The 55,373-nt window shown below is 62.3% G+C and carries 60 protein-coding genes and 4 tRNA genes (1 of these 64 only partly in view); 8 read left to right on the top strand and 56 right to left on the bottom strand.

Annotation, left to right across the window (positions count from 1 at the left end; genetic code table 11):
• Positions 1 to 22: 22 nt before the first annotated feature.
• The 52 genes from LRS53_RS09565 to LRS53_RS09310 form a co-directional block, all read right to left on the bottom strand.
• Positions 23 to 952 carry an NAD-dependent epimerase/dehydratase family protein gene (locus LRS53_RS09565; protein ID WP_017640294.1) on the bottom strand — a complete coding sequence of 310 codons (930 nt, stop codon included), beginning with the start codon at positions 950 to 952 and terminating at the stop codon, positions 23 to 25.
• The gene (locus LRS53_RS09560; RefSeq protein WP_231355712.1) at positions 945 to 1,844 is read right to left on the bottom strand and encodes a sugar nucleotide-binding protein; all 900 of its coding nucleotides are present in this window, start codon (positions 1,842 to 1,844) and stop codon (positions 945 to 947) included. Before LRS53_RS09560 ends, LRS53_RS09565 begins: the two co-directional genes overlap by 8 nt.
• A gap of 87 nt (positions 1,845 to 1,931) precedes the next feature.
• The gene (gene yccS / locus LRS53_RS09555; RefSeq protein WP_231355711.1) at positions 1,932 to 4,136 is read right to left on the bottom strand and encodes a YccS family putative transporter; all 2,205 of its coding nucleotides are present in this window, start codon (positions 4,134 to 4,136) and stop codon (positions 1,932 to 1,934) included.
• Between the two features lie 145 nt (positions 4,137 to 4,281).
• Positions 4,282 to 5,775 carry a catalase gene (locus LRS53_RS09550; protein WP_231355710.1) on the bottom strand — a complete coding sequence of 498 codons (1,494 nt, stop codon included), beginning with the start codon at positions 5,773 to 5,775 and terminating at the stop codon, positions 4,282 to 4,284.
• Positions 5,776 to 5,950: 175 nt separating this feature from the next.
• The gene (gene rplQ / locus LRS53_RS09545; protein ID WP_007161227.1) at positions 5,951 to 6,340 is read right to left on the bottom strand and encodes a 50S ribosomal protein L17; all 390 of its coding nucleotides are present in this window, start codon (positions 6,338 to 6,340) and stop codon (positions 5,951 to 5,953) included.
• Positions 6,341 to 6,384: 44 nt separating this feature from the next.
• Positions 6,385 to 7,386 carry a DNA-directed RNA polymerase subunit alpha gene (locus LRS53_RS09540; RefSeq protein WP_059316454.1) on the bottom strand — a complete coding sequence of 334 codons (1,002 nt, stop codon included), beginning with the start codon at positions 7,384 to 7,386 and terminating at the stop codon, positions 6,385 to 6,387.
• A gap of 22 nt (positions 7,387 to 7,408) precedes the next feature.
• Positions 7,409 to 8,029, bottom strand: coding sequence for a 30S ribosomal protein S4 (gene rpsD, locus LRS53_RS09535; protein WP_017640289.1), 621 nt, complete (start codon positions 8,027 to 8,029; stop codon positions 7,409 to 7,411).
• A gap of 16 nt (positions 8,030 to 8,045) precedes the next feature.
• The gene (gene rpsK, locus LRS53_RS09530; RefSeq protein WP_003281811.1) at positions 8,046 to 8,435 is read right to left on the bottom strand and encodes a 30S ribosomal protein S11; all 390 of its coding nucleotides are present in this window, start codon (positions 8,433 to 8,435) and stop codon (positions 8,046 to 8,048) included.
• Between the two features lie 30 nt (positions 8,436 to 8,465).
• Positions 8,466 to 8,822 (bottom strand): 30S ribosomal protein S13, encoded by a 357-nt coding sequence (rpsM, locus tag LRS53_RS09525; RefSeq protein ID WP_017640288.1) that lies wholly within the window; start codon positions 8,820 to 8,822, stop codon positions 8,466 to 8,468.
• A 130-nt stretch (positions 8,823 to 8,952) separates the two neighbouring features.
• Complete coding sequence (gene rpmJ, locus LRS53_RS09520) at positions 8,953 to 9,069, bottom strand: 50S ribosomal protein L36 (protein WP_002555468.1); 117 nt, start codon at positions 9,067 to 9,069, stop codon at positions 8,953 to 8,955.
• Between the two features lie 30 nt (positions 9,070 to 9,099).
• Positions 9,100 to 10,431, bottom strand: a complete 1,332-nt coding sequence (gene secY, locus LRS53_RS09515) for a preprotein translocase subunit SecY (RefSeq protein WP_026083755.1) — start codon at positions 10,429 to 10,431, stop codon at positions 9,100 to 9,102.
• The gene (gene rplO, locus LRS53_RS09510; RefSeq protein WP_007161232.1) at positions 10,432 to 10,866 is read right to left on the bottom strand and encodes a 50S ribosomal protein L15; all 435 of its coding nucleotides are present in this window, start codon (positions 10,864 to 10,866) and stop codon (positions 10,432 to 10,434) included.
• 3 nt (positions 10,867 to 10,869) lie between these two features.
• Entirely contained in the window at positions 10,870 to 11,052 is a 183-nt protein-coding gene (gene rpmD, locus LRS53_RS09505) for a 50S ribosomal protein L30 (protein WP_007161233.1), read from the bottom strand.
• Positions 11,053 to 11,054: 2 nt separating this feature from the next.
• A complete protein-coding gene (gene rpsE / locus LRS53_RS09500; RefSeq protein WP_007161234.1) occupies positions 11,055 to 11,555 on the bottom strand; it encodes a 30S ribosomal protein S5 in 501 nt (166 codons plus the stop codon).
• A gap of 3 nt (positions 11,556 to 11,558) precedes the next feature.
• Positions 11,559 to 11,909, bottom strand: coding sequence for a 50S ribosomal protein L18 (gene rplR, locus LRS53_RS09495; RefSeq protein WP_007161235.1), 351 nt, complete (start codon positions 11,907 to 11,909; stop codon positions 11,559 to 11,561).
• 10 nt (positions 11,910 to 11,919) lie between these two features.
• On the bottom strand, positions 11,920 to 12,453 hold the full coding sequence (gene rplF / locus LRS53_RS09490; protein ID WP_017640286.1) for a 50S ribosomal protein L6: 534 nt from the start codon (positions 12,451 to 12,453) through the stop codon (positions 11,920 to 11,922).
• A gap of 11 nt (positions 12,454 to 12,464) precedes the next feature.
• The gene (gene rpsH, locus LRS53_RS09485; RefSeq protein ID WP_017640285.1) at positions 12,465 to 12,857 is read right to left on the bottom strand and encodes a 30S ribosomal protein S8; all 393 of its coding nucleotides are present in this window, start codon (positions 12,855 to 12,857) and stop codon (positions 12,465 to 12,467) included.
• A gap of 163 nt (positions 12,858 to 13,020) precedes the next feature.
• Complete coding sequence (rpsN, locus tag LRS53_RS09480; protein WP_017640284.1) at positions 13,021 to 13,326, bottom strand: 30S ribosomal protein S14; 306 nt, start codon at positions 13,324 to 13,326, stop codon at positions 13,021 to 13,023.
• 13 nt (positions 13,327 to 13,339) lie between these two features.
• Entirely contained in the window at positions 13,340 to 13,879 is a 540-nt protein-coding gene (rplE, locus tag LRS53_RS09475; RefSeq protein WP_007161239.1) for a 50S ribosomal protein L5, read from the bottom strand.
• A 19-nt stretch (positions 13,880 to 13,898) separates the two neighbouring features.
• Positions 13,899 to 14,213: a 50S ribosomal protein L24 gene (gene rplX, locus LRS53_RS09470; RefSeq protein WP_017640283.1), complete on the bottom strand. Its 315-nt coding sequence runs from the start codon at positions 14,211 to 14,213 to the stop codon at positions 13,899 to 13,901.
• 12 nt (positions 14,214 to 14,225) lie between these two features.
• Entirely contained in the window at positions 14,226 to 14,594 is a 369-nt protein-coding gene (gene rplN / locus LRS53_RS09465; RefSeq protein WP_007161241.1) for a 50S ribosomal protein L14, read from the bottom strand.
• 12 nt (positions 14,595 to 14,606) lie between these two features.
• Positions 14,607 to 14,873 (bottom strand): 30S ribosomal protein S17, encoded by a 267-nt coding sequence (rpsQ, locus tag LRS53_RS09460; protein ID WP_007161242.1) that lies wholly within the window; start codon positions 14,871 to 14,873, stop codon positions 14,607 to 14,609.
• Positions 14,874 to 14,875: 2 nt separating this feature from the next.
• Positions 14,876 to 15,067: a 50S ribosomal protein L29 gene (rpmC, locus tag LRS53_RS09455; protein ID WP_007161243.1), complete on the bottom strand. Its 192-nt coding sequence runs from the start codon at positions 15,065 to 15,067 to the stop codon at positions 14,876 to 14,878.
• Positions 15,067 to 15,480, bottom strand: coding sequence for a 50S ribosomal protein L16 (gene rplP, locus LRS53_RS09450; protein ID WP_017640282.1), 414 nt, complete (start codon positions 15,478 to 15,480; stop codon positions 15,067 to 15,069). The genes rpmC and rplP overlap by 1 nt, the downstream gene beginning before the upstream one ends.
• Before the next feature lie 12 nt (positions 15,481 to 15,492).
• Positions 15,493 to 16,182 (bottom strand): 30S ribosomal protein S3, encoded by a 690-nt coding sequence (rpsC, locus tag LRS53_RS09445; protein ID WP_007161245.1) that lies wholly within the window; start codon positions 16,180 to 16,182, stop codon positions 15,493 to 15,495.
• 13 nt (positions 16,183 to 16,195) lie between these two features.
• The gene (gene rplV, locus LRS53_RS09440) at positions 16,196 to 16,528 is read right to left on the bottom strand and encodes a 50S ribosomal protein L22 (protein ID WP_007161246.1); all 333 of its coding nucleotides are present in this window, start codon (positions 16,526 to 16,528) and stop codon (positions 16,196 to 16,198) included.
• Between the two features lie 12 nt (positions 16,529 to 16,540).
• Positions 16,541 to 16,816, bottom strand: coding sequence for a 30S ribosomal protein S19 (gene rpsS / locus LRS53_RS09435; RefSeq protein WP_007161247.1), 276 nt, complete (start codon positions 16,814 to 16,816; stop codon positions 16,541 to 16,543).
• Between the two features lie 18 nt (positions 16,817 to 16,834).
• Positions 16,835 to 17,656 (bottom strand): 50S ribosomal protein L2, encoded by an 822-nt coding sequence (rplB, locus tag LRS53_RS09430; RefSeq protein WP_007161248.1) that lies wholly within the window; start codon positions 17,654 to 17,656, stop codon positions 16,835 to 16,837.
• A gap of 12 nt (positions 17,657 to 17,668) precedes the next feature.
• Positions 17,669 to 17,968 (bottom strand): 50S ribosomal protein L23, encoded by a 300-nt coding sequence (rplW, locus tag LRS53_RS09425; RefSeq protein WP_007161249.1) that lies wholly within the window; start codon positions 17,966 to 17,968, stop codon positions 17,669 to 17,671.
• On the bottom strand, positions 17,965 to 18,567 hold the full coding sequence (rplD, locus tag LRS53_RS09420) for a 50S ribosomal protein L4 (protein ID WP_017640279.1): 603 nt from the start codon (positions 18,565 to 18,567) through the stop codon (positions 17,965 to 17,967). The genes rplW and rplD overlap by 4 nt, the downstream gene beginning before the upstream one ends.
• 13 nt (positions 18,568 to 18,580) lie before the next feature.
• Positions 18,581 to 19,216 (bottom strand): 50S ribosomal protein L3, encoded by a 636-nt coding sequence (gene rplC, locus LRS53_RS09415; protein WP_007161251.1) that lies wholly within the window; start codon positions 19,214 to 19,216, stop codon positions 18,581 to 18,583.
• Positions 19,217 to 19,300: 84 nt separating this feature from the next.
• The gene (gene rpsJ, locus LRS53_RS09410; RefSeq protein ID WP_003243886.1) at positions 19,301 to 19,612 is read right to left on the bottom strand and encodes a 30S ribosomal protein S10; all 312 of its coding nucleotides are present in this window, start codon (positions 19,610 to 19,612) and stop codon (positions 19,301 to 19,303) included.
• Between the two features lie 171 nt (positions 19,613 to 19,783).
• Positions 19,784 to 20,977 carry an elongation factor Tu gene (tuf, locus tag LRS53_RS09405; protein ID WP_160921986.1) on the bottom strand — a complete coding sequence of 398 codons (1,194 nt, stop codon included), beginning with the start codon at positions 20,975 to 20,977 and terminating at the stop codon, positions 19,784 to 19,786.
• A 27-nt stretch (positions 20,978 to 21,004) separates the two neighbouring features.
• Positions 21,005 to 23,107, bottom strand: a complete 2,103-nt coding sequence (gene fusA, locus LRS53_RS09400; protein ID WP_026083934.1) for an elongation factor G — start codon at positions 23,105 to 23,107, stop codon at positions 21,005 to 21,007.
• A 30-nt stretch (positions 23,108 to 23,137) separates the two neighbouring features.
• Complete coding sequence (gene rpsG, locus LRS53_RS09395) at positions 23,138 to 23,611, bottom strand: 30S ribosomal protein S7 (protein ID WP_007163088.1); 474 nt, start codon at positions 23,609 to 23,611, stop codon at positions 23,138 to 23,140.
• Positions 23,612 to 23,697: 86 nt separating this feature from the next.
• Complete coding sequence (gene rpsL / locus LRS53_RS09390) at positions 23,698 to 24,069, bottom strand: 30S ribosomal protein S12 (protein WP_007163089.1); 372 nt, start codon at positions 24,067 to 24,069, stop codon at positions 23,698 to 23,700.
• Positions 24,070 to 24,234: 165 nt separating this feature from the next.
• Positions 24,235 to 28,434, bottom strand: coding sequence for a DNA-directed RNA polymerase subunit beta' (gene rpoC / locus LRS53_RS09385; protein WP_017641871.1), 4,200 nt, complete (start codon positions 28,432 to 28,434; stop codon positions 24,235 to 24,237).
• Between the two features lie 62 nt (positions 28,435 to 28,496).
• On the bottom strand, positions 28,497 to 32,570 hold the full coding sequence (gene rpoB, locus LRS53_RS09380) for a DNA-directed RNA polymerase subunit beta (RefSeq protein ID WP_231355709.1): 4,074 nt from the start codon (positions 32,568 to 32,570) through the stop codon (positions 28,497 to 28,499).
• A gap of 224 nt (positions 32,571 to 32,794) precedes the next feature.
• A complete protein-coding gene (rplL, locus tag LRS53_RS09375) occupies positions 32,795 to 33,163 on the bottom strand; it encodes a 50S ribosomal protein L7/L12 (protein ID WP_017641869.1) in 369 nt (122 codons plus the stop codon).
• Between the two features lie 80 nt (positions 33,164 to 33,243).
• A complete protein-coding gene (rplJ, locus tag LRS53_RS09370; protein WP_017641868.1) occupies positions 33,244 to 33,744 on the bottom strand; it encodes a 50S ribosomal protein L10 in 501 nt (166 codons plus the stop codon).
• Positions 33,745 to 33,952: 208 nt separating this feature from the next.
• Entirely contained in the window at positions 33,953 to 34,648 is a 696-nt protein-coding gene (rplA, locus tag LRS53_RS09365; RefSeq protein ID WP_017641867.1) for a 50S ribosomal protein L1, read from the bottom strand.
• On the bottom strand, positions 34,648 to 35,079 hold the full coding sequence (gene rplK, locus LRS53_RS09360; RefSeq protein ID WP_017641866.1) for a 50S ribosomal protein L11: 432 nt from the start codon (positions 35,077 to 35,079) through the stop codon (positions 34,648 to 34,650). The genes rplA and rplK overlap by 1 nt, the downstream gene beginning before the upstream one ends.
• Positions 35,080 to 35,191: 112 nt before the next feature.
• Complete coding sequence (gene nusG / locus LRS53_RS09355) at positions 35,192 to 35,725, bottom strand: transcription termination/antitermination protein NusG (RefSeq protein WP_026083932.1); 534 nt, start codon at positions 35,723 to 35,725, stop codon at positions 35,192 to 35,194.
• Between the two features lie 11 nt (positions 35,726 to 35,736).
• A complete protein-coding gene (gene secE, locus LRS53_RS09350; protein WP_017641864.1) occupies positions 35,737 to 36,105 on the bottom strand; it encodes a preprotein translocase subunit SecE in 369 nt (122 codons plus the stop codon).
• 35 nt (positions 36,106 to 36,140) lie between these two features.
• Positions 36,141 to 36,216 (bottom strand) — tRNA-Trp (locus LRS53_RS09345).
• Between the two features lie 54 nt (positions 36,217 to 36,270).
• Positions 36,271 to 37,464: an elongation factor Tu gene (tuf, locus tag LRS53_RS09340; RefSeq protein WP_160921986.1), complete on the bottom strand. Its 1,194-nt coding sequence runs from the start codon at positions 37,462 to 37,464 to the stop codon at positions 36,271 to 36,273.
• Positions 37,465 to 37,548: 84 nt separating this feature from the next.
• A tRNA-Thr gene (locus LRS53_RS09335) sits at positions 37,549 to 37,624 on the bottom strand.
• Positions 37,625 to 37,644: 20 nt separating this feature from the next.
• Positions 37,645 to 37,718, bottom strand: a tRNA-Gly gene (locus LRS53_RS09330).
• Positions 37,719 to 37,741: 23 nt separating this feature from the next.
• A tRNA-Tyr gene (locus tag LRS53_RS09325) sits at positions 37,742 to 37,826 on the bottom strand.
• A gap of 219 nt (positions 37,827 to 38,045) precedes the next feature.
• The gene (locus LRS53_RS09320) at positions 38,046 to 39,587 is read right to left on the bottom strand and encodes a phosphoenolpyruvate carboxykinase (protein WP_231355708.1); all 1,542 of its coding nucleotides are present in this window, start codon (positions 39,585 to 39,587) and stop codon (positions 38,046 to 38,048) included.
• A 104-nt stretch (positions 39,588 to 39,691) separates the two neighbouring features.
• Complete coding sequence (gene hslO, locus LRS53_RS09315; protein ID WP_231355707.1) at positions 39,692 to 40,585, bottom strand: Hsp33 family molecular chaperone HslO; 894 nt, start codon at positions 40,583 to 40,585, stop codon at positions 39,692 to 39,694.
• A 107-nt stretch (positions 40,586 to 40,692) separates the two neighbouring features.
• Positions 40,693 to 41,106 (bottom strand): RNA-binding S4 domain-containing protein, encoded by a 414-nt coding sequence (locus LRS53_RS09310; protein ID WP_439000737.1) that lies wholly within the window; start codon positions 41,104 to 41,106, stop codon positions 40,693 to 40,695.
• 88 nt (positions 41,107 to 41,194) lie between these two features.
• Between LRS53_RS09310 and rimA the strand changes: the two genes are divergently transcribed.
• From rimA to rimK, 3 genes are read left to right on the top strand one after another with little or no spacing between them, the layout of a single operon-like run.
• Positions 41,195 to 41,971, top strand: coding sequence for a S6 modification regulatory phosphodiesterase RimA (gene rimA, locus LRS53_RS09305; RefSeq protein WP_017639503.1), 777 nt, complete (start codon positions 41,195 to 41,197; stop codon positions 41,969 to 41,971).
• A gap of 15 nt (positions 41,972 to 41,986) precedes the next feature.
• Positions 41,987 to 42,463 carry a retropepsin-like aspartic endopeptidase RimB gene (rimB, locus tag LRS53_RS09300; RefSeq protein ID WP_269216684.1) on the top strand — a complete coding sequence of 159 codons (477 nt, stop codon included), beginning with the start codon at positions 41,987 to 41,989 and terminating at the stop codon, positions 42,461 to 42,463.
• Positions 42,460 to 43,365, top strand: coding sequence for a 30S ribosomal protein S6--L-glutamate ligase (rimK, locus tag LRS53_RS09295; RefSeq protein WP_017639501.1), 906 nt, complete (start codon positions 42,460 to 42,462; stop codon positions 43,363 to 43,365). The genes rimB and rimK overlap by 4 nt, the downstream gene beginning before the upstream one ends.
• Positions 43,366 to 43,424: 59 nt before the next feature.
• On the opposite strand, the gene LRS53_RS09290 is transcribed toward rimK, so the two are convergent.
• Positions 43,425 to 44,744, bottom strand: coding sequence for an ATP-binding protein (locus LRS53_RS09290; protein ID WP_231355706.1), 1,320 nt, complete (start codon positions 44,742 to 44,744; stop codon positions 43,425 to 43,427).
• 137 nt (positions 44,745 to 44,881) lie between these two features.
• Here LRS53_RS09290 and uppP point away from each other — a divergent pair, with 137 nt between their 5' ends.
• The gene (gene uppP, locus LRS53_RS09285) at positions 44,882 to 45,754 is read left to right on the top strand and encodes an undecaprenyl-diphosphatase UppP (protein WP_059316474.1); all 873 of its coding nucleotides are present in this window, start codon (positions 44,882 to 44,884) and stop codon (positions 45,752 to 45,754) included.
• 40 nt (positions 45,755 to 45,794) lie between these two features.
• Here the strand turns inward: uppP and ompR are convergent, their stop codons facing one another.
• Positions 45,795 to 46,529 (bottom strand): osmolarity response regulator transcription factor OmpR, encoded by a 735-nt coding sequence (gene ompR, locus LRS53_RS09280; protein ID WP_007161260.1) that lies wholly within the window; start codon positions 46,527 to 46,529, stop codon positions 45,795 to 45,797.
• A gap of 175 nt (positions 46,530 to 46,704) precedes the next feature.
• Here ompR and LRS53_RS09275 point away from each other — a divergent pair, with 175 nt between their 5' ends.
• From LRS53_RS09275 to gshA, 3 genes are all read left to right on the top strand, one after another.
• Entirely contained in the window at positions 46,705 to 49,023 is a 2,319-nt protein-coding gene (locus LRS53_RS09275; protein WP_231355705.1) for a Tex family protein, read from the top strand.
• A 2-nt stretch (positions 49,024 to 49,025) separates the two neighbouring features.
• Positions 49,026 to 49,409 (top strand): PaaI family thioesterase, encoded by a 384-nt coding sequence (locus LRS53_RS09270; RefSeq protein ID WP_231355704.1) that lies wholly within the window; start codon positions 49,026 to 49,028, stop codon positions 49,407 to 49,409.
• Positions 49,410 to 49,619: 210 nt separating this feature from the next.
• Positions 49,620 to 51,197: a glutamate--cysteine ligase gene (gene gshA, locus LRS53_RS09265; RefSeq protein WP_231355703.1), complete on the top strand. Its 1,578-nt coding sequence runs from the start codon at positions 49,620 to 49,622 to the stop codon at positions 51,195 to 51,197.
• 1,017 nt (positions 51,198 to 52,214) lie between these two features.
• Here gshA and argA read toward each other — a convergent pair.
• A complete protein-coding gene (argA, locus tag LRS53_RS09260) occupies positions 52,215 to 53,513 on the bottom strand; it encodes an amino-acid N-acetyltransferase (RefSeq protein ID WP_133860543.1) in 1,299 nt (432 codons plus the stop codon).
• 159 nt (positions 53,514 to 53,672) lie between these two features.
• Complete coding sequence (gene argE / locus LRS53_RS09255; RefSeq protein WP_231355702.1) at positions 53,673 to 54,833, bottom strand: acetylornithine deacetylase; 1,161 nt, start codon at positions 54,831 to 54,833, stop codon at positions 53,673 to 53,675.
• A 171-nt stretch (positions 54,834 to 55,004) separates the two neighbouring features.
• Here argE and LRS53_RS09250 point away from each other — a divergent pair, with 171 nt between their 5' ends.
• On the top strand, positions 55,005 to 55,373 hold the 5' end (the start) of the coding sequence (locus LRS53_RS09250; RefSeq protein ID WP_231355701.1) for a CYTH domain-containing protein. 981 nt of this gene lie beyond the right edge of the window; the window shows 369 of its 1,350 coding nt (coding positions 1-369); the start codon lies at positions 55,005 to 55,007; its stop codon lies off the right edge, out of view.

Below are 55,373 nucleotides of genomic sequence, written 5' to 3'. Positions count from 1 at the left end.
GGCTTGCCCCTGACCTCGCCCGCTAGTCCCGTAGCAGTGCCGCCAGCCCCGTGCCCATGCCTGTGGGCTGGCTGAAATCGAAGCGCTCGCGCAGACGACGGTTGTCCGCCTTCGAATGGCGGATGTCCCCCGCCCGCGCCGCACCATGGGTCACCGGCGGCAGGCCACCCAGCACCTGGCCGATCTCCGCCAGTAGCCCGTTCAGGCTGATGGTCTCGCCGCGCCCCACGTTCACCGCCCCAGCCGCTACCGCGGGGGCTTCCAGCGCCTGCACCAGGATGCCCACCAGATCGGCCACATAGACGAAATCGCGGGTCTGCTCGCCGTCGCCGAACACCGTGATCGGCGTCTGCCGGCGAGCGCGCTCGGTAAAGATGCTGATCACCCCCGAATAGGGCGAAGAGGGATCCTGACGCGGTCCGTAGATGTTGAAGAAGCGGAAGATCGCCGGCTCCAGACCGTGCTCGCGGCGATAGAAGTCGAAGTAGTACTCGCCGGCCAGCTTGTCCGCCGCATAGGGCGTCAGCGGTGCCTTGGGCAGCTCCTCGTCGATGGCCTGGCCCTGACCGTTGGCGCCATAGACCGCCGCGCTGGAGGCATAAACCACCCGCTTGATCGCGGCCTTGCGCATGGCCTCGCACAGATTCAGGGTGCCGATGAAATTGGCCCTGTGGGTGCCCACCGGGTCTTCCACCGAGGCTTGCACCGAGGCCACCGCGGCCAGGTGCACCACCGCTGCGCAACCGGTCACCGCGGCTTCCAGCGTCGCGGCATCGGCCACGTCGCCCACCCGCAGCTCGATAAGGTCGTTGTCCAGCGGCAGATTCTCGCGCTTGCCGGTGCTCAGATCGTCCAGTACCCGCACCCGCCGGCCCCGCGCCAGCAGCGCGTCGGCCAGGTGGGAGCCGATGAAACCGGCACCGCCAGTGATCAGAATGGGCGCATCACTCATCGAAACCTACCTCGTCCTGCCGAAAGCCCTGCAACAGCGCCGGCAGCTCCTGCTGCCAGCGCCGCGCCTTGATTCCAAAGGTGTTGAGCAGCTTGCGACTGATCAACACCCCCTGTTGTGGCTCTTCCGTGGCATCCGCCCGCTCCAGGTGCATCACCTCCTGCCATTCGCAGCGCACCGGCCGGTCGAATTCCTGCCAGAGCTGGGCGACGGTCTCGGCTAAACCCAGCTCCGACACCGCTTCCTGGGCGCCGTAGTGATAGGTCCCCCAGAGCGGCGCACCACAGTCGAGCTGCTTGACCACGGCCAGCAGCACTCGGGCGGCATCGCCCACGGTGGTCGGGTTGCCGCGCCGGTCGCCCGCCATCGGCACCACCTGCTCGGTACCCAGCTGTCGCAACAGACGCCCCAGGCGACCGTCGCAGGAATCGTCGAGGACCCAGCCCAGGCGCAGCAGGATGTGCATCGGGCACAGCGCCCGCACCAGCTGCTCGACCCGCCAGAGCGCCTCGCCACGTGCGCCCGGCGGCCGCGGAAGATCCTTTTCACTATAGCCGGCCACGCGCGAACCATCGAAAAGCTGATAACTGGACGGTTGGATCAGCGGAATCTGATAGTGCTGGCAGAGGCCGGCCAGGCGTTGTACGGCCAGCGCCTGGCGCTGCATCAGCGCCGGATCGAAGTCCGCCGCCTGCAACCAGTCGCGGTAATAGGCGAGATTGATCACCGCCCCTGGCCGTACCTGGTCGAGCACCTGGGTCAGCCCGGCGGCGTACCAGCCCTCCGCGGGAGTCTCGGGGGCGACGAATTCGATGCCCGCTTCGGCACCGGCGGCGAGTAGCGCCTTGCCCAGGGCGCTCTCCCCGCCCACTACTAGAAGACGCATACGCATGTGTTGGAACAGCCTTCAAACCAGCATAAACAGGCGTCGAAAGATTCGACGGACATCGGTCAACATAGCGCGTCGCGCCAACCTTGCTCAAGCATCGGCGGTACCCGCTGCCGGTTGCTCGCGGCTTTGTTCGCGCAGGGTATGGTTAGCGGCGCTTTTGAGATTGGGCAGCAATCGGCAGATCAGCGCCAACTGGGTACACACCAGTCGGTAGCCATCGTCGTTGTCCTCGGCCGCGGCTTCCAGTTCGTCGGCCAGGCTGCTTTCCTCTTCGGCGGTCGGCGGCAGACTACGCCGCTCCGCCACCGCGGCGGCAATGGCTTCCATGCCCTCGGCGATCCGGGTCACGGCGCGCTCCACCAGGGCATCGTGCTCGGCCGCCTCCAACTGGCGGCGATGGGCGCCCAGGGCCGACAGATAGCCCAGCAGGGTGTTGGACAGCGCCAGATAGCGAAAGCCCGCTTCCAGGTTACGGCGGAAATGCCCGGGATCGCGCAGCATGTTGGCCAGTGCGGCCGACAGCGTCGCATCGGCATTGTGGGCGTTGCGCCGCGACACGCGGTAGTCGAGATCGTCCCGCTTGCCGGTCCGGTACTGCTCGTGCAACCGGCGCAGATAGAGCGCATTGGTGCGCAGGGTATTGGCCATCACCTGATGCAGTCGCCGTCCCTGCCAGTCGGGCAGGACAAAGAACACCGCCAGCACCGCGATCAGGCAACCCAACAGCGTATCCAGCAACCGCGGCCAGATCAGCATGAAGCCATTGCCCACCTGGTTGAAGCAGAACAGCACCATCAGGGTGATGGCGGCGGTGGCGATGGTGTAGCGATCCGTCCGGGTGATAAAGAACACCAGGCCGGCGACCAGCGCCATCAACAGCTGGATCTCCGGCTGACCGAACAGCTCCAGCAAGGCGCTGCCCAGCAACAGGCCGATCACCGTACCAACGATCCGCTGCACCAGCCGCACCCGGGTCGCCCCGTACTGCGGCCGACAGACGAACACCGTGGTCAGCAGGATCCAGTAGCCGTTCACCGGGTGGATCAGGTGCAGCACGCCATACCCGGCCATCAGCGCCAGCGCCAGGCGCAGGCCATGGCGGAACAGCAGCGAGGTCGGGGTCAGCTGTAGGCGGATGCGCTGGAACACCTCGCGCAGGGAGCGCGCCGCCGGATCCAGCAGGCTGGTGTCCAGATCCGCCGCCCCCGAGTCGCTGTTGCCCGCCTCGGAGAATTGCCGCTCCAGAGTCGAGAGATTGTGCCCGAGCAGGTCCAGGGAGCGCAGCAGACCGCGCCAGCGCGGATTCTGCTGCTGCTTGAGATACTCCAGCGAGGCCTGCAGATCGGTCAGCCCCTGCTGACTCTGCTGGCCGTATTCGAAGGGCTGCCCCAGACGGATCGCCTCGCCCATGTTGTGGCAGGCATTGGCCTGCAGCTTGAGCAGCCGCTGACAGCGAAACAGGATGTCGCTGTGGAAGAAGGCCTCGGTCAAGGCGCTGTAGGGATAGTGCGAGGAACTGGCGCGCTCATGGATGTCCTGCGCCATGAAATAGAGACGGAAGTAGCGCCCCGAGCGCGCGCCAGGCCGTCCCGAGCGGCCGAAGCGATTGAGGATGGTCGCCTTGGCCTGGTTCAGCGCCTGCACCACCTTGCCGTTCTGCTGCGCCAGCAGCACGCGGCGCCGATGCAGATCCACCCCGCGTACCGGTTCGAGCATCTCGGCCTTGAGCCTGAGCAGGATCTCCAGTTCGCCATAGAGGGCGGACAGATTCTGCCGCACCGGCTGATGGGCGAACAGCGCGCACCAGAGCACCGAAAGCAGGCCGTACCACAGCGCACCGGCCAGCAGGTGCGCTGGCTCGTACCACAACGGCACCTGGGCGCCGAGCCGCTGATCCACCCCGATCATGGCGTAGATCGACAGGATCACCGTGGCCTGGGCGATGGATGCATAGCGCTCGCCGATGGCGCCCAGCATCGTCAGGCTGAAGGTGGCCAGGCCCAGGCCGACCACGAAGATCCAGGGATAGGGAAACAGCAGCTCGACCGCGAAGGCCGCCACGGTAAAGCACAGCAGCGTCACCGCCAGCGACTTGAGTCGCCCCAGCCAACTGTCGTCGGTTTCCGCCAGGGCGCTGGCGATGATGCCGAGAAACACCGGCGACAGCGCACGCAGATCCCCCAGCGACCAGCAGACGGCCATGGCGCCACTCAGGGCGACAAAGACGCGAACGCCATAGCTGGCCTTTTCGTGCGCCCAGAGCTGGCGCAAAGACACTCCAAACACAGTCATGACGGGAGAGCGAGCCTCGTGTTTTCGCGCTTGATGCGAACCTTAGCACTGCGACGTCGCAAGCGGCGTTCGAGACAGCCTTTCCCGCACTTTTTTGACGGACGAAGAAAACCCGGCATTCGCCGGGCTCCTTCCTATCCCTGGATCAGGCCACTTCGCTGGGATCTATCCCCAGGCCCTTGGCCACGCCCATGCCATAGGCGGGATCGGCCTTGAGGAAGTGACCGATCTGCCGCAGTTGCACCTCACGGGTCACAGAGCCCAGGGCGCCGACGATATTGTCGATCAGCAGTGCTTGCTGGTCGGCATTCATCAGGCGGAACAGCGCGCCGGCCTGAGTGAAGTAATCCTCGTCCACCCGGTGATCGTAGCGATCGGCGGGGCCGGCGAAGTTCAGCGCCGGCTCGCGATACTGCGGCGCCTGCTTGGGCGTATGCCCATAGCTATTAGGCTCGTAGTTCGGCTGCGAACCGCCATTGCCATCGAAGCGCATGGCGCCATCGCGCTGATTGTTGGCATAGGGGCAGCGCGGTGCGTTGACCGGTAGCTGCTGATAGTTGGTCCCTACGCGATAGCGCTGGGCGTCGGCATAGGCGAACACCCGGCCTTGCAGCATGCGATCAGGCGACAGCCCTATGCCCGGCACCACGTTGCTCGGTGCGAAGGAGGCCTGCTCCACCTCGGCGAAATAGTTCTGCGGATTGCGGTTGAGCTCCAGCACCCCGACTTCCTGCAGCGGATACTGCTGCTGCGACCACACCTTGGTCACATCGAAGGGATTCTCGGCGCGACCGGCTGCCTCCTGCTCGCTCATTACCTGGATGCACATCTTCCAGCGCGGGAACTCACCGCGCTCGATGGCCTGGAACAGGTCACGCTGGCTGTAGTCCGGATCGGTACCGGCCAGCCGTGCGGCCTCGGCCGGTGCCAGGTTCTTGATCCCCTGCTGGCTCTTGAAGTGAAACTTCACGAAGTGCCGCTCACCCTGGGCGTTGATCAGGCTGAAGGTGTGGCTACCGAAGCCGTGCATGAAGCGATAGCCATCCGGAATGCCGCGATCCGAGAAGAGGATGGTCACCTGATGCAGCGACTCCGGCGATAGCGACCAGAAGTCCCACATCATCTGGGGGCTCTTCAGGTTGCTCCAGGGATCGCGCTTCTGGGTATGGATGAAGTCCGGAAACTTGAGCGGATCGCGGATGAAGAACACCGGGGTGTTGTTGCCGACGATGTCCCAGTTGCCTTCTTCGGTATAGAACTTCAGGGCGAAACCCCGGGGATCGCGTTCGGTATCCGCCGAACCGCGCTCACCACCCACGGTGGAAAAGCGCAGGATGGTCTCGGTCTGCTTGCCCACACCGGCGAACAGCTTGGCGCTAGTAAGGTGAGTGATGTCCTGGGTAACGGTAAAGGTACCGTAGGCCGCGGAGCCCTTGGCATGAACGCGCCGCTCGGGAATGACTTCACGGTTGAAGTGCGCCAGCTTCTCGATCAGATGGAAGTCGTCGAGCATCAGCGGACCGCGCGGACCGGCGGTGCGGGAATTCTGGTTGTCGGCTACCGGAATGCCGCTGGCAGTGGTGAGGATCTTGGTATCGGTCACAGGTATCTCCCTCTGGAAAGCGTTGGCTGATCGCATGAGGGAAGTATCGCCGGGGTGATACTTTAGGACTAATTTATTGATCCTAGCATCCTGATAGAAAAACCTGAGTCGTAAGATCCTACTGTCTGGACCTGAGCAGCGCCTTGCCATAGCCAAAAGGCGGGCATGAAAAAGCCGGGCAAGAGCCCGGCTTTTTCCAGAACGCAGCTACTTATTCAGCAGCCTGTTCCACGGTACCGCCGACCGGACGGTCGATCAGCTCGACATACGCCATGGGCGCATTGTCGCCAGCGCGGAAGCCGCACTTCAGGATACGCAGGTAGCCACCCGGACGGTTGGCGTAGCGCTTGCCCAGGTCGTTGAACAGCTTGCCGACGGCAGCTTTCGAACGGGTACGGTCGAAAGCCAGGCGACGGTTGGCGACGCTGTCTTCCTTGGCCAGGGTAATCAGCGGCTCGGCGACGCGGCGCAGTTCCTTGGCTTTCGGCAGGGTAGTTTTGATCAGCTCGTGCTCGAACAGCGACACAGCCATGTTCTGGAACATGGCCTTGCGGTGTGCGCTCGTGCGGCTCAGATGACGACCACTTTTACGATGACGCATGATTGAAATTCCTTCCCAAACTATCGTTCGGTGAACAATGACGATCAGGCAGTAGCCTTGTCGTCCTTCTTAAGGCTTGCAGGGGGCCAGTTGTCCAGGCGCATACCGAGCGACAGACCACGGGAGGCCAGAACGTCCTTGATTTCGGTCAGGGACTTCTTGCCCAGGTTCGGGGTCTTGAGCAGCTCCACTTCGGTACGCTGAATCAGGTCACCGATGTAGTAGATGTTCTCCGCCTTGAGGCAGTTGGCCGAACGAACGGTCAGTTCCAGATCGTCCACCGGACGCAGCAGGATCGGATCGATCTCGTCTTCCTGCTCGACCACGACCGGCTCACTGTCGCCCTTGAGGTCGACAAAGGCTGCCAGCTGCTGCTGCAGGATGGTGGCGGCACGACGGATGGCTTCTTCCGGATCCAGGGTACCGTTGGTTTCCAGGTCAAGCACGAGCTTGTCCAGGTTGGTACGCTGTTCGACCCGGGCGTTTTCCACCACATAGGCCACGCGACGAACCGGGCTGAACGTAGCATCGAGCTGGAGACGACCGATTGCGCGGGTTTCGTCTTCTTCGCTCTGACGCGCATCGGCGGGCTCATAGCCACGACCGCGCGCGATTTTCAGCTTCATGTTCAGCGAACCGTTGTCCGCCAGGTGGGCGATGACGTGCTCACCGTTGACGATCTCGACATCGTGATCGACCTGAATGTCGGAGGCCAGAACTGGCCCCTGACCTTTCTTGCTCAGACTCAGGGTGACTTCGTCACGGCCGTGCAACTTGATGGCCAGGCCCTTGAGGTTGAGCAGGATCTCGATCACGTCTTCCTGCACGCCTTCGATGGCGCTGTACTCGTGCAGAACACCGTCGATCTCTGCTTCGACTACCGCGCAGCCAGGCATGGAGGACAACAGGATACGCCGCAGCGCGTTGCCCAAGGTATGGCCGAAACCACGCTCGAGAGGCTCGAGGGTGATCTTGGCACGGGTCTGACTAACCGCCTGCACATCGATATGGCGGGGGGTCAGGAACTCATTTACCGAACTCTGCATGGATGCACCTACTTTCTAGCCCTTACTTGGAGTAGAGCTCGACAATCAGGTTTTCGTTGATGTCGGCGGAGAGATCACCACGGGCCGGCACGCTTTTGAAGGTGCCTTCCTTTTTCTCGGTGCTCACTTCGACCCACTCAACCCGGCCACGCTGGCCGCACAGCTCGAGAGCCTGAGCGATACGCAGCTGGTTTTTGGCCTTTTCACGGACCGCGACGACGTCGCCGACCTTGACCTGATAGGAGGGAATGTTGACGGTCTGACCGTTGACGGTGATCGACTTGTGGGAGACCAGCTGGCGCGATTCGGCGCGAGTGGCACCGAAGCCCATGCGATACACCACGTTGTCCAGACGGCATTCGAGCAGTTGCAGCAGGTTCTCACCGGTAGCGCCCTTGCGACGGGCAGCTTCCTGGTAGTAACCGGCGAACTGACGCTCGAGCACGCCATAGATACGGCGGACTTTCTGCTTTTCACGCAGCTGCAGACCGTAGTCGGACAGACGACCGCGACGCTGACCATGCTGGCCAGGAACGGTTTCCAGCTTGCACTTCGAGTCGAGGGCACGAGCGCCGCTCTTCAGGAAGAGGTCAGTGCCTTCGCGGCGGGACAGTTTGCACTTGGGACCAATGTAACGAGCCATTTCTCACTGTCTCCTATTACACGCGACGCTTCTTCGGCGGACGGCACCCGTTATGCGGGATAGGCGTCACGTCGGTGATGCTGGCGATCTTGTAACCACAGGCATTCAGGGCGCGAACAGCGGACTCACGGCCGGGGCCGGGACCTTTGACGTTCACGTCCAGATTCTTCAGACCATATTCCAGAGCGGCTTGGCCGGCACGTTCGGCTGCAATCTGGGCAGCGAACGGGGTGCTCTTACGGGAGCCACGGAAGCCGGAGCCACCGGAGGTCGCCCAGGACAACGCATTGCCCTGACGATCGGTGATGGTCACGATGGTGTTGTTGAAAGACGCATGGATGTGGGCGATGCCATCAACCACTGTCTTTTTGACTTTCTTACGAGGACGAGCAGCAGGTTTTGCCATGACTAGATTCCTGTCGATTCGCGGATGCGATTACTTGCGGATCGGCTTGCGCGGGCCCTTACGGGTACGGGCATTGGTCTTGGTGCGCTGACCACGGACCGGCAGACCACGGCGGTGACGCAGACCGCGGTAGCAACCCAGATCCATCAGGCGCTTGATGTTCATGTTGATTTCGCGGCGTAGGTCACCCTCGGTGAGGATTTTGGCGACCTCGTTACGCAGCTGATCGACCTGCTCGTCGCTCAGTTCTTTGATCTTGGCGGTCGGCTGGATGCCGGTGGCCGCGCAGATCTTCTGAGAGGTGGTGCGACCGACACCATAGATGTAGGTCAGCGAGATAACAGTATGCTTGTTATCTGGAATGTTGACGCCTGCAATACGGGCCATTCAGAAAAACTCCAATTGACAGCTACCGACGCCCCGGAAGCCAAGAAAAGGGCGCGCGATATTAACGCTGTAGGAACAAATGATCAACCCGGCAGCACACTAGCTGCCGGGTTAGACGCGTGGTTCACACTCAGCCTTGGCGCTGCTTGTGACGCGGTTCAGCGCTGCAGATCACGCGCACGACGCCTTCGCGGCGAATGATCTTGCAGTTACGGCACAGCTTCTTGACCGATGCACGAACTTTCATGACAACTCCTCTAACCTTACGAGTAACGGCTCAACGCATCATGCCGTTGCCGTAGCCCTTCAGGTTGGCTTTCTTCATCAGGGACTCGTATTGATGAGATACGAGATGGGACTGGACCTGGGACATGAAGTCCATGACCACTACCACCACGATCAGCAACGAGGTCCCGCCGAGATAGAACGGCACGTTCGCCGCGACCACCAGGAACTGGGGCAACAAGCACACCGCCGTCATGTACAGGGCACCGAACATGGTCAGCCGGGTCAGCACGCCATCGATATAGCGCGCGGACTGCTCACCAGGACGAATACCCGGGATGAACGCCCCGGATTTCTTCAGGTTTTCCGCCACATCCTTGGGGTTGAACATCAGTGCCGTATAGAAGAAGCAGAAGAAGATGATCCCTGCACTAAACAGCAAGATGTTCAGCGGTTGGCCGGGGGCGATGGCCTGAGCCACGTCCTGCAACCAGCCGAGACCTTCGGACTGACCGAACCACGAACCGAGCGATGCCGGAAACAGCAGGATGCTGCTGGCGAAGATCGCCGGGATGACCCCGGCCATATTCACCTTGAGCGGCAGATGGCTGTTCTGCGCCGCGAAGACCTTGCGGCCCTGCTGACGCTTGGCGTAGTGCACGGCGATACGACGCTGCCCACGCTCGATGAACACCACGAAGGCGATGATGGCGACCGCCACCACACCGACCATGATCAGCGCGAAGATGTTGATATCGCCCTGCCGTGCCGACTCGAAGGACTGACCGATGGCGCGAGGCAAGCCCGCGACGATACCGGCAAAGATCAGCATCGAGATGCCGTTGCCGATACCGCGCTCGGTGATCTGCTCACCCAGCCACATCATGAACAGTGCGCCGGCGACGAACGTGGTGACAGCGACGAAATAGAAGCTGAAGCCCACGCTGAACGCGACGCCCTGACTGGCGAGTCCTACCGACATCCCGGTGGCCTGAACGAGCGCCAGAACCAGCGTGCCGTAACGGGTGTACTGGCTGATCTTGCGACGACCAGACTCACCCTCTTTCTTCAATTGCTCCAGCTGTGGGCTGATCGCGGTAAGCAGCTGCATGATGATCGAGGCCGAGATGTACGGCATGATCCCCAGGGCAAAGATGCTCATCCGCTCCAGCGCACCGCCAGAGAACATGTTGAAGAGGCTAAGAATGGTCCCCTCGTTCTGCCTGAACAGTGCGGCCAGCTGATCGGGATTGATACCCGGAACAGGGATGTGCGCACCGATCCTGTAGACGATGATCGCCAGGAACAGGAATCGGAGGCGGGTCCACAGTTCGGACATACCACCGGTCTTGCTGAGCGCAGAGAGAGCACCTTGCTTAGCCATTTATTCCTCGATCTTGCCGCCAGCTGCTTCGATGGCTGCACGGGCACCCTTGGTGGCACCAATGCCCTTCAGGGTGACGGCACGAGTGACGTCGCCGGACAGCACAACCTTGACACGCTTGATGTCACGGCTGATCACGTTGGCGTCTTTCAGCGCCTGCAGATCGACCACATCGACATCGACCTTGGCCAGCTCGGAGGTACGAACCTCGGCGCGGTCCAGGGCCTTCAGCGATACGAAGCCGAACTTGGGCAGACGACGGTGCAGCGGCTGCTGGCCGCCCTCGAAACCAGGGGCAACCTTGCCACCGGAACGGGAGGTCAGACCCTTGTGGCCACGACCACCGGTCTTGCCCAGGCCGCTACCGATACCACGACCGGGACGCAGCTTCTCGCGGCGAGCGCCGGGAGCGGAACGCAGATCATTCAATTTCATGACTTAACCCTCCACACGCAGAAGGTAATAGGCCTTGTTGATCATGCCGCGATTCTCAGGGGTGTCCTGAACTTCGACGGTGTGACCAATGCGACGCAGGCCGAGACCCTTGACGCAAGCCTTGTGATTGGCCAGACGGCCGTGGACGCTCTTGATCAGCGTGACCTTGACGGTTGCGTTAGCCATGATCAGAGAATCTCCTCGACGCTCTTGCCACGCTTGGCGGCAACAGCTTCCGGCGCCTGCATGTGCTTGAGACCTTCAAAGGTCGCGTACACCACGTTTACCGGGTTGGTGGAGCCGTAGCACTTGGCCAGGACGTTCTGCACACCAGCGACTTCCAGCACGGCGCGCATGGCACCACCGGCGATGATGCCGGTACCGTCGGAAGCGGGCTGCATGTACACCTTGGAGGCGCCATGGGCGGCCTTGACCGGGTACTGCAGGGTGGTGCCGTTCAGATCCACCTGGATCATGTTGCGACGAGCAGCTTCCATAGCCTTCTGGATGGCGGCAGGCACTTCACGGGCCTTGCCACGGCCGAAGCCAACGCGGCCTTTGCCATCGCCAACCACGGTCAGAGCGGTGAAGGCGAAGATACGGCCGCCTTTCACGGTTTTGGCTACGCGGTTAACTTGAACCAGCTTCTCGATGTAGCCTTCGTCGCGCTTTTGATCGTTATTTGCCATGACTTAGAACTCCAGCCCGCCTTCACGAGCAGCGTCGGCCAGCGCTTTGACGCGACCATGGTACTTGAAGCCAGAACGATCAAAGGCCACCTGGGTAACGCCAGCGGCCTTGGCACGCTCGGCGACCAGCAGACCAACTTTCTTGGCCGCCTCGACGTTGCTGGTAGCGCTTTCGCGCAGTTCTTTGTCCAACGTAGAAGCGCTGGCCAGGACCTTGCTGCCGTCGGCCGCGATGACCTGGGCATAGATGTGCTGGGAAGAGCGGTACACGCACAGACGGACCACTTCCAGTTCGCGCATCTTCAGGCGAGCCTTGCGAGCGCGACGCAGTCGGGTTTCTTTCTTGACGGTCATTTGCTATGCCCTACTTTTTCTTGGCTTCTTTACGGTGGACGACTTCGTCGGCATACCGTACACCCTTGCCCTTGTAAGGCTCCGGCGGACGGAAACCACGAATCTCAGCCGCAACCTGGCCGACCAGCTGCTTGTCGATACCCTTGATCAGGATTTCGGTCTGGTTGGGGGTTTCTGCGGTGATGCCTTGCGGCAGGTCGTAGTCCACGGGGTGAGAGAAGCCCAGAGCGAGGTTCAGCACCTGACCTTTGGCCTGGGCCTTGTAGCCCACACCGACCAGTTGCAGCTTGCGCTCGAAGCCCTGGCTGACGCCGACCACCATGTTGTTGACCAGGGCACGGGTAGTGCCGGCCATCGCACGGGTCTGCTGATCGCCATTGCGAGCAGCGAAACGCAGCTCACCGGACTCTTGAGTGACTTCAACGGACGGATGGACCTTCAGTTCCAGAGCGCCCTTGGCACCCTTGATCGAAAGCGCCTGACCGGCCAGATTAACTTCGACGCCTGCAGGCAGTCTTACAGGGTTTTTAGCAACGCGAGACATGCTGATTCCCCTTAGAAGACTGTGCAGAGCACTTCGCCGCCAACACCAGCAGCACGGGCCGCGCGATCAGTCATCACACCTTTGTTGGTGGAAACGATCGACACGCCCAGACCGCCACGCACTTTCGGCAGCTGGTCAACGGCTTTGTACTGGCGCAGACCGGGACGGCTGCTACGCTTCAGCTCTTCGATGACAGGCTTGCCTTCGAAGTACTTCAGCTCGATGGACAGCGACGGCTTGGATTCCGCGCTGACCTGAAAATCCGCGATGTAACCTTCGTCCTTGAGGACTTTGGCAACGGCAGCCTTCAGCTTGGAAGAAGGCATGCTCACAACGGCCTTTTCAGCCATCTGGGCATTACGGATACGAGTTAGCATGTCTGCTAACGGGTCCTGCATACTCATGGGCTATTAGCTCCTAATACAGAAATTGAGCCTACCGGCTCTCAAAAATCACCCCTCGGCAATAGGCCGATTCGGGCGAGCCGAGCATTCTAGAGATCGGCCCGAAACGAATCAAGCCCCAAAAGGGGCTTGATTCAATTACCGCGATGAAAGGCGCTAGCTGTTACCAGCTGGCCTTCACCAGGCCGGGCACGTCACCGCGCATGGCTGCTTCACGCAGCTTGATGCGGGACAGACCGAACTTGCGGTACACGCCGTGCGGACGACCGGTCAGGCGGCAGCGGTTACGCATGCGGCTGGCGCTGGCGTCACGGGGCTGCTTCTGCAGGGCGACCTGGGCATTCCAACGGTCCTCGGGGGAGGCGTTGACATTACCGATGGTCGCCTTCAGCTCGGCGCGCTTCTTGGCGTACTTGGCAACCGTCTGCTGACGCTTCAGCTCGCGGTTAATCATGCTTTGCTTAGCCATCTGAAGACCTCAATCAGTTACGGAACGGGAAGTTGAACGCACGCAGCAGCGCACGGCCTTCCTCGTCGGTACGAGCGGTGGTGGTCAGGGTGATGTCCATACCACGCAGCGCATCGATTTTGTCGTAATCGATTTCCGGGAAGATGATCTGCTCTTTCACGCCCATGCTGTAGTTGCCGCGACCGTCGAAGGACTTGGCATTCAGGCCGCGGAAGTCACGCACGCGCGGCAGGGAGATGGACAGCAGACGATCCAGGAATTCATACATGCGATCGCTACGCAGCGTCACCTTGACGCCGATCGGCCAGCCTTCGCGAATCTTGAAGCCAGCAATGGAATTGCGAGCATAAGTCACGACCGGCTTTTGACCAGCGATCTTTTCCAGGTCAGCTACGGCGTTGTCGATGATCTTCTTGTCACCGACCGCTTCGCCCAGACCCATGTTCAAGGTGATCTTGGTGATGCGCGGAACTTCCATCACGTTACCCAGCTGAAGCTGCTCTTTCAGCTTGGGCGCGATTTCCTTCCGATAAATCTCTTTCAATCGAGCCATGGTGATCTACCTAGCAGCTTCAGGCCTGGACCGCTTTTTGGGTCGACTTGAAGATACGAATCTTCTTGCCGTCTTCGACTTTGAAACCAACGCGGTCAGCCTTGTTGGTCTCGGAGTTGAAAATGGCAACGTTGGAGACATGCAGAGGGGCTTCTTTCTCTACGATGCCACCCTGAACACCCAGCATGGGGTTGGGCTTGGTGTGGCGCTTGATCAGGTTGACCCCACCAACGACCAGACGGTCATCGGCGAGTACCTTCAGCACCTTGCCACGCTTGCCCTTGTCCTTGCCGGCAATGACGATTACCTCGTCGTCACGACGAATCTTTTGCATGTCGGCTACTCCTTACAGCACTTCGGGGGCAAGGGAGACGATCTTCATGAACTTCTCGGAGCGAAGTTCACGGGTCACCGGCCCAAAGATACGGGTGCCAATCGGCTCTTGCTTGTTGTTCAGCAGAACCGCGGCGTTGCCGTCGAAGCGGATGATGGAACCGTCGGTGCGGCGGACGCCGTGCTTGGTACGCACGACGACAGCAGTCATCACCTGACCTTTCTTCACCTTGCCGCGCGGAATTGCTTCCTTGACGGTGACTTTGATGATGTCGCCAATGCCGGCGTAACGGCGGTGGGAACCGCCGAGCACCTTGATGCACATCACGCGACGAGCGCCGCTGTTGTCGGCGACGTCAAGCATGGATTGAGTCTGGATCATGGCTCTCTACCCTTATACCTGAACGGCGCGCTCGACGACGTCAACCAGGGTCCACGCCTTGGTCTTGGCCAGCGGGCGGGTTTCGCGAATGGTGACCAGGTCACCAATGCGGCACTGATTGGTTTCGTCGTGAGCGTGCAGCTTGGTGGAACGCTTCACGTATTTGCCGTAGATCGGGTGCTTGACGCGACGCTCGATCAGTACGGTGACGGTTTTGTCCATCTTGTCGCTGACCACTCGGCCGGTCAGCGTACGGACAGTTTTTTCAGCTTCAGCCATGATCACTTACCTGCTTGCTGGTTCAGCACAGTCTTGACGCGAGCGATGTCGCGCTTCACTTGCGAGAGCATGTGAGACTGACCCAACTGGCCAGTTGCCTTCTGCATACGCAGATTGAACTGGTCACGCAGCAGGTTGAGAAGCTGCTCGTTCAGCTCCTCTACGGATTTCTCACGCAAATCTTTCGCTTTCATCACATCACCGTCCGCTTAACAAAGGAGGTTTCGAGCGGAAGCTTGGCAGCGGCCAGGGCGAATGCCTGACGAGCCAGATCCTCGGAAACACCCTCGATCTCGTACAGGACCTTGCCCGGCTGGATCTGGGCTACCCAGTACTCGACACTACCCTTACCTTTACCCATCCGCACTTCGAGAGGCTTCTTGGTGACAGGCTTGTCAGGGAAGACGCGGATCCAGATCTTGCCACCACGCTTCACGTGACGGGTCAGCGCACGACGTGCGGATTCGATCTGGCGAGCGGTCAGACGGCCACGGCCGACAGCCTTCAGCGCGTACTCGCCGAAGCTGACCTTGCTACCACGATGAGCCAGACCACGGTTGTGGCCGGTCATCTGCTTGCGGAATTTTGTACGCTTGGGTTGCAGCATGTTGCGTACTCCTTACTTAGCAGCAGCTTTTTTGCGCGGAGCCGGGGCGACGGGCTTGAGCTCTTCCTGGCGGCCACCAATGACCTCACCCTTGAAGATCCAAACCTTCACACCGATCACACCGTAAGTGGTGTGGGCTTCCGCAGTGGCGTAGTCGATATCGGCACGCAGGGTGTGCAGAGGCACACGACCTTCGCGATACCATTCGGTACGGGCGATTTCAGCACCGCCCAGACGACCGCTCACCTGAATCTTGATGCCTTTGGCACCAATGCGGATCGCGTTCTGTACGGCACGCTTCATGGCGCGACGGAACATCACACGACGCTCAAGCTGCTGCGCAACGCTCTGCGCAACCAGGGCACCGTCGAGCTCCGGCTTGCGGATCTCTTCGATGTTGATGTGCACGGGCACACCCATTCTTGCGGTCAGGTCCTGACGCAGCTTCTCGACATCCTCACCTTTCTTGCCGATCACGATACCGGGACGGGCGGTGTGGATGGTGATGCGTGCGGTTTGAGCCGGGCGATGAATATCGATACGGCTTACGGACGCGCTTTTTAGTTTGTCCTGGAGGTACTCACGAACCTTCAGGTCGGCCAGCAGATAGTCCGCATAAGTGCGCTTATCCGCGTACCAGACCGAAGTGTGCTCCTTGACGATACCCAGGCGAATGCCATTGGGATGTACTTTCTGACCCATCTGATCGACTCCGTTACTTGTCCGCAACCTTGACCGTGATATGGCAAGACCGCTTCACGATGCGATCAGCACGACCTTTGGCACGCGGCATGATGCGCTTGAGCGAACGACCTTCGTTTACGAAGACAGTGGAGACCTTCAGGTCGTCCACGTCGGCGCCTTCATTGTGCTCGGCGTTGGCAACAGCCGACTCCAGCACCTTCTTCATGATCTCAGCGGCTTTCTTGCTGCTGAAAGTCAACAGGTTGAGCGCTTCGCCCACCTTCTTCCCGCGAATCTGGTCGGCGACCAAGCGGGCTTTCTGGGCGGAGATACGAGCGCCCGACAGCTTAGCGGCTACTTCCATCTTCCTTACCCCTTAACGCTTGGCTTTCTTGTCAGCCGCATGACCGCGATAGGTGCGGGTAGCAGCGAACTCGCCGAGTTTGTGGCCGACCATGTCTTCGTTCACCAGAACGGGGACATGTTGACGACCGTTGTGCACAGCGATGGTCAGGCCGACCATTTGCGGCAGGATCATCGAACGACGCGACCAGGTCTTGATCGGTTTGCGTTCGTTCTTTTCCACCGCGACTTCGATCTTCTTCAACAGGTGAAGATCGATAAAAGGACCTTTCTTCAGAGAACGGGGCACAGTCGAATCCTCTACTGATTACTTGCCGCGACGGACAATCATCTTGTCGGTACGCTTGTTGGAGCGCGTCTTGAGACCCTTGGTCTTGACGCCCCACGGCGAAACCGGATGACGGCCACCGGAAGTACGACCTTCACCACCACCGTGCGGGTGATCGACCGGGTTCATGGCGACACCACGAACGGTCGGACGCACGCCACGCCAGCGGGTGGCACCGGCCTTACCCAGCGAACGCAGGCTGTGCTCACCGTTGGACACTTCGCCCAGGGTGGCACGGCACTCGGACAGCACCTTGCGCATTTCACCGCTGCGCAGACGCACGGTGACGTAGGCGCCTTCGCGGGCGACCAGCTGAGCGGAGGTACCCGCGGAGCGAGCGATCTGAGCGCCCTTGCCAGGCTTCAGCTCGATACCGTGGATGGTGCTACCGACCGGCACGTTACGCAGCGGCAGGTTGTTGCCAGCCTTGATGGGCGCGCCAGCGCCGGACAGCAGCTGGTCACCGGCAGCAACGCCCTTGGGAGCGATGATGTAGCGACGCTCGCCATCGGCGTACTTCAGCAGAGCGATGTGTGCAGTACGGTTCGGATCGTATTCGATACGCTCAACGACGGCAGGGATGCCATCCTTGTTGCGACGGAAATCGACCAGACGGTAGTGCTGCTTGTGACCACCGCCGATGTGGCGAGTAGTGATACGACCATTGTTGTTACGGCCGCCGGACTTGCTCTTCTTCTCCAGCAAAGGAGCGTAGGGCGCGCCTTTGTGCAGATCAGAGTTGACCACCTTGACCACAAAGCGGCGGCCAGCGGAGGTCGGCTTGCATTTTACGATTGCCATGATGCCCCCTGATTACTCGGCGCTGCTGGAAAAGTCGAGATCCTGGCCCGGCTGGAGCGCGATGTACGCTTTTTTCCAGTCGTTACGCTTGCCCAGACCACGAGCGGTACGCTTGGTCTTGCCCTGGACGTTCAGGGTGCTGACGCTGCGAACCTTGACCTCGAACAGCTGCTCGACGGCCTTCTTGATTTCCAGCTTGGTTGCATCGGTGGCAACCTTGAATACGAACTGCTTCTGGCTGTCCGCCAGCATGGTGGCCTTCTCGGAGATGTGCGGGCCAAGCAGCACTTTGAATACGCGTTCCTGGTTCATGCCAGCAGCTCCTCGAATTTCTTCACGGCGGACACAGTGACCAGCACCTTGTCGTAGGCGATCAGGCTGACCGGGTCGGAACCCTGGACATCACGCACGTCGACGAAAGGCAGGTTGCGGGCGGCCAGATACAGGTTCTGGTCGACAGCGTCGGTCACGATCAGCACGTCGCTCAGGCCCAGGCCGTCCAGCTTGCTGACCAGGGTCTTGGTCTTGGGCGCGTCGACGGCGAAGTCGTCAACCACGACCAGACGATCCAGACGGACCAGCTCGGCGAGAATGGAGCGCAGTGCAGCGCGGTACATCTTCTTGTTCAGCTTCTGGCTGTGATCCTGGGGCTTGGCTGCGAAAGCCACGCCACCGGAGCGCCAGATGGGGCTGCGGATGGTACCGGCACGGGCACGACCGCTGCCCTTCTGACGCCAGGGCTTCTTGCCACCGCCACGGACTTCGGAACGGGTCTTCTGGGCACGGGTGCCCTGACGACCGCCAGCCATGTAGGCGACGACTGCCTGGTGAACCAGGGTCTCGTTGAATTCACCGCCGAAGGTGTGCTCGGAGACTTCGATAGCTTGAGAGCCATTCACATTGAGTTGCATGTTCTCTCTCCTCTCAACCACGGGCCTTGACAGCGGGACGCACGATCACGTCACCACCCGGCGCGCCGGGGACGGCACCCTTGACCAGCAGCAGGTTGCGCTCGGCGTCTACACGCACGACTTCCAGCGACTGAACGGTTACACGCTCCGCACCCAGGTGACCGGACATTTTCTTGCCCTTGAACACTCGACCAGGAGTCTGGCACTGGCCGATGGAACCAGGTGCACGGTGGGAAACGGAGTTACCGTGGGTGTTGTCCTGACCACGGAAGTTCCAGCGCTTGATGGTACCGGCGTAGCCCTTACCTTTGGACTGACCAGTGACATCAACCATCTGACCGGCTTCGAACAGGGCTACGGTGACTTCGTCGCCAGCCTTGTACTCACCGTCTTCCAGGCGGAATTCGAGGACGCTACGACCAGCGGCAACGCTGGCCTTGGCGAAGTGGCCGGCTTGCGCCTTGGTCACGCGGGAAGCACGACGCTCGCCCACGGTTACCTGAATGGCGCGATAGCCATCGGTTTCTTCGCTTTTGAATTGGGTTACGCGATTCGGCTCGATCTCAATGACCGTAACCGGAACGGAAACGCCTTCTTCGGTGAAAACGCGGGTCATACCGCATTTACGACCGACTAAACCAATCGTCATGTTGAGAACCTCTTGAGTGTACGGGGCTTTCACCCGCTATGGCCGCCCATTTCAGAGCGTTACACGACTGAAACCTTGACGGTCTCAGCCGAGGCTGATTTGCACTTCAACGCCAGCGGCGAGATCGAGCTTCATCAGCGCATCGACGGTCTTGTCGGTGGGCTGAACGATGTCGAGCACACGCTTGTGGGTACGAATTTCGTACTGGTCACGAGCGTCCTTGTTGACGTGCGGAGAAATCAGCACTGTGTAACGTTCCTTGCGGGTAGGCAGAGGAATCGGACCACGCACCTGAGCACCAGTACGTTTCGCAGTTTCTACGATTTCCTGGGTGGATTGATCGATCAGGCGATGATCAAAAGCCTTCAACCGAATACGGATTTGTTGATTTTGCATTTGACCTCAGACTCCAAGCTTTCCTCTCGGACAAAAAGGTGCCCGATTAAAGGAGGCGCAATTCTAAGGATGTCGTCGGCGGCTGTCAAGAACGCCTCTTTTGCCATCTGTCAATTTCACGAGCCAAGAAAAAAGGCCCCGAAGGGCCTTTTTTCGTTTCAGATCAATCGATTACTCGATGATCTTGGCAACCACGCCGGCGCCGACGGTACGACCGCCTTCACGGATGGCGAAACGCAGACCGTCTTCCATCGCGATCGGAGCGATCAGGGTGACAACCATCTTGATGTTGTCGCCCGGCATCACCATCTCGACGCCTTCCGGCAGCTCGCAGTTACCGGTCACGTCGGTGGTGCGGAAGTAGAACTGCGGACGGTAGCCCTTGAAGAACGGGGTGTGACGACCACCTTCTTCCTTGGACAGCACGTACACTTCGCACTCGAACTTGGTGTGCGGCTTGATGGTGTTCGGCTTGGCCAGAACCTGGCCACGCTCCACGTCTTCACGCTTGGTGCCACGCAGCAGCACGCCGACGTTCTCGCCAGCACGGCCTTCGTCCAGCAGCTTGCGGAACATTTCAACGCCGGTGCAGGTGGTCTTGACGGTGGCCTTGATGCCCACGATCTCGACTTCTTCCTGGACCTTGACGATGCCACGCTCGACACGACCGGTTACCACGGTGCCGCGACCGGAGATCGAGAACACGTCTTCGATCGGCATCAGGAACGGCTTGTCGATGGCACGCTCGGGCTCGGGGATGTACGAGTCCAGGGTCTCGACCAGCTTGCGCACGGCGGAGGTACCCATTTCGTTGTCGTCATTGCCGTTCAGAGCCATCAGCGCGGAGCCGATGACGATCGGGGTGTCGTCGCCCGGGAAGTCGTAGGTGTTCAGCAGATCGCGAACTTCCATTTCGACCAGTTCCAGCAGCTCGGCGTCGTCAACCATGTCGGCCTTGTTCAGGAACACGACGATGTAGGGAACGCCTACCTGACGGGACAGCAGGATGTGCTCGCGGGTCTGCGGCATGGGGCCGTCAGCAGCCGAGCAAACCAGGATCGCGCCGTCCATCTGGGCAGCACCGGTGATCATGTTCTTCACGTAGTCGGCGTGGCCGGGGCAGTCGACGTGCGCGTAGTGACGGATCGCCGAGTCATACTCAACGTGGGAGGTGTTGATGGTGATACCGCGAGCCTTTTCTTCCGGCGCGTTGTCGATCTGGTCGAAACCACGAGCGGAACCGCCCCAGGTGTCGGCACAGACTTTGGTCAGCGCTGCGGTCAGCGTGGTCTTGCCATGGTCAACGTGACCGATGGTGCCCACGTTCAGGTGCGGTTTGTTACGTTCGAATTTTTCTTTAGCCACGAGATAAACCTCTAGTCAAAGCGCTGATTAAGCTTGTTTCTTGATGATGGCTTCGGCGATGTTCGACGGAGCTTCGGCGTACTTGGAGAACTCCATGGAGTAGCTTGCGCGACCCTGAGACATGGAGCGGACATCCGTAGCGTAGCCAAACATCTCGCCCAGCGGAACCTCGGCACGGATGACCTTGCCGGTCACGGTGTCTTCCATACCCTGGATCAGGCCACGACGACGGTTCAGGTCGCCCATGACGTCGCCCATGTAGTCTTCCGGGGTCACGACCTCGACCTTCATGATCGGCTCGAGCAGCACGGCACCACCCTTCTGGGTGAGCTGCTTGGTCGCCATGGAGGCAGCGATCTTGAACGCCATCTCGTTGGAGTCGACGTCATGGTAGGAACCGTCGAACACAGCGGCCTTCAGGCCGAGCAGCGGATAGCCGGCGACGATGCCGTTCTTCATCTGCTCTTCGATGCCCTTCTGGATCGCCGGGATGTATTCCTTCGGAATCACACCGCCCACGACTTCGCTGACGAACTCCAGACCTTCCTGACCTTCGTCGGCCGGCGCGAAGCGAATCCAGCAGTGACCGAACTGGCCACGACCACCCGACTGGCGAACGAACTTGCCTTCGATCTCGCAGGTGTTGCGGATGGTTTCGCGGTAGGCGACCTGAGGCTTACCGATGTTCGCTTCCACGCCGAATTCGCGCTTCATGCGGTCCACCAGGATGTCCAGGTGCAGCTCGCCCATGCCGGAGATGATGGTCTGACCGGACTCTTCGTCGGTCTTGACGCGGAACGAGGGGTCTTCCTGGGCCAGCTTGCCCAGTGCGATACCCATCTTTTCCTGGTCGGCCTTGGTCTTCGGCTCGACAGCGACCGAGATCACCGGCTCCGGGAAGTCCATGCGCTCGAGGATGATCGGCTTCTCGATCGAGCACAGGGTGTCACCGGTGGTGACGTCCTTCATGCCGATCAGGGCGGCGATGTCGCCAGCACGAACTTCCTTGATCTCTTCACGGGTATTGGCATGCATCTGCACCATACGGCCGACGCGCTCCTTCTTGCCCTTCACCGAGTTGATGACGGAGTCACCGGAGCTCAGTACACCCGAGTAGACGCGGGCGAAGGTCAAGGTACCCACGAAGGGGTCGGTAGCGATTTTGAACGCCAGCGCCGAGAAGGGCTCGTCGTCGTCTGCATGACGCTCGTCGTGGATTTCCTCGTTGTCCGGGTTGGTACCCTTGATCGCGGGAATCTCGATCGGCGCCGGCAGGAAGTCGATCACGGCGTCCAGAACCAGGGGCACGCCCTTGTTCTTGAAGGACGAACCGCAGACGGCCGGGACGATTTCGCAGGCGATGGTACGCTGACGCAGGCCGGCCTTGATCTCGTCGATCGACAGCTCGCCGCCTTCCAGGTACTTGTTCATCAGCTCTTCGTTGGCTTCGGCCGCAGCTTCGACCATGTTGGAGCGCCACTGCTCGGCATCGGCCAGCATGTCCGCAGGAATGTCTTCCTCGCGGTAGGTCATGCCCTGGTCGTCATCGTTCCAGAAGATGGCCTTCATCTTCAGCAGGTCGATCTGGCCCTGGAAGTTCTCTTCCGCGCCGATGGCCAGCTGAACCGGGACCGGAGTATGGCCCAGGCGCTTCTTGATCTGCTCGACGACGCGCAGGAAGTTGGCACCGGCACGGTCCATCTTGTTGACGTAGACGATGCGCGGGACGCCGTACTTGTTGGCCTGACGCCATACGGTCTCGGACTGAGGCTCGACACCGGAGGTACCGCAGAACACCACGACCGCACCGTCCAGCACGCGCAGGGAACGCTCCACCTCAATGGTGAAGTCCACGTGGCCGGGGGTATCGATGATGTTGACGCGGTACTTGTCGTACTGCTTGGTCGAACCGGACCAGAACGCGGTGGTGGCAGCGGAGGTGATGGTGATACCACGCTCCTGCTCCTGCACCATCCAGTCCATGGTCGCAGCGCCGTCGTGAACCTCACCCATTTTGTGGTTCACGCCGGTGTAGAACAGAATCCGCTCGGTAGTAGTCGTCTTACCTGCGTCCACGTGGGCGCAGATACCGATGTTCCGATAGCGGTTAATAGCGGTTGTACGAGCCATAAGGTCCTCGCTTGATTGGAAGCGCTAGGCTTAGAAGCGGTAGTGCGAGAAGGCCTTGTTGGCTTCTGCCATGCGATGCACGTCTTCGCGCTTCTTGACTGCGGCACCCTTGCCTTCAAAAGCGTCCATGAGTTCACCCGCCAGGCGCAGAGCCATGGACTTCTCGCCACGCTTGCGCGCGGAGTCCACCAGCCAGCGCATGGCCAGGGCATTACGACGGGAAGGACGAACCTCAACCGGCACCTGGTAGGTAGCACCGCCGACACGGCGGGACTTCACTTCGACCAGCGGAGCGATGGCGTCGAGCGCTTTTTCGAAAACTTCCAGGGGTTCGGCATTCTTGGAACGCTCTTTGACCTTGTCCAGAGCACCATAAACGATACGCTCGGCAACGGCTTTCTTGCCGCTTTCCATCACGTGGTTCATGAACTTGGCCAGGATCTGGCTTCCGTATTTCGGATCGTCAAGTATTTCGCGCTTGGCCGCTACACGACGTCTTGGCATTGATAAGCCCTCAAAACGGTCTTCAGGTTAGCTCGGGACTCGTTGCCCGACCTTACTCTTATCGACTCGAACAAAAAGAAAGGTGATTACTTCGGACGCTTGGTGCCGTACTTGGAACGGCCCTGCTTGCGGTCCTTCACACCGGTGGTGTCCAGCGAACCGCGCACGGTGTGATAACGCACACCCGGCAGATCCTTGACCCGGCCACCGCGGATCAGCACGACGCTGTGTTCCTGCAGGTTGTGGCCTTCACCGCCGATGTAGGAGGTGACTTCGAAGCCGTTGGTCAGACGCACACGGCAGACCTTCCGCAGTGCGGAGTTGGGCTTCTTGGGAGTGGTGGTGTACACGCGGGTGCACACGCCACGACGTTGCGGGCAGTTTTGCAGCGCAGGCACGTCGGATTTCTCGACGATACGCTTGCGTGCACTACGCACCAGCTGGTTGATAGTTGCCATCTATAGCTCCACTGATTGTCTTGCGACATAAACGAAATAGCAGAACATCAGTCCTGCCCATTTTCGGGGAACGAAAGTCTAAAGAGCTTGGGCGCCCCAGTCAAGACAAAGCCCCCGGACGCCTGGGGCGCCGGGGGCTTTGTCAAGCGAGACCTGCTACCGAACTCAGCTGGCGCTGGAGTTCAGCGCTTCGGTCAGGGCGGCTTCGGCCTCGCTGGCGCTGACGCGCTGCGGCTTGCCGAGTTCGCGCTGGCGCTTGCGCTCGCTGTGGTAGGCCAGACCGGTACCGGCCGGGATCAGACGACCCACCACCACGTTTTCCTTCAGGCCGCGTAGGAAGTCGCGCTTGCCGGTCACGGCGGCTTCGGTCAGGACACGGGTGGTCTCCTGGAAGGAAGCAGCCGAGATGAAGGACTCGGTGGACAGCGAGGCCTTGGTGATACCCAGCAGCACGCGCTCGTACTTGGCGACGAAGCGATCATTGCCGACCAGTTGCTCGTTCTCTTCCAGGACGTGGGTCAGTTCGACCTGATCGCCCTTGATGAAGCTCGAGTCACCGGTATCGCTCACTTCGACCTTGCGCAGCATCTGCCGCAGGATGGTCTCGATGTGCTTGTCGTTGATCTTCACGCCCTGCAGGCGGTACACGTCCTGGATCTCGTTGACGATGTACTTGGCCAGCGCGCTGACACCCAGCAGACGCAGGATGTCGTGCGGATTGCTCGGACCGTCGGAGATGACTTCGCCGCGGCTGACCTGCTCGCCTTCGAAGACGTTCAGGTGGCGCCACTTCGGAATCAGTTCCTCGTAGGGATCGGTGCCGTCGGTCGGAGTGATGACCAGACGACGCTTGCCCTTGGTTTCCTTGCCGAAGGAGATGGTACCGCTGATCTCCGCCAGGATGGCCGGCTCCTTGGGACGACGCGCTTCGAAGAGGTCGGCCACGCGGGGCAGACCACCGGTGATGTCGCGGGTCTTGGAGGTTTCCTGGGGGATACGGGCGATAACGTCACCCACATGCACCTTGGCACCGTCGCTCAGGTTGACCAGCGCGTTCGGCGGCAGGAAGTACTGGGCCGGCACGTCGGTACCCGGCAGCAGCAGATCCTTGCCGTTGGCGTCGATCAGCTTGACCGCCGGACGGATGTCCTTGCCGGAGGTCGGGCGATCCTTGGCGTCGAGCACCTCGATGTTGGTCAGACCGGTCAGTTCGTCGGTCTGGCGCTTGATGGTGATGCCCTCCTCCATGCCGACGAAGGCCACGGTACCGTCCATCTCGGTGACGATGGGGTGGGTGTGCGGGTCCCACTTGGCGACGATGGCGCCAGCGTCGACCTTGTCGCCTTCCTTGACCGAAATCACCGCACCGTAGGGCAGCTTGTAGCGCTCGCGCTCACGACCGAAGTCGTCGGCGATGGCCAGCTCACCGGAACGGGACACGGCAACCAGGGCGCCGTCGGCACGTTCGACGTGCTTCAGGTTGTGCAGACGGATGGCACCGCCGTTCTTGACCTGGACGCTGTCGGCCGCGGAGGTCCGGCTGGCCGCACCACCGATGTGGAAGGTACGCATGGTCAGCTGGGTACCCGGCTCACCGATGGACTGGGCGGCGATGACGCCGACCGCTTCACCGATGTTGACCTGGTGACCGCGAGCCAGATCGCGACCGTAGCACTTGGCGCAGATGCCATGACGGGTTTCGCAGGTGATCGGCGAACGCACCACGACTTCGTCGACGCTGTTGAGCTCGAGGAACTCGACCCAGCGCTCGTCGACCAGGGTGCCTGCAGGCACGATGATCTCTTCGGTACCCGGCTTGGGCACGTCGCGGGCGATGACTCGACCCAGCACGCGCTCACCCAGGGGCTCGACCACGTCACCGCCTTCGATGTGCGGGGTCATGATCAGGCCGCGCTCGGTACCGCAGTCGACCTCGGTCACCACCAGATCCTGGGCCACGTCGACGAGACGACGGGTCAGGTAACCGGAGTTCGCGGTCTTCAGAGCGGTATCCGCCAGACCCTTACGGGCACCGTGGGTGGAGATGAAGTACTGGAGTACGTTCAGGCCTTCACGGAAGTTGGCGGTGATGGGCGTCTCGATGATGGAGCCGTCCGGCTTGGCCATCAGGCCACGCATGCCGGCGAGCTGGCGAATCTGGGCCGCGGAACCCCGGGCGCCGGAATCGGCCATCATGTACATGGAGTTGAAGGACTCCTGGTCGACTTCCTTGCCCTCGCGGTCGATGACCTTCTCTTTCGAGAGGTTGGTCATCATCGCCTTGGACACTTCGTCGTTGGCCTTCGACCAGAGGTCGATCACCTTGTTGTACTTCTCGCCCTGGGTCACCAGGCCGGAGGCGTACTGGCTCTCGATCTCCTTCACCTCGGCGGTGGCGGCATCGATGATGCGGGCCTTCTCGTCCGGAATGACGAAGTCGTTGACGCCGATGGAGACGCCGGACAGGGTCGAATAGGCGAAACCGGTGTACATCAACTGGTCGGCGAAGATGACGGTGTCCTTCAGACCCACCACGCGGTAGCAGTGGTTGATCAGCTTGGAGATGGCCTTCTTCTTCATCGACTGGTTGACCACGTCGTACGGCAGACCGGCGGGCACGACCTGGAACAGCAGCGCGCGGCCGACGGTGGTGTCGACGATGCGGGTGTTCTTGGTCAGGCTGCCGTCCTTGTGACGGATGGTCTCGTTGATGCGTACCTTGACCTTGGCATGCAGCGCGGCTTCGCCGGCACGGAAGACGCGATCGACTTCCTGCAGGTCGGCGAACACGCGGCCTTCGCCCTTGGCGTTGATGGCTTCACGGGTCATGTAGTACAGACCCAGGACCACGTCCTGCGACGGCACGATGATCGGCTCGCCGTTGGCGGGCGACAGGATGTTGTTGGTCGACATCATCAGGGCGCGCGCTTCCAGCTGGGCTTCCAGCGTCAGCGGCACGTGCACGGCCATCTGGTCACCGTCGAAGTCGGCGTTGTACGCGGCGCAGACCAGCGGGTGCAGCTGGATCGCCTTGCCTTCGATGAGGACCGGCTCGAACGCCTGGATGCCCAGACGGTGCAGGGTCGGGGCGCGGTTGAGCAGCACGGGGTGTTCGCGGATGACTTCGGCGAGCACGTCCCAGACCTCGGGTAGTTCGCGCTCGACCATCTTCTTGGCGGCCTTGATGGTGGTCGCCATGCCGCGGGCTTCCAGCTTGCCGAAGATGAACGGCTTGAACAGTTCCAGGGCCATCTTCTTGGGCAGACCGCACTGGTGCAGACGCAGGGTCGGGCCCACGGTGATCACGGAACGACCGGAGTAGTCGACGCGCTTGCCCAGCAGGTTCTGACGGAAACGACCCTGCTTGCCCTTGATCATGTCGGCCAGGGACTTCAGCGGGCGCTTGTTGGAACCGGTGATGGCACGGCCGCGACGGCCGTTGTCCAGCAGGGCGTCGACGGCTTCCTGCAGCATGCGCTTCTCGTTGCGCACGATGATGTCGGGCGCGGCGAGGTCGAGCAGCCGCTTGAGGCGGTTGTTCCGGTTGATGACGCGACGATAGAGATCGTTCAGGTCGGAGGTCGCGAAGCGGCCGCCATCTAGCGGTACCAGCGGACGCAGGTCCGGCGGCAGCACGGGCAGCACGGTCATGACCATCCACTCCGGCTTGTTGCCGGAGCCCTGGAAGGCTTCCATCAGCTTCAGGCGCTTGGACAGCTTCTTGATCTTGGTCTCGGAGTTGGTCTGCGGAATCTCTTCGCGCAGGCGACCGATCTCGTGCTCCAGATCAATGGCGCCGAGCAGCTGGAACACGGCTTCCGCACCCATGCGGGCGTCGAAGTCGTCACCGAACTCTTCCAGCGCCTCGAAGTACTGCTCGTCGTTGAGCAGCTGGTACTTCTCGAGGGTGGTCATGCCCGGATCGATCACCACGTAGCTCTCGAAATAGAGCACGCGCTCGATGTCACGCAGGGTCATGTCCAGCAGCAGGCCGATACGGGACGGCAGCGACTTCAGGAACCAGATGTGGGCGACGGGCGAAGCCAGCTCGATGTGGCCCATGCGCTCGCGGCGCACCTTCGCCAGGGCGACTTCCACGCCGCACTTCTCGCAGATCACGCCGCGGTGCTTGAGGCGCTTGTACTTTCCGCACAGGCACTCGTAGTCCTTGACCGGGCCAAAGATCTTGGCGCAGAACAGACCATCGCGCTCGGGCTTGAAGGTACGGTAGTTGATGGTCTCCGGCTTCTTCACTTCACCGAACGACCAGGAACGAATCATCTCGGGCGAGGCCAGACCAATGCGGATGGCATCGAACTCTTCGAGTTGACCCTGGTTTTTCAACAGATTGAGCAAGTCTTTCAAGGCCTTTCCTCCTCACGGACCGGAGACGACCGCCGCGCGGTCGTCTCCTCTAGGGTCTCGTGTTATTCGGTTTCCAGTTCGATATCGATGCCGAGCGAACGGATTTCCTTGATCAGTACGTTGAAGGACTCGGGCATGCCGGCCTCCATGCGGTGATCTCCGTCCACGATGTTCTTGTACATCTTGGTCCGGCCGTTCACATCGTCCGACTTCACCGTCAGCATTTCCTGCAGGGTGTAAGCCGCGCCATAGGCCTCCAGTGCCCAGACCTCCATCTCCCCGAAACGCTGACCACCGAACTGCGCCTTACCACCCAGCGGCTGCTGGGTAACCAGGCTGTAGGAACCGGTGGAACGGGCGTGCATCTTGTCGTCCACCAGGTGGTTCAGCTTGAGCATGTACATGTAGCCAACGGTGGTGGTGCGCTCGAAGGCATTGCCAGTGCGGCCGTCGTACAGACGCATCTGGCCGCTCTCCGGCAGATCGGCCAGCTTCAGCATAGCCTTGATCTCGCTTTCCTTGGCACCGTCGAACACCGGGGTGGCCATGGGCACACCGCCACGCAGGTTCTTCGCCAGGTCGAGGACTTCCTTATCGCTCAGGTCGTCGAGCTTCTCCTGACGGCCACCGATCTCGTTGTAGATCTCGTGCAGGAAGCTGCGCAGTTCGGCAACCTTGCGCTGCTCTTCGATCATCACGTTGATCTTCTCGCCCAGGCCCTTGGCCGCGAGGCCCAGGTGGGTTTCGAGGATCTGACCGACGTTCATCCGCGACGGTACGCCCAGCGGGTTCAGCACGATGTCCACCGGCGTGCCGTTGGCGTCGTAGGGCATGTCTTCGACTGGCATGATCACCGAGACCACACCCTTGTTACCGTGACGACCGGCCATCTTGTCGCCCGGCTGGATGCGGCGCTTGATGGCGAGGTAGACCTTGACGATCTTCAGTACGCCCGGCGCCAGGTCATCGCCCTGCTGCAGCTTGCGCTTCTTGTCTTCGAACTTGTCATCCAGCAGCTGGCGACGGTCGGACAGGTAAGCCTGGGCCTTTTCCAGCTGCTCGTTGTGAGCATCTTCCGCCATGCGCAGCTTGAACCACTGACCACGCTCGAGGCCGTTCAGGTACTCGTCGGTGATGACGGCACCCTTCTTGACCGCCGGGCCGCCTTCGGCGACCTGACCGACCAGGGCCTGACGCAGACGCTCGAAGGTCGCGCCTTCGACGATGCGGAACTCCTCGTTCAGATCCTTGCGGATCTCGTCGAGCTGGGACTTCTCGATGGCCAGGGCGCGGGAGTCGCGCTCGACGCCGTCACGGGTGAAGACCTGGACGTCGATGACGGTACCCTTGGTGCCAGTGGGCACACGCAGGGAAGTGTCCTTCACGTCGCTGGCCTTCTCGCCGAAGATGGCGCGCAGCAGCTTCTCTTCCGGGGTCAGCTGGGTTTCGCCCTTGGGCGTGACCTTGCCGACCAGGATGTCACCGGCGCCGACCTCGGCACCGACGTAGACGATACCGGCCTCGTCCAGCTTGTTCAGCGCAGCCTCACCCACGTTCGGGATGTCGGAGGTGATCTCCTCCGGGCCGAGCTTGGTGTCACGGGCCACACAGGTCAGTTCCTGGATGTGGATGGTGGTGAAGCGATCTTCCTGGACCACACGCTCCGACAGACAGATGGAGTCTTCGAAGTTAAAGCCGTTCCAGGGCATGAAGGCCACGCGCATGTTCTGACCCAGTGCCAGCTCGCCCATGTCGGTCGAGGGGCCATCGGCCAGGATGTCGAACTTGGCCACCTGATCACCCTTGCTCACCAGCGGACGCTGGTTGATGCAGGTGTTCTGGTTGGAACGGGTGTACTTGGTCAGGTTGTAGATGTCGACGCCGGCTTCACCGGTCTCGACTTCGGCATCGTTGACACGCACCACGATACGGCTGGCATCGACGGAGTCGATCACGCCACCACGACGAGCCACGACGCAGACGCCGGAGTCACGGGCGACGTTGCGCTCCATGCCGGTACCCACCAGCGGCTTGTCCGAACGCAGGGTCGGCACGGCCTGACGCTGCATGTTGGAACCCATCAGCGCGCGGTTGGCGTCGTCGTGCTCGAGGAACGGAATCAGCGAGGCGGCGACGGAGACGACCTGCTTGGGCGAAACGTCCATCAGGGTGACGTCTTCGGGCGCCTTGACGGTGAATTCGTTCAGGTGACGCACGGCCACCAGCTCGTCGATCAGCCGGTTGTTCTCGTCCAGGCCGGCGGAGGCCTGGGCGATGACGTGGTTGGCTTCTTCGATGGCCGACAGGAAGACGATCTCGTCGGTAGCCACGCCGTCCTTGACCATGCGGTACGGGCTTTCGAGGAAGCCGTACTGGTTGGTGCGGGCATAGGCAGCCAGGGAGTTGATCAGACCGATGTTCGGACCTTCCGGCGTTTCGATCGGGCAGACCCGGCCGTAGTGCGTCGGGTGTACGTCACGGACTTCGAAGCCGGCGCGCTCACGGGTCAGACCGCCCGGGCCGAGTGCGGAGACGCGGCGCTTGTGGGTGATCTCCGACAGCGGGTTGTTCTGGTCCATGAACTGGGACAGCTGGCTGGAACCGAAGAATTCCTTGATCGCGGCGGCCACCGGCTTGGCGTTGATCAGGTCCTGCGGCATCAGGCCTTCGCTTTCGGCCATGGACAGGCGTTCCTTGACGGCACGCTCCACCCGCACCAGGCCCACGCGGAACTGGTTCTCGGCCATTTCACCGACGCAACGGACACGACGGTTACCCAGGTGGTCGATGTCGTCGACGATACCCTTGCCGTTACGGATGTCGACCAGGGTCTTGAGCACGTCGACGATGTCTTCGCGGCTCAGCACGCCCGAGCCTTCGATGGCATCGCGACCGATACGGCGGTTGAACTTCATGCGGCCGACGGCGGACAGGTCGTAACGCTCGGCGCTGAAGAACAGGTTGTTGAACAGGGTCTCGGCAGCTTCCTTGGTCGGCGGCTCGCCAGGACGCATCATCCGATAGATCTCGACCAGGGCTTCCAGCTGGTTGCCGGTGGAGTCGATCTTCAGGGTATCGGAAATGAACGGACCACAGTCGATGTCGTTGGTGTACAGCGTCTCGAGCCGCACGACATTGGCCTTGGCCATCTTGGCCAGCATGTCCAGGGTCAGCTCGGTGTTGCACTCGGCGATGATCTCGCCGGTGGACGGGTGCACGATGGCCTTGGCGGTGGTACGGCCAATGACGTAATCGAAGGGCACTTCCAGCTCGGTGATACCGGACTTTTCCAGCTGGTTGATGTGGCGAGCGGTCACGCGACGGCCCTGCTCCACGATCACCTTGCCGGTTTCGTCCTTGATGTCGAAGCTGGCGATGTCACCACGCAGGCGCTGGGGCACCAGTTCCAGGTTCAGGGTCTCGCCCTTGATGTGGAAGACGTTGGTGTCATAGAAGGCGTCCAGCACTTCTTCGGTGCTGTAGCCGAGCGCACGCAGCAGAACCGAGGCCGGCAGCTTGCGGCGGCGGTCGATACGCACGAAGACGGCGTCCTTGGGGTCGAACTCGAAGTCCAGCCAGGAGCCGCGGTAGGGAATGATGCGCGCCGAGTACAGCAGCTTGCCCGAGCTGTGGGTCTTGCCGCGGTCGTGGTCGAAGAACACGCCCGGGCTGCGGTGCAGCTGGGACACGATGACACGCTCGGTACCGTTGATGATGAAGGTACCGTTCTCGGTCATCAGGGGGATTTCCCCCATGTAGACTTCCTGCTCCTTGATGTCCTTGATCGCCTTGTTCGACGACTCGCGGTCGAAGATGATCAGGCGAACCTTGACCCGCAGCGGGACGGCGAAGGTCACGCCGCGCAGGACGCATTCCTTCACATCGAAAGCCGGCTCGCCCAGGCGATAGCCGACGTATTCCAGGGCCGCATTGCCGGAATAGCTGATAATCGGGAAAACGGACTTGAAGGCCGCATGCAGGCCGATATCGCGGAACTGCTCTTTGCCTGCGCCCGCCTGCAGGAATTCGCGGTACGAATCCAGTTGGATAGCCAGCAAATAGGGCACGTCCATGACGTGCGGCAACTTGCTAAAGTCCTTGCGGATACGTTTTTTCTCAGTGTATGAGTAAGCCATCAGCGTTCCCCAGCTTGGTCACCAGCTTGTTTGGCCTCTCCGACGGGAGCAGCCGGAAAATCGTGCAAACCCTTGGTTTGCCGCACCCCGAGAGCGAGGTGGATACAGCGCGTTTTGCCAGGCGGATATGCTCGCCCTGCACAAAACGGCAAAAGGCCGGTGGCGTTCGCCACCAGCCATCAGCCGAACGTGAGACGTTGCGGCTGTAGACGCAAGAACCGAACTTACTTGAGCTCGACCTTGGCGCCTGCTTCTTCCAGAGACTTCTTGGCAGCCTCGGCTTCCTCTTTGGAAACGCCTTCCTTGACCACGCCCGGGGCGCCGTCAACGACAGCCTTGGCTTCTTTCAGGCCCAGACCGGTCAGTTCACGAACGACCTTAATGACGTTCACTTTCTTGTCGCCGGCTTCGGTCAACATGATGGTGAATTCGGTCTGCTCTTCGACGACGGCAGCGGCAGCAGCCGGGCCAGCGGCAACGGCGGCAGCGGCGGTCACGCCGAACTTCTCTTCCATCGCCTTGATCAGTTCCACCACTTGCATGACGGACATTTCGGATACGGCGTTGATGATGTCTTCGTTGGTCAGAGCCATGACTCTAGATTCCTATAACAGGGTGCGGCTTCAGGCCGCAAATAATAAGAAAGACTTGCAGGAAACGCAGCACGCACGGATTAGGCGGCGGCAGCTTCCTTTTGGTCGCGAATGGCGGCGAGGGTACGAGCCAGCTTGCTGGTAGCGCCCTGGATGACACTCATCAGCTGGGACACAGCTTCGTCGTAGGTCGGCAGGGTTGCCAGTACGTCGATCTGGTTGGCTGGAATGAGCTTGCCTTCGAACGCGGCGGCCTTGATCTCGAACTTGTCCTGACCCTTGGCGAAATCCTTGAAGATACGGGCGGCAGCGCCCGGATGCTCTTGGGAGAACGCGATCAGGGTCGGGCCCTTGAAGGTGTCGTTGAGGACGTCGAAAGACGTGCCTTCAACGGCACGACGCAGCAGGGTGTTACGTACGACACGTACATAGACACCAGCCGCGCGGGCCTCTTTACGGAGTCCGGTCATGGCACCCACAGTCACGCCACGGGCATCGGCCACGACAGCGGACAGGGCACCTTGGGCAGCCTCGTTGACTTCAGCGACGATAGCCTTCTTGTCTTCGAGTTTGATTGCCACGGGTTTAACTCCTGGATGTTACCGTTTCGCCCGATGGACTGGGCGGCGTTTTGGTGTCTGACTCGGTAACCGAATCGGGAGCACCATCTGCGTAGGCTAGGGTTTCCCCGGTTTAAGACCTGCGTCCCCTACGGTCTTGGACAGCCCCCGCCAGGCAGGGACCCCAATCTTGGCGCCGCGCCCGAAGGCACGGCGACTTGTGTCTTGCTTAGGCTTCCAGGGAAGCCTGGTCGATCTGCAGACCCGGGCCCATGGTGGAGCTCAGGGTGATGCGCTTGACGTAGATGCCCTTGGAGGTCGAGGGCTTCAGGCGCTTCAGGTCGGCCAGCAGAGCTTCAACGTTCTGCTTCAGCTTCACGGGCTCGAAATCGATCTTGCCGACGGAAGCGTGAATGATGCCGTTCTTGTCGGTACGGAAACGCACCTGACCAGCCTTGGCATTCTTGACGGCGGTAGCGACGTCCGGGGTCACGGTGCCAACCTTGGGGTTAGGCATCAGACCACGCGGGCCGAGCAGCTGACCCAGCTGACCGACAACGCGCATGGCGTCCGGCGAGGCGATGACCACGTCATAGTTCAGGTCGCCGCCCTTCATCTCGGCAGCCAGGTCGTCCATGCCGACTCTTTCGGCACCGGCAGCCAGTGCGGCTTCGGCATTGGCACCCTGGGTGAACACGGCAACGCGAACCGACTTGCCAGTGCCATTAGGCAGCACGGTGGCGCCACGAACGACCTGGTCGGATTTACGCGGATCCACGCCCAGGTTCACGGAGACGTCGATGGATTCCTTGAACTTGATGGTGGACAGCTCGGCCAGCAGGGCTGCAGCTTCTTCGAAGCCGTACTGCTTGCCAGCCTGGATTTTTTCGGCGATAGCCTTTTGACGCTTAGTGAGCTTGGCCATTACACGCCCTCCACATTCAGACCCATGCTACGAGCGGAACCGGCGATGGTACGCACGGCGGCGTCCATATCGGCGGCGGTGAGATCGGCATTCTTGGTCTTGGCGATCTCTTCCAGCTGGGCGCGGGTGACGGTACCGACCTTCTGGCTGTTCGGACGAGCGGAACCGCTCTTGATGCCAGCCGCTTTCTTGAGCAGCACGGAGGCCGGAGTGCTCTTGATTTCGAAGGTAAAGCTACGGTCGCTGTACACGGTGATGATCACCGGGGTGGGCAGACCGGGCTCCATGCCCTGAGTGCGGGCATTGAACGCCTTGCAGAATTCCATGATGTTGACGCCGTGCTGACCCAGCGCCGGACCAACCGGCGGGCTCGGGTTGGCTTGAGCGGCCTTAACCTGCAGCTTGATGTAAGCCTGAATTTTCTTAGCCATGTGCTACTCCAATGATGGGTTCAACGCCCCGCGGGGCTCCCCAATTACTTGCTATATCCCAGTGACGACAAAACCCCGCAGCCGGGGCTACGGGGTGGGGGATGCGAACAACCTAGACCTTTTCGACCTGGCTGAACTCGAGCTCCACAGGGGTCGACCGACCAAAGATCAGTACCGCCACGTGGATGCGGCTCTTCTCGTAATTCACTTCTTCGACAACGCCGTTGAAGTCGGCGAACGGACCGTCCACCACCCGAACCGTCTCACCCGCCTCGAACAGGGTCTTCGGCTTGGGCTTGTCGCTGCTGTCGGAGACACGACGCAGAATCGCATCCGCCTCACGATCAGTGATGGGCGCCGGCTTGTCGGCGGTACCGCCGATGAAGCCCATGACGCGAGGGGTATCCTTGACCAGGTGCCAAGTCCCTTCGTTCATCTCCATCTGCACCAGGACGTATCCCGGGAAAAACTTACGCTCGCTCTTGCGCTTCTGGCCATTGCGCATTTCCACCACTTCTTCGGTGGGCACGAGAATGTCGCCGAACTCGTCTTCCATTTCGTGCAGCTTGACGCGCTCGATCAACGAACGCATGACATGCTTCTCGTAACCCGAGTAGGCATGCACGACGTACCAACGCTTAGCCACGGCGAACCCTTTCAACCAACAATCGTGGAAACCAGCCAACCGAGCAGGGAGTCGAGCCCCCACAACAACAAAGCCATCACGAGCACCACGGCAACCACGATCAGCGTGGTCTGGGTGGTCTCTTGCCGGGTAGGCCAGACAACCTTGCGAATCTCGGTACGGGCGTCTTTCAGCAAGCCAAAGAAGGCTTGCCCCTTGGCGGTCTGCAGCGCAACGAAGGCAGCAATGGCTGCCAGCACCAACAGACCTACCACTCGATACAGGATGGACTGAGCAGCGAAGTAGTGATTGGCAACAACACCGATCGCTACCAGAACGACAACCACCAGCCACTTCAGCGCATCGAAGCGCGACTCTTTGGCTTCCGCCTTGATGCTCATTGCATGAATCCTGTAAGGAGTGCCAGATGGGAATCTGGCAGGCCAGGAGGGAATCGAACCCCCAACCTGCGGTTTTGGAGACCGCCGCTCTGCCAATTGAGCTACTGGCCTGTAACTTGAATCAGGCCGACCATTATGCCGACCTGACAGACCAAGATCAATCGATTACTCGATGATCTTGGCAACCACGCCGGCGCCGACGGTACGACCGCCTTCACGGATGGCGAAACGCAGACCGTCTTCCATGGCGATCGGAGCGATCAGGGTGACAACCATCTTGATGTTGTCGCCCGGCATCACCATCTCGACGCCTTCCGGCAGCTCGCAGTTACCGGTCACGTCGGTGGTGCGGAAGTAGAACTGCGGACGGTAGCCCTTGAAGAACGGGGTGTGACGACCACCTTCTTCCTTGGACAGCACGTACACTTCGCACTCGAACTTGGTGTGCGGCTTGATGGTGTTCGGCTTGGCCAGAACCTGGCCACGCTCCACGTCTTCACGCTTGGTGCCACGCAGCAGCACGCCGACGTTCTCGCCAGCACGGCCTTCGTCCAGCAGCTTGCGGAACATTTCAACGCCGGTGCAGGTGGTCTTGACGGTGGCCTTGATGCCCACGATCTCGACTTCTTCCTGGACCTTGACGATGCCACGCTCGACACGACCGGTTACCACGGTGCCGCGACCGGAGATCGAGAACACGTCTTCGATCGGCATCAGGAACGGCTTGTCGATGGCACGCTCGGGCTCGGGGATGTACGAGTCCAGGGTCTCGACCAGCTTGCGCACGGCGGAGGTACCCATTTCGTTGTCGTCATTGCCGTTCAGAGCCATCAGCGCGGAGCCGATGACGATCGGGGTGTCGTCGCCCGGGAAGTCGTAGGTGTTCAGCAGATCGCGAACTTCCATTTCGACCAGTTCCAGCAGCTCGGCGTCGTCAACCATGTCGGCCTTGTTCAGGAACACGACGATGTAGGGAACGCCTACCTGACGGGACAGCAGGATGTGCTCGCGGGTCTGCGGCATGGGGCCGTCAGCAGCCGAGCAAACCAGGATCGCGCCGTCCATCTGGGCAGCACCGGTGATCATGTTCTTCACGTAGTCGGCGTGGCCGGGGCAGTCGACGTGCGCGTAGTGACGGATCGCCGAGTCATACTCAACGTGGGAGGTGTTGATGGTGATACCGCGAGCCTTTTCTTCCGGCGCGTTGTCGATCTGGTCGAAACCACGAGCGGAACCGCCCCAGGTGTCGGCACAGACTTTGGTCAGCGCTGCGGTCAGCGTGGTCTTGCCATGGTCAACGTGACCGATGGTGCCCACGTTCAGGTGCGGTTTGTTACGTTCAAACTTTTCTTTAGCCATCGACACTCTCTCCCTTCACGAATTGAGCAAAGCAATGCCGCCATTAAAACAAAGGCAGATATTTTCATATCTGCCTTTTTAAGATGGAGCTCATGAGCGGATTTGAACCGCTGACCTCACCCTTACCAAGGGTGTGCTCTACCAACTGAGCTACATGAGCGAAACATTTGCCAGTCAAACTGGAGCGGGTAGCGGGAATCGAACCCGCATCATCAGCTTGGAAGGCTGAGGTTCTACCACTGAACTATACCCGCAGAGCCTAAGCGCTCTAGCAATCTGGTGGAGGGGGAAGGATTCGAACCTTCGAAGTCTGCGACGTCAGATTTACAGTCTGATCCCTTTGGCCACTCGGGAACCCCTCCAAAGTGAGGCGGCATTTTCTTCATCTGCCCTCCTCTTGTCAAGGATCTTTTTAAAATTTCCTTAACAATCAATGCTTTCGCGTCGCCCGCTAGCGTTATCAGCGAAAGCGGGCGCAGTTTATGCAATCACAACGAACCATGCAACCCCAAAACGCAAAAAAAGCTTAAAAAACAAAGGCCGCCCTATCGGCGGCCTTTGTTAATAGGCAATCGCCCTGCTTACAGTTGGGGACCAGCTGCCAGGATGCCTTCGGAGACGCCGGAGAACTTCTTGAAATTCTCGACGAACTTGCCAGCCAGCTCTCGCGCGGCGGCGTCATAGGCTGCGCCATCCTGCCAGGTATCGCGAGGATTGAGCAGGACGCTGTCCACGCCAGGAACGGCGACCGGGACGTCCAGATTGATGACCGGCACGTGGCGGGTCTCGGTACCGATGAGGGCACCGCTCTGGATGGCCGCGATCACGGCACGGGTGGTGGGGATGTTGAAGCGCTTGCCGACGCCGTAACCGCCACCGGTCCAGCCGGTGTTGACCAGGTAAACCTTGGAGCCGAAGCCCTGGATGCGCTTGATCAGCAGATCAGCGTATTCAGCCGCCGGACGTGGGAAGAAGGGCGCGCCGAAGCAGGTGGAGAAGGTCGACTTGATGCCGGGACCGGAACCCATCTCGGTCGAGCCGACCAGGGCGGTGTAGCCGGACAGGAAGTGGTAGGCCGCCTGCTCATTATTAAGGATGGATACCGGGGGCAGGACACCGGTGAGGTCGCAGGTCAGGAAGATGACCGCGTTGGGCTCGCCACCCAGGTTGTGCTCGGCGCGCTTGTCGATCAGCTCGCGCGGATAGGCCGCCCGGCTGTTCTGGGTCAGGCTGTCGTCGGCATAGTCGGGCTGACGGGTCTGGGGATCCAGAACCACGTTCTCCAGCACGGCGCCGAACTGGATGGCCTTCCAGATCACCGGCTCGTTCTTCTCGGACAGGTCGATGCACTTGGCGTAGCAACCCCCTTCCATGTTGAAGACGGTGCCCACGCCCCAGCCGTGCTCGTCGTCACCGATGAGGTAGCGGCTCTGGTCGGCGGACAGGGTGGTCTTGCCGGTGCCGGAGAGACCGAAGAACAGGGTGACATCACCCTCCTCGCCCACGTTGGCGGCGCAGTGCATCGGCAGCACGTCCTTTTCCGGCAGCAGGAAGTTCTGCACCGAGAACATGGCCTTCTTCATCTCGCCGGCGTAGCGCATGCCGGCGATCAGCACCTTGCGAGCGGCGAAGTTGATGATGACGGTACCGTCGGAATTGGTGCCGTCACGCGCGGGCTCGCAGACGAACTCAGGCGCGTTGATGATCTCCCAGGCCGGCTTGGACTGGGGATTGTATTCGGCCGGATTGATGAACAGGCAGCGGCCGAACAGGTTGTGCCAGGCGGTCTGGGTGCGCATGACGACGGGCAGGTAGTGCTCGACATCGGCACCTACATGCACGTGGGAGACGAATTGATCACGCTCGTCCAGGTAGGCGCTGACGCGCTCCCACAGCGGTGCGAACTTCTCCTCCGGGAAGGCACGGTTGATCGGCCCCCAGTGGATGGCATCGCGCGTGGAGGCTTCCTCGACGATGAAGCGATCTACCGGCGAACGCCCCGTGCGATGCCCCGTCTTGACGACCAGCGAGCCATTGGCGGCCAGCTCTCCTTCGCCACGTCGCAGGGACTCTTCCACTAACTGCGCGACGCTGATATCGGTATACACGTTGGCTTTCGTCATTTCGTTCCCCATGGCCCTGGGCCGTTCCTCATGCTTGTAGCTCTTACACGGCAGAACTACACGTTGCGGGATTATGCCAGAAAGCCTTCGGGCTTTTGCAACGGCTAGTGCCGGGTATTTCCTGGGGTTTGCGTGCCGCCGCCCGCAAAAATCTGCGTGATATCGGCGGCGTCGAACACCTGCTGCTCATTGCAAAACTGACAATCGACCCGAATTTCTCCTTGCTGTTCGTCGAGCAGACTCTCGACGTCCGCCTGCCCCATGCTGATCAGGGCATTGGCCGCCCGATCACGCGAGCAGCTGCAGCTGAAGGCCACCGGTTGCTCGTCGAACAGGCGCACCGTTTCCTCGTGGAACAGGCGATGCAGGATCACCTCGTTGTCGAGACCCAGCAGCTCTTCGGCCGTGAGGGTATCGGCCAGGGTGACGACATGCTCCCAACTGTCCTGACGGGCCTGGGCATCCTTGATGCGCGACGGCGGCAGCTGCTGGAGCAGCAGGCCGCGGGCGCGGCGACCGTCGGCGTTCAGCCAGAAACGGGTGGGCAGTTGTTCGGAGGTGGCGAAGTAGCCGGACAGGCATTCGGCCAGGTTGGCGCCCTCCAGCGGGACGATGCCCTGGTAACGCTGGCCATGCCGAGGATCGATGGTCAGGGCCAGGACGCCATCGGGCATGAGTTCGCCCAGGGAGGCGGACGCGGTGATCTCGGTTTCTTCGTAGCGGGCGATGCCGCGCACCTCACGCTCGCTGGAACATTCGACCATGAGCAGCGGGATGGGGCCGCTGGAGCGTGCCTGGAGCACCAGCAGCCCTTCGAACTTGAGGGTTCCGCACAGCAGGGCAGCCGCCGCCAGCATCTCGCCCAGCAGCTGGGCGACCGGCTCGGGGTAGGAATGCTTGGCCAGGACCTCGACGTAGCTGCGGTCCAGCGTGGCCAGTTCGCCGCGGACGTCGGTTTCGTCGAACAGGAAGCGTTGGGTGAAATCGTGGGAAGTCATGAACTACCTATATAAGGAGGAAGGCCGCGAAACGTGACGCTCACGGCGCACGCCAGGACCGGCGAGCGGACCTGGCCAGGAAAGGGATCCGACGAGTCGCGACGGGATCAGTCGTCGAACGGGTGGACGTACTCGCGGAACTGATGGATCTGTCGACGCTGCTTCTTGGTGGGCCGGCCATCGGTCTGTAGCCCGAGGTTGCCCGCCTTACGCGCGGCTGCGGCCTGTTCGCGCGCCTTGAGGCTTTCCGGCGTCTCGGTATAGAGCTGCTGGGCTTCGGGCGCACCGCGGCGATTCTGCGACAGGGCGACGATCACCACGGTCTTTTCGTCATAGCCCTGACGAATGGTGAGAACATCGCCGACACGGGGCTCCTTGCTGGGCTTGCAGCGCTCGCCACGGCACTGGACCTTGCCGCCTTCGAGGGCTGCCTTGGCCAACGCACGGGTCTTGAAAAAACGTGCCGCCCACAGCCATTTGTCGAGGCGCATCCGTTCTTCAGTGTGATCTACTGCATACATCGAATAAAAGGTCCCCTATTGGGTCTTAGACTCTTCTCAAGAACTCTAAACCATCGGACCGACGCTGCAAGCGCGCCTCTGGAGAGCCATGACCACATTCTTTCCTTCCGACCTGACCGGCCAGACCCGCTGCGCGGGTTGCCAGCAGTCGGAACCCCTGGGCTTCGACTTCGACTTCGCCTATCAGCCCATCGTGGACCTGGGCAAAGGCGCGGTCTTCGCCCGGGAAGCGCTGGTACGCGGACCGGGCGGCGAAGGCGCGCTGTCGGTACTCAATCAGGTGACCGACAGTAACCGCTATCGTTTCGACCAGCTCTGCCGCACCAAGGCGATCGCCACCGCGGCGACCCTGGGCCTGCAGGAGAGTCTGTCGATCAACTTCCTGCCCAACGCCGTCTATCGTCCGGAGCTGTGCATCCGCAGCACCCTGGCCGCCGCGCGTGAGCACGGCTTTCCGCTGGAGCGGCTGATCTTCGAGACGGTGGAAACCGAGCACGTGGCCAGTAACCACCTGACGCACATCCTGCGCGAGTATCAGCAATTCGGCTTCAAGACCGCCATCGACGACTTCGGTGCCGGTCATTCCGGCCTGACGCTGCTGGCCGAATTCCAACCCGACCTGGTCAAGCTCGACATGGCGCTCATCCGCGACATCGACCGGGACCAAGTGCGGCGGACCATCGTGCGCAACCTGATCGTCATGTGCCGCGAACTGGGCACCCAGGTGATCGCCGAGGGCGTGGAGACCGTGGCCGAACGCGATTGCCTGCGCGACCTCGGGATCGAGCTGATGCAGGGGTATCTGTTCGCCAAACCAGCCTTCAAGCAGCTCGTCGATCCGCAACATTTAGGCGGAGGCCACTGATTTCAAGGAGCAGCGATGAGCAATTCCGCCAAACCGGTCATTATCGGCCTGAGTGAGTGGGTGGCCTTGCCCGAACTGGGCGTGGTGGGCCTGAGAGCCAAGATCGATACCGGCGCCAGCACCTCGGCCCTGCATGCGACGGAAGTCCAGCCCTTCATGCGCGGCAAGGAACGCTGGGTGAGATTCACCGTGCACCTGGGCACCCTGGTCCAATCCCGGCATCGCCATTGCGAAGCGCCGCTGGTGGCGAAAAAGACCATCCGCAGTTCCAACGGTATCGCCCAAACCCGCTATGTCATCCGTACCCTGCTGGCCCTGGGCGAATGCCAGTGGCCGGTGGAATTCACCCTAGCCTGTCGCAAGAGCATGCGCTATCGCATGCTGCTCGGCTCCAAGGCCTTGATCGATGGTGGCCTGCTGGTGAATCCGGCCGTCTCCTATGCGCAAGACAAACCCCAGTTGTCCCTTACTCCGGCCTCCGGTGCCCCATGAAAATCGCCGTTCTCTCGCGTAACCCCAATCTGTACTCCACCCGGCGCCTGGTCGAAGCCGGCGTCAGCCGCGGCCATGAGGTGGTCGTGGTCGACACCCTGCGCGCGTACATGAACATCGCCAGCCACAAGCCACAGATCCATTACCGCGGCAAACCGTTGGAAGGCTTCGACGCAGTCATCCCGCGCATCGGTGCCTCGGTGACCTTCTATGGCTGCGCGGTACTGCGCCAGTTCGAGATGCAAGGGGTCTTTCCACTCAACGAGAGCGTGGCCATCAGCCGTTCGCGCGACAAGTTGCGCTCCCTGCAGCTGCTCTCGCGCAAGGGCATCGGTCTGCCGGTGACCGGCTTCGCCCATTCGCCGGACGACGTGCCGGACCTGATCCGGATGGTCAATGGCGCGCCGCTGGTGATCAAGGTGCTGGAAGGCACCCAGGGCATCGGGGTGGTGCTGTGCGAGACCGAGAAGGCAGCCGAATCGGTGATCGAGGCCTTCATGGGGCTCAAGCAGAACATCATGGTGCAGGAATACATCCGCGAGGCGGGCGGCGCGGACATCCGCTGCTTCGTGGTCGGCGACAAAGTGATCGCCGCGATGAAACGCCAGGCCGCGCCCGGGGAATTCCGCTCCAATCTGCATCGCGGCGGTACCGCCAGCCTGATCAAGATCACCCCCGAGGAACGCATGACCGCCCTGCGTGCGGCCCGAGCCATGGGCTTGAGCGTGGCCGGGGTGGATATCCTCAGATCCAATCACGGCCCGCTGGTGATGGAGGTCAATTCCTCGCCCGGCCTGGAAGGCATCGAGCAGACCACCGGCAAGGACGTGGCCGGGATCATCATCGAGTACCTGGAAAAGAACGCCGAGCCGGGGCTGACGCGGACCAAGGGCAAGGGTTGAGGCTGCCGTCTTCAGCAGCTGTTGGGCTTCGCTAGCGCTTAACCCAACCTACACAGGCTTCAGCTGGCGCTGCGGGGGAGCAGCAGGCCCAGGGGCAACAGCACCCGGGCTTCCACGCCGCCGCCTTCGCGATTGCGCAGTTCGGCGCTGCCGCCGTGCTGTGCGGCGATGCGCTTGACGATGGCCAGGCCTAGCCCGGAACCGCTGACGGTGCGGGCGCGATTGCCTCGGGTGAAGGGATTGAAGATGTCCTGCAGGTCCTTGGGATCGATGCCGGGACCACGATCCATGACGCTCAGGGCGACATAGGGCGCCGTAGCCGATCCCGCGACCTGCCCGACCACCTCGATACCACCACCGCCGCCATGGCGCAGGGCGTTTTCCACCAGGTTGGTCAGCAACCGCTTGAAGGAGATGCGTCGCACCGGCAGCGGCGGCAGAACGTCCAGCATCAGCCGCACCCGCTCCGTGTGCTGGTTGTAGGGCGCCACCACTTGGCGGGCCAGCTCGTTGAGGTTGGTGAGTTCCTGAGGCTCGTCGCGACCGTCACGGACGAAGGCGAGGAACTGGTCGAGGATGGCGTTCATGTCCTCGATGTCGCGGATCATGTCCTCCGCCTCTTCGCGCTCGGCCGGCGGCATCAGCTCCACCGCCAGCCGCAGGCGGGTCAGGGGCGTGCGCAGGTCGTGGGAGACGCCGGCCAGCATCAGCTCGCGCTCGCGACCGGCCTGCTCGACGTCTTCGGCCATCTGGTTGAAGGCGTGGTAGACGTCCTGGATCTCGCTGGGGGCATCGGTTTCCGGCAGCCGTACGCTACGACCCTTGCCTAGCTCGCGCGCGGCATTCACCAGGCGCCGCAAGGGCTGGTTGAGCTGCCGCACGAAGACCCAGGCGGCGCCGACGGACAGCAGGCCGATGGCCAGGAACCAGCCGAGTACGCTCCAGATGTGCTGACCGCGCAGGGGGTGGGCCATCAGCGGGATCTTGATCCAGTCCGGCCCAAGGGTGGGCGCCAGCACCCAGAGCGCTGGCCCGTGCTGGACCCGCACCCGCACCTCGGTCTCCTCGCCCAGCTCCTGTTTCATCTGGCGCTCGAAGATCTCGCTGTAGGGCCAGTGGTACTCCCCGGCCGGTACGGTCTCGGGCGACTCGTAGCGCAGGCCGGCGGCCTGGGCGATGCGTGGCCGTTCGGCTTCCGGAGTGGCCCAGTAGGCCCTGAGCGTCAGGGCCGCGCCATGGCTGTACTGGCGATCGACCAGGACGTCCTCGTTGAGCAGCAGATAGACCAGGGTCAGCGCCTTGGAAAACAGCACCGCGAGCAGGACCATCCATAGCGAGCGGGCGAAGAAACTCTGGGGAAACCAGCTAGGCGCCCTCATCGACCAAGATTTCCGCGCAAAACGGCGCGAAAGCCATCACAACCTCTGGGGTTGCAGGGTTCAGATAGGCAACCCGACATGGAAACATTCGGATACATTTGCTCGTCCATTTTTTCCCTTCGACCTGGAGTTCTCTCGTGTCCGACATCTGCCAGACCGGCCTGGACATCGGCTTCGCCTCGCTCAGCTACGCGCAGATCGCCTTTCTTGGCGTGGTGCAGGGTATCACCGAGCTGCTTCCCATTTCGTCCACGGCGCACATGCGGGTGGTCCCGGCGCTGCTCGGCTGGCGCGATCCCGGCTCGGCCTTTTCCGCCGCCATGCAAATGGCGGCGCTGGCGGCAGTGATCAGCTATTTCTGGCGCGATGTCAGCGGTGTGACCCGAGGCAGCCTCGCCGCGGTGCGCCAACGCAACTTCGACAGTCCGGATTTCCTGCTGGCGGTGATGATCGTGCTGGCGACCATTCCCATCTGTATCGCCGGCCTCCTGCTGGCGCCCCTGCTCAATGCCTGCGGCTCGCCACTGCGGGGCCTCAGCGTCATCGGCTATGCCTGTCTGGCCATGGCCGCCCTGCTGGCCCTGGCAGAGCGCATCTGCCGGCACAACAGAGACATCTCGCAGATGCGCCTTCGCGACGCCCTGATCGTGGGGATCGCCCAGGTCGGCGCGCTGATTCCGGGCGTGTCCCGCTCGGGCTCGACCCTGACCGCCGCCATGTTCCTCAATCTGCGTCGCGAGGAAGCCGCGCGCTTCTCCTTCCTGCTGGGCCTGCCGGCCATCGCCCTGGCTGGACTCAAGGAGCTGGTGGTGCTCTGGCACGCGCACATCCCGGCCGAGGCCTGGTCGCTACTGCTGGTGGGATTGTTGGTGGCGAGCCTGTCGGCGTTCGCGGCGATCTGGGGCCTGATGCGCTTTCTGGAACGTTTCTCGACCTGGCCCTTCATCATCTATCGCGCGCTGCTGGGGATATTTCTGCTGGTGGGCGTGCATCAAGGCTTGTTCGCCTGAGCCACCCCCTAGCCGGGGCGCGATGCCCCGGCTACCTGCCTTACTTGCCGGCGCCGTCCGGTACGAAGACGTAACCAACGCCCCAGACGGTCTGGATATAGCGCGGCTTAGACGGATCGGGCTCGATCATCCGGCGCAGACGCGAAATCTGGACGTCGATGGAGCGCTCCAATGCATCCCATTCGCGACCGCGGGCCAGATTCATCAGCTTGTCGCGGGTCAGCGGCTCGCGGGCGTGATCGACCAGTGCCTTGAGCACGGCGAATTCGCCGGTGGTGAGCATGTGGGTCTCTTCGCCACGCTTGAGTTCGCGGGTGGCCAGGTGCAGGGCGTAGTCGCCAAAGGTCACCACCTCGTCGGTCCCGGCGGGGGCGCCAGGTACCACCGGGGCCTGGCGACGCAGCACGGCCTTGATGCGGGCCACCAGCTCCAGCGGGTTGAAGGGCTTGGCCAGATAGTCGTCGGCACCCTGGTCGAGGCCCTGGATGCGGCTGCCTTCGTCGCCCTTGGCGGTCAGCATGATGATGGGGATGCGATTGCCGCTCTCACGCAGCCGACCGCAGGCGGACAGGCCGTCTTCGCCAGGCATCATCAGATCGAGAACGACCAGATTGAAGACTTCCCGCGCCAACAGGCGGTCCATCTGTTCGGCGCTCTCGACGGTGCGTACGCGATAACCCTGTTCGGCTAGAAAACGCTCCAAGAGGCGGCGCAGCCGGGCGTCGTCATCGACGACCAGGATCTTTTCACCTTCTGGGGCAGCAGGGGTGCTCATAATATCTCCTTGTGATCTAGCACTGGATTATGCCGTAGGCCATCCGACCGCGGCGTTGGGCCATTGTTAGCAGATTTTGCCCCACCGCGGGCGGTGGTGGTGGCGCAGGAAGCGGCGGCCCGGTGGGCTCGGGTATACTGCGGCCCGCTTTTTCTTGTGCCAGCCAGGTAGCCCGATGGATATCAATAGCCGTATCGCCGAGGAGCTCGGCGCCCGCCCGCAACAGGTCGCCGCCGCCGTGGCGCTGCTCGACGAAGGGTCGACCGTGCCCTTCATCGCCCGTTACCGCAAGGAAGTCACCGGAAGCCTGGACGACACCCAGCTGCGTCATCTCGAAGAGCGACTGCGCTATCTGCGTGAGCTGGAAGAGCGCCGCGGTGCGGTGCTGGCCAGCATCGAGGAACAGGGCAAGCTGACCGCCGAACTGGCGCGCGAGATCAATCTGGCCGATACCAAGACGCGGCTGGAGGACCTCTATCTGCCCTACAAGCAGAAGCGCCGCACCAAGGGCCAGATCGCCCTGGAGGCCGGCCTCGGCCCGCTGGCCGAAGCGCTGTTGGGCGATCCGACCCTGAATCCCGAGTCCGAGGCGGCCGCCTATGTCGACGCGGACAAGGGCGTGGCGGACGTCAAGGCCGCCCTGGAAGGCGCCAAGTACATTCTCATGGAGCGCTTCGCCGAAGACGCCGACCTGCTGGCGCGGCTGCGCGGCGTCCTGCAGCAGGACGCCATCCTCAGCGCGCGCCTGGTGCCCGGCAAGGAGACCGAAGGCGCCAAGTTCAGCGACTACTTCGAGCATGACGAGCCCTTCAAGGCGGTGCCCTCGCACCGGGCCCTGGCGATCTTCCGCGGGCGCAACGAAGGCATCCTCAGCGCCGCGCTCAAGCTCGGCGAAGAAGGCCCGGGCATCGCCCATCCCTGCGAAGGGCTGATCGCCGCGCATTTCGGCCTGAAGAACGAAGGTCGCGCCGCGGACAGGTGGCTGGCCGAGGTGGTGCGCTGGACCTGGAAGGTCAAGCTCTACACCTCCCTGGAAACCGATCTGCTCGGCGAGCTGCGCGAAAAGGCCGAGGAAGAGGCCATCGCGGTCTTCGCCCGCAATCTGCACGACCTGCTGCTCGCAGCCCCGGCCGGTCCGCGCACCACCCTGGCGCTGGACCCGGGTCTGCGCACCGGGTGCAAGGTCGCCGTAGTGGACGCCACCGGCAAGCTGCTGGCCACCGACACCGTCTATCCCCATGCGCCGCGCAATCAGTGGGACCAGACCCTGGCCACCCTCGGCGTGCTCTGCACCAAGCACGGCGTGGACCTGATCGCCATCGGCAACGGCACCGCCAGCCGCGAGAGCGACAAGCTGGCCGGCGAGCTGATCAGCAAGTACCCGGGCCTGGGCCTGACCAAGGTGATGGTCAGCGAAGCCGGCGCCTCGGTGTACTCCGCCTCGGAACTGGCCGCCCGTGAATTCCCCGAGCTGGACGTCTCCCTGCGTGGCGCCGTGTCCATCGCCCGTCGCCTGCAGGATCCGCTGGCCGAGCTGGTGAAGATCGAGCCCAAGTCCATCGGCGTCGGCCAGTACCAGCACGACGTCTCCCAGCTCAAGCTGGCGCGCAGCCTGGACGCCGTGGTGGAAGACTGCGTGAACGCCGTGGGCGTGGACGTGAACACGGCTTCCGCCGCCCTGCTGGCGCGGATTTCCGGCCTCAACGCCACCCTGGCGCAGAACATCGTGCAATTCCGCGACGCCAACGGCGCCTTCGCCACCCGCGAGGCGCTGAAGAAGGTGCCGCGGCTGGGCGAGAAGACCTTCGAGCAGGCCGCAGGCTTCCTGCGCGTCATGAGCGGCGCCAATCCGCTGGACGCCTCGGCGGTGCACCCGGAGACCTATCCGCTGGTGCAACGCATCGCCGCCGACACCGGCCGCGACATCCGCTCGCTGATCGGCGACTCGGCCTTTCTCAAGCGCCTGGATCCGAAGAAATTCACCGACGAGAGCTTTGGCCTGCCGACGGTGACCGACATCCTCCAGGAACTGGACAAGCCCGGTCGAGACCCGCGTCCGGAGTTCAAGACCGCGGTGTTCCAGGACGGCGTGGAGAAACTCTCCGACCTCAAGCCGGGCATGGTGCTGGAGGGCGTCATCACCAACGTCACCAACTTCGGTGCCTTCGTCGACATCGGCGTGCACCAGGATGGCCTGGTGCACATCAGCGCGCTGTCGGAGAAGTTCGTCAAGGACCCCTACCAGGTGGTCAAGGCGGGTGACATCGTCAAGGTCAAGGTGATGGAAGTGGACGTGCCGCGCAATCGCGTGGGGCTGTCCATGCGCATGGGCGACACCCCCGGTGAGAAGGTCGACGGCAAGCCCGGCGGCCAGGCCCGCGGCAACGGCGGCAAGCCTCGCGCCGACAAGAACGCTCCGCGTCAGACCCAGGCCGCGCCGGCCAACAATGCCATGGCGTCGCTGTTCGCCAACGCCAAGCAACTGAGGAAATAGGCATGAGTGGTTCTCCCGTAGGCAAGGACAGCGCCTTCAGCACCCTGCTGGGCATGACCATCCACAAGGCGGAGGGCGGTGAGTCCGAGGTGCGCATGAGCGTGCAGGACAGGCTCATCAACCTGCATGGCAAGCTGCACGGCGGTGCCATCTTCTCGCTGATCGACACCGCCCTGGGCCAGGCCAGCCACAGCCTGTTCGACGGCCAGCCCGGCAGTGTGACCCTGGAGTGCAAGGTCAACTACGTGCGTGGCGTCAGCGAAGGCGAGCTGGTCTGCCGCGCCCGGGTGATCCACCCGGGTCGCAAGACCCATGTGCTGGAAGCCCAGGTGCATCAAGGCGACAAGCTGATCGCCCTGGCCCAGGCGACCTTCGCCTGTCTGTGACCGGCCAGCCCGGGCGGCAGCGAAGCGGCGCATATCGCCCTTTGCCGCCGCCTGAGCTACGCTGGGAGACAACTGAGCGGGTTGCGGTCTGAGGCTTGAACCCGGACCGCAGCAGTGACTGCTGCCCCCGCGTCGGCCCTGGCCGGCAACCCTCATTTCAGTCGGTTTCTTCTACCCTGCCCGGGGCGAGTACCGCCAAAGGAAGTCAACTTGAGCGATATCCTGTCCCGCCGCCTGGCTCTGCTCGGCGCTGATCCCACCCTTCTGGCCGAATGCCTGCACGGTATCGAGCGCGAGACCCTGCGGGTGGACGCCCGTGGCCAGTTGTCCCGGCGCCCCCATCCGCAGGCGCTGGGCTCGGCCCTGACCCATCCGCAGATCACCACGGACTACTCCGAGGCCCTGCTGGAATTCATCACCCCCACCGGTACCCGCACCCCCGAGGTGCTGGCCGCCCTGGATCGGGTGCATCGCGCCGCGGTCGCCGAACTCGATGGCGAGCGCCTCTGGAGCGGCTCCATGCCCTGCGCGCTGCCGGCCGAGGACGAGATTCCCATCGCCGACTACGGCAGCTCCAACATCGGCCGGCTCAAGCACGTCTATCGGCGTGGTCTGGCCCTGCGCTACAGCCGCACCATGCAGTGCATCGCCGGCATTCACTACAACTTCTCGCTGCCGGAAGCGGCCTGGGAGCGCCTGCGCCAGCAGGAGGGTGATGCCCGCGACGCCCGCGACTACCAGTCAGCACGCTACATCGCCCTGATCCGCAACTTCCGCCGCTACAGCTGGTTGCTGATGTACCTGTTCGGCGCCTCGCCGGCACTGGACGTGGGGTTCCTGCGCGGCCGGCCGCACCAGCTGCAGACCCTTGACGAGCGAACCCTGTACCTGCCCCATGCCACCAGCCTGCGCATGAGCGACCTGGGCTACCAGAGCAACGCCCAGGCCAGCCTGACGCCGGATTACAACGACCTGACCACCTACACCGAGAGCCTGAGACGCGCGGTGGGCACGCCCTACCCGCCCTATGCGGAAATCGGCACGCACCAGAACGGCGAGTGGGTGCAGCTCAACACCAACATCCTGCAGATCGAGAACGAGTACTACGCCACCATCCGCCCGAAGCGCGTCACCCGCAGCGGCGAGCGGCCGGTGCAGGCGCTGATGGCACGCGGCGTGCAGTACATCGAGGTGCGCTGCCTGGACATCGATCCCTTCCTGCCGCTGGGCATCGATACCACCACCGCCCTCTTCCTCGACGCCTTCCTGCTCTATTGCGCCCTGGAAGGCAGTCCGCCGCTCAACGGCGAGTGCCGCGAATGCACCGACAACTTCGCCAGCGTGGTGCGCGAAGGCCGCAAGCCGGGTCTGCGCCTGCAGCGCCATGGCGCCTCGGTGACCATGATCGACTGGGCGGCGGAGATGCTCGACCAGATCGAACGCTGCGCCGAGACCCTGGACGCCAGCCTAGGCGGCGATGCCCATCGCCGGGCGGTGGCGGTACAGCGGCAGAAGGTCGCCGACGTCCGCCTCACGCCTTCGGCGCGGGTGCTGCAGGAGTTGCGCGAACGCGGCGAGAGCTTTGCCGAATTCGGCCTGCGCCAGAGCGAGGCCCATGCGGCCTATTTCGCCAGCCGTCCGCTGAACGAAGGCGAGCGCGAGGGCTATGCACAGATGGCGCGCCAGTCGCTGGACGAGCAGGCGGCGATCGAGGCGGCGCCCCAGGGGGATTTCGACACCTTCGTGGCGGCCTATCAGGCGAGCATTCTGGCGACGATTGGTATGTGAACACGTGGCGTGGACAACATGGCGCGGTTACCACGCGATCTATCCAGGGGTGCAGGGCGGGGATGTAGGTTGGGTTGAGCGAGAGCGAAGCCCAACGTTACGGTAGTCGGCTGGAATGCCTTGGCTAGTTATCGAGTGCTTTGATAATTTTTATTTCGCCCACCCGGGCGACTTACTTTTGCCAGTCGCGGCAAAAGTAAGCAAAAACGCTGTCCCCACGCTTCGGCCCTCCGCTACGCTCGGCCTCACTGACGGGGACGGGGCGCAAGCCTGTGACTTCGGTATTCACGGATCTGTAGCTTGGAAAACCGCACAGCGTTTTCCAGTCGTGATGCACTAGGGTCAAGGCTTCGCCGTTGTCCACGCTACGGACTGTTCATGGCTCTTCAACCAACACTTTCAGGCTGGCGAATCGCCCCGTTCAGAAGGGTGAACGCCAGTGTCGTGGAGTGGGTCGAGCCGTATGGATGCGGCGAGAGGTCCAGTGGGCCATGGACGGCCCATCTGGACCGACCCCGGAACAGCGCTGGCGTGAGCGGACCTGAAGCGAAGCGGAAGGCCGAATGGTGGGGCAAGCGTTTTTGGTTACTTTTGTCCGGGGCGCGCAGCCGCGACTGGCAAAAGTGACTCGCCCGGGCGGGCGAAACAGAATCCACCAGCAAACCTCGATAAGGAGCTAAAGCCATTATTAGCCCGTAGCGTGGACAACGGCTAAGCCTTGTCCACTGATAGCGGCGGTGCCCACCAGTGGAAAACGCTGCGCGGTTTTCCACGCTACGTCTCCAAACGCCAGCGGACGATTCGATGGTTGACAAGGGCGCCCTCCAATATCGATGCAGGAAGTGCCAGCTGCACCCTGGAGCGGTTTCAGTTTGGACTGGCGCTATCGCGGCCGTGGGCCGCTCCTACAGGTGTGCCTAGAATGTGTAGGAGCGGCCCATGGCCGCGATGACGAGGGGCTTGGTAGCGTTAGGCTTCTAGGATGCAGCCGTCTCAGCCCAACCTACGAGCGCGCCCTTACAGGCCCTTCTCGAAGATCTTCGAGTTGCGCTGGAAGTTGTACAGTGACGCCCGCGCTGCGGGTAGGCGTTCCACGCCGCTGGGTTCGAAGCCGCGCTCGCGGAACCAGTGGGCGGTCTTGGTGGTGAGCACGAACAGGGTGCCGAGGCCGCGCTCGCGGGCGCGTTGTTCGATGCGTGCCAGCAGGGCGTCGCCGCGGCCGCCGTGGCGGTAGTCGGGATTGACCGCGAGGCAAGCCAGCTCGCCCGCCGCCGAGTCGGCGATGGGATAGAGCGCCGCGCAGGCGATGATCAGGCCTTCGCGTTCGACGATGCTGAATTGCTCGATCTCGCGCTCCAGCACCTCGCGGGAGCGGCGCACCAGGATGCCCTGCTCCTCCAGCGGGCGAATCAGCTCCATCAGGCCGCCGACGTCGGCGATGGTCGCTTCGCGCAGGGTCTCGAAGGGTTCCTGGGCCACCAGGGTGCCGCTACCGGCGCGGGTGAAGAGTTCGGTGAGCAGGGCGCCGTCCTCGGCGTAGCCGACGATGTGGCAGCGGCGAACACCGCCACGGGTGGCCTGGGCGGCGGCATCGAGCAATTCGGCCTGGTAGGAACTGCCCAGGCGCGCCAGATGGGTGGGGATCTGCTGCGGGCCGATCTCGCGGATCAGGGCGCCGTGTTCATCCAGCAAGCCCGGTTCGGCACCGTAGAGCACCAGCTTGTCGGCGCCCAGGTCGATGGCGGCGCGCATGGCGACGTCTTCGCAGGCCAGGTTGAAGGTCTCGCCGGTGGGGGAATAGCCCAGCGGCGAGAGCAGCACGATGGTGCGCTCGTCGAGCAGGCGACCGATGCCGCGGCGGTCGATGCGGCGGACTTCGCCGGTATGGTGGAAGTCGACGCCGTCCTGCACCCCCACCGGGCGCGCGGTGACCAGGTTGCCACTGGCGACCCTCAGCCGCGAGCCCTGCATGGGCGAGGCGGCCATGTCCATGGACAGCCGCGCCTCGATGGCGCTGCGCAGGCTGCCGACGGCATCGATCACCGCTTCCAGGGTCGGGCCGTCGGTGATGCGCAGGTCGTTGTAGAAGCGCGGCTCGATGCCACGGGCGGCCAGGCGCGATTCGATCTGCGGACGCGATCCATGCACCAGCACCAGGCGCACGCCCAGGCTGTGCAGCAGGACCAAGTCGTGGACGATGTTGCCGAAGTTGGGGTGGGCGACGCCGTCACCGGGCAGCATGACGACGAAGGTGGCGTCGCGGTGGGCATTGATATAGGGCGAGGCGTGGCGGAGCCAGTTGACGTAGTCGTGCATCGAGACGAAGACCCTTGGTGGATAGGCGTGAGGGTGAACGAGGGCAGGCAGGGCGTTCAGCGTCGTCGCAGCACGGAGGTTCCTCGACAGGGAGCGGATGGGCAGGGTCAGTAGACCACCTGGAGTTTACAAAAAGTCACGCCAAGCGCGCGGATCTGTTCATCGGGCGACCGCCGCCTGCTCCAGGCAGTAGTGGCCGATCAGTTGCTGCAGCAGCTTGACGGTAGGTGCGATCCGCGCCAGCGCCAGGTGCTCCTCGGGCTGGTGCGCGCAGCCGATGTCGCCGGGGCCGAGGACCAGCACCTCCTGGGCGATCGCCTGCAGATAGGGCGCCTCGGTGGCGAAGGCCACGGCGTCGGCGGCGTGGCCGGTGAGGCGCTCGGCCAGGCGCACCAGCTCGGCGTCGGCCGGCTGCTCGAAGGGCGGCACGGCGGGAAACAGTGGCTGGTAGTCGATGCGTACCCCGAAGCGCTCGGCGACGGGCAGCAGGCGTCCGCGGATGGACTGGCGCAGGACTTCGGGCTGCATGCCCGGCAGCGGGCGCAGGTCAAATTCCAGGGCGCACTGGCCACAGATGCGGTTGGGGTTGTCGCCGCCATGGATGCAGCCGAGGTTGAGGGTCGGCTGGGGCACCAGGAACAGCGGATTGCGGTACTCGCGCTGCCACTGGGCGCGCAGGTCGAGCAGTTCGCCCATTACCGCCTGCATGGCCTCCAGGGCGCTGTGACCCAGGCTCGGGTCGGAGGAATGGCCGCTCTGGCCGAGGATGTCGATGCGCTCCATGAGGATGCCCTTGTGCAGGCGGATCGGCCGCAGCCCGGTCGGCTCGCCGATCACCGCGGCGCGGCCCAGCGGGCGACCGGCCTCGGCCAGCATCCGGGCGCCGTCCATGGAGGATTCTTCGTCGCAGGTGGCGAGCACGATCAGCGGCTGGCGCAGCTGCCGCAGATCCAGTTCGCGTACCGCCTCGAGGATCAATGCGAAGAAGCCCTTCATGTCGCAACTGCCCAGTCCGTACCAGCGATCGTCGGCTTCGCGCAGACGCAGGGGATCGGCCTGCCAGAGCGCCTCGTCATAGGGCACGGTATCGGTATGGCCCGCCAGCACCAGGCCGCCCGGTCCGCTGCCCAGGGTGGCGATCAGGTTGAACTTGCCCGGCGCCACCTCCTGGGTCGCGCAGGCGAAGCCCAGGGCGCCGAACCAGTCGCTCAGGCGAGCGATGACGCCAGCGTTGGACTGGTCCAGCGCCGGCTGGGTGCAGCTCACCGAGCTTTCGGCGATGAGGGTTGAGAACAGAGCTTTCAGCGCGGGCAGGGTCATGCGGGGTCTCCTGGTCACGGCTCCATCATGGCGCCATCCGCCGTGCGATGAAACCTTCATGGGCCTTGGCGACGCGGACCGGCTAAACTAGCGGCCACGTTCTCGCCGTCCGTCATCACGACGCGCTCGGCACGGAGCCGGACCGTTCTCTTCCGGCGCCAGGATCTTCCAATGGCCAAAGAAACCGAAATCAAGCTGCGCGCCAGTGCGGCCACCCTTGACGCCCTGCGCGCTCATCCGCTGCTGAAAAAGCGCTGCAAGGAAGGCTGGCAGCGCCACGAACTCTCCAATTGCTATTACGACACCGATACCCGCGACCTGGCCCATGCCAAGGTCGCCCTGCGCGTGCGGCGTGATGGCGACCGCTACATCCAGACGCTCAAGAGCCGCGGCCAGAGCCTGGCCGGGCTGTCCGAGCGCAACGAGTGGGAGTGGCCGCTGGCCGATGCCACCCTGGACACCGCGCTGTTCGACGACAGCTGCTGGCCAGCGGAGCTGGCCGACCTCGACCTGCGCCGCCTGCAGCCGGTGTTCGATACC

It is taken from the genome of Pseudomonas sp. PLB05, from assembly GCF_021106615.1.
GTDB classification, from domain to species: Bacteria; Pseudomonadota; Gammaproteobacteria; order Pseudomonadales; family Pseudomonadaceae; genus Chryseomonas; species Chryseomonas benzopyrenica.
The sequence above is the reverse complement of the archived record's forward strand: the minus strand, read 5'-3'. Positions and strand labels throughout refer to the sequence as shown.

Bases quoted from the DNA above. Each gene is read 5' to 3' on its own strand.
- LRS53_RS09565 (WP_017640294.1), bottom strand. From the start codon at position 952: ATGAGTGATGCGCCCATTCTGATCACTGGCGGTGCCGGTTTCATCGGC.
- LRS53_RS09560 (WP_231355712.1), bottom strand. From the start codon at position 1,844: ATGCGTATGCGTCTTCTAGTAGTGGGCGGGGAGAGCGCCCTGGGCAAG.
- yccS (WP_231355711.1), bottom strand. From the start codon at position 4,136: ATGACTGTGTTTGGAGTGTCTTTGCGCCAGCTCTGGGCGCACGAAAAG.
- LRS53_RS09550 (WP_231355710.1), bottom strand. From the start codon at position 5,775: ATGCGATCAGCCAACGCTTTCCAGAGGGAGATACCTGTGACCGATACC.
- rplQ (WP_007161227.1), bottom strand. From the start codon at position 6,340: ATGCGTCATCGTAAAAGTGGTCGTCATCTGAGCCGCACGAGCGCACAC.
- LRS53_RS09540 (WP_059316454.1), bottom strand. From the start codon at position 7,386: ATGCAGAGTTCGGTAAATGAGTTCCTGACCCCCCGCCATATCGATGTG.
- rpsD (WP_017640289.1), bottom strand. From the start codon at position 8,029: ATGGCTCGTTACATTGGTCCCAAGTGCAAACTGTCCCGCCGCGAAGGC.
- rpsK (WP_003281811.1), bottom strand. From the start codon at position 8,435: ATGGCAAAACCTGCTGCTCGTCCTCGTAAGAAAGTCAAAAAGACAGTG.
- rpsM (WP_017640288.1), bottom strand. From the start codon at position 8,822: ATGGCCCGTATTGCAGGCGTCAACATTCCAGATAACAAGCATACTGTT.
- rpmJ (WP_002555468.1), bottom strand. From the start codon at position 9,069: ATGAAAGTTCGTGCATCGGTCAAGAAGCTGTGCCGTAACTGCAAGATC.
- secY (WP_026083755.1), bottom strand. From the start codon at position 10,431: ATGGCTAAGCAAGGTGCTCTCTCTGCGCTCAGCAAGACCGGTGGTATG.
- rplO (WP_007161232.1), bottom strand. From the start codon at position 10,866: ATGAAATTGAATGATCTGCGTTCCGCTCCCGGCGCTCGCCGCGAGAAG.
- rpmD (WP_007161233.1), bottom strand. From the start codon at position 11,052: ATGGCTAACGCAACCGTCAAGGTCACGCTGATCAAGAGCGTCCACGGC.
- rpsE (WP_007161234.1), bottom strand. From the start codon at position 11,555: ATGGCAAATAACGATCAAAAGCGCGACGAAGGCTACATCGAGAAGCTG.
- rplR (WP_007161235.1), bottom strand. From the start codon at position 11,909: ATGACCGTCAAGAAAGAAACCCGACTGCGTCGCGCTCGCAAGGCTCGC.
- rplF (WP_017640286.1), bottom strand. From the start codon at position 12,453: ATGTCTCGCGTTGCTAAAAACCCTGTAAGACTGCCTGCAGGCGTCGAA.
- rpsH (WP_017640285.1), bottom strand. From the start codon at position 12,857: ATGAGTATGCAGGACCCGTTAGCAGACATGCTAACTCGTATCCGTAAT.
- rpsN (WP_017640284.1), bottom strand. From the start codon at position 13,326: ATGGCTAAGCAAAGCATGATTAACCGCGAGCTGAAGCGTCAGCAGACG.
- rplE (WP_007161239.1), bottom strand. From the start codon at position 13,879: ATGGCTCGATTGAAAGAGATTTATCGGAAGGAAATCGCGCCCAAGCTG.
- rplX (WP_017640283.1), bottom strand. From the start codon at position 14,213: ATGCAAAAGATTCGTCGTGACGACGAGGTAATCGTCATTGCCGGCAAG.
- rplN (WP_007161241.1), bottom strand. From the start codon at position 14,594: ATGATCCAGACTCAATCCATGCTTGACGTCGCCGACAACAGCGGCGCT.
- rpsQ (WP_007161242.1), bottom strand. From the start codon at position 14,873: ATGGCTGAAGCTGAAAAAACTGTCCGTACGCTGACCGGCCGAGTGGTC.
- rpmC (WP_007161243.1), bottom strand. From the start codon at position 15,067: ATGAAAGCGAAAGATTTGCGTGAGAAATCCGTAGAGGAGCTGAACGAG.
- rplP (WP_017640282.1), bottom strand. From the start codon at position 15,480: ATGCTGCAACCCAAGCGTACAAAATTCCGCAAGCAGATGACCGGCCAC.
- rpsC (WP_007161245.1), bottom strand. From the start codon at position 16,182: ATGGGTCAGAAAGTACATCCCAATGGCATTCGCCTGGGTATCGTCAAG.
- rplV (WP_007161246.1), bottom strand. From the start codon at position 16,528: ATGGAAGTAGCCGCTAAGCTGTCGGGCGCTCGTATCTCCGCCCAGAAA.
- rplB (WP_007161248.1), bottom strand. From the start codon at position 17,656: ATGGCAATCGTAAAATGCAAGCCGACCTCCGCTGGCCGCCGCTTTGTG.
- rplW (WP_007161249.1), bottom strand. From the start codon at position 17,968: ATGAACCAGGAACGCGTATTCAAAGTGCTGCTTGGCCCGCACATCTCC.
- rplD (WP_017640279.1), bottom strand. From the start codon at position 18,567: ATGCAACTCAATGTGAATGGCTCTCAAGCTATCGAAGTCTCCGAGCAC.
- rplC (WP_007161251.1), bottom strand. From the start codon at position 19,216: ATGACGATTGGTTTAGTCGGTCGTAAATGCGGTATGACCCGCGTTTTC.
- rpsJ (WP_003243886.1), bottom strand. From the start codon at position 19,612: ATGCAAAATCAACAAATCCGTATTCGGTTGAAGGCTTTTGATCATCGC.
- fusA (WP_026083934.1), bottom strand. From the start codon at position 23,107: ATGGCTCGTACAACCGCTATTAACCGCTATCGGAACATCGGTATCTGC.
- rpsG (WP_007163088.1), bottom strand. From the start codon at position 23,611: ATGCCAAGACGTCGTGTAGCGGCCAAGCGCGAAATACTTGACGATCCG.
- rpsL (WP_007163089.1), bottom strand. From the start codon at position 24,069: ATGGCAACTATCAACCAGCTGGTGCGTAGTGCACGCAAGCGTATCGTC.
- rpoB (WP_231355709.1), bottom strand. From the start codon at position 32,570: ATGGCTTACTCATACACTGAGAAAAAACGTATCCGCAAGGACTTTAGC.
- rplL (WP_017641869.1), bottom strand. From the start codon at position 33,163: ATGGCTCTGACCAACGAAGACATCATCAACGCCGTATCCGAAATGTCC.
- rplA (WP_017641867.1), bottom strand. From the start codon at position 34,648: ATGGCCAAGCTCACTAAGCGTCAAAAGGCTATCGCCGAAAAAATCCAG.
- rplK (WP_017641866.1), bottom strand. From the start codon at position 35,079: ATGGCTAAGAAAATTCAGGCTTACATCAAGCTGCAGGTTAAGGCCGCT.
- secE (WP_017641864.1), bottom strand. From the start codon at position 36,105: ATGAGCATCAAGGCGGAAGCCAAAGAGTCGCGCTTCGATGCGCTGAAG.
- tuf (WP_160921986.1), bottom strand. From the start codon at position 37,464: ATGGCTAAAGAAAAGTTTGAACGTAACAAACCGCACCTGAACGTGGGC.
- LRS53_RS09320 (WP_231355708.1), bottom strand. From the start codon at position 39,587: ATGACGAAAGCCAACGTGTATACCGATATCAGCGTCGCGCAGTTAGTG.
- hslO (WP_231355707.1), bottom strand. From the start codon at position 40,585: ATGACTTCCCACGATTTCACCCAACGCTTCCTGTTCGACGAAACCGAC.
- LRS53_RS09310 (WP_439000737.1), bottom strand. From the start codon at position 41,106: ATGTATGCAGTAGATCACACTGAAGAACGGATGCGCCTCGACAAATGG.
- rimA (WP_017639503.1), top strand. From the start codon at position 41,195: ATGACCACATTCTTTCCTTCCGACCTGACCGGCCAGACCCGCTGCGCG.
- rimB (WP_269216684.1), top strand. From the start codon at position 41,987: ATGAGCAATTCCGCCAAACCGGTCATTATCGGCCTGAGTGAGTGGGTG.
- rimK (WP_017639501.1), top strand. From the start codon at position 42,460: ATGAAAATCGCCGTTCTCTCGCGTAACCCCAATCTGTACTCCACCCGG.
- LRS53_RS09290 (WP_231355706.1), bottom strand. From the start codon at position 44,744: ATGAGGGCGCCTAGCTGGTTTCCCCAGAGTTTCTTCGCCCGCTCGCTA.
- ompR (WP_007161260.1), bottom strand. From the start codon at position 46,529: ATGAGCACCCCTGCTGCCCCAGAAGGTGAAAAGATCCTGGTCGTCGAT.
- LRS53_RS09275 (WP_231355705.1), top strand. From the start codon at position 46,705: ATGGATATCAATAGCCGTATCGCCGAGGAGCTCGGCGCCCGCCCGCAA.
- LRS53_RS09270 (WP_231355704.1), top strand. From the start codon at position 49,026: ATGAGTGGTTCTCCCGTAGGCAAGGACAGCGCCTTCAGCACCCTGCTG.
- argA (WP_133860543.1), bottom strand. From the start codon at position 53,513: ATGCACGACTACGTCAACTGGCTCCGCCACGCCTCGCCCTATATCAAT.
- argE (WP_231355702.1), bottom strand. From the start codon at position 54,833: ATGACCCTGCCCGCGCTGAAAGCTCTGTTCTCAACCCTCATCGCCGAA.